53 protein-coding genes (1 of these 53 running past the window's edge) are annotated in these 57,671 nt (G+C 36.5%); 19 read left to right on the top strand and 34 right to left on the bottom strand.

What is annotated here, in order from left to right:
* Window positions 1-414: the 5' portion of an organic hydroperoxide resistance protein gene (locus V5290_RS14320; protein ID WP_333387155.1), read on the bottom strand. The gene continues 15 nt to the left of window position 1, outside the view; the window shows 414 of its 429 coding nt (coding positions 1-414); the start codon lies at window positions 412-414; its stop codon lies beyond the left edge, outside the window.
* 121 nt (window positions 415-535) lie between these two features.
* Here V5290_RS14320 and V5290_RS14315 point away from each other — a divergent pair, with 121 nt between their 5' ends.
* Window positions 536-1,009 (top strand): MarR family winged helix-turn-helix transcriptional regulator, encoded by a 474-nt coding sequence (locus V5290_RS14315; protein ID WP_333387151.1) that lies wholly within the window; start codon window positions 536-538, stop codon window positions 1,007-1,009.
* Here V5290_RS14315 and V5290_RS14310 read toward each other — a convergent pair.
* From V5290_RS14310 to V5290_RS14295, 4 genes are all read right to left on the bottom strand, one after another.
* Window positions 1,006-1,347, bottom strand: a complete 342-nt coding sequence (locus V5290_RS14310) for an antibiotic biosynthesis monooxygenase (RefSeq protein WP_333387148.1) — start codon at window positions 1,345-1,347, stop codon at window positions 1,006-1,008. The two genes, V5290_RS14315 and V5290_RS14310, sit on opposite strands and share 4 nt — an antisense overlap.
* Before the next feature lie 19 nt (window positions 1,348-1,366).
* Entirely contained in the window at window positions 1,367-1,651 is a 285-nt protein-coding gene (locus tag V5290_RS14305) for a SelT/SelW/SelH family protein (protein ID WP_333387145.1), read from the bottom strand.
* 123 nt (window positions 1,652-1,774) lie between these two features.
* Window positions 1,775-2,242 carry a GNAT family N-acetyltransferase gene (locus V5290_RS14300; RefSeq protein ID WP_333387143.1) on the bottom strand — a complete coding sequence of 156 codons (468 nt, stop codon included), beginning with the start codon at window positions 2,240-2,242 and terminating at the stop codon, window positions 1,775-1,777.
* A 13-nt stretch (window positions 2,243-2,255) separates the two neighbouring features.
* Window positions 2,256-3,851 (bottom strand): putative bifunctional diguanylate cyclase/phosphodiesterase, encoded by a 1,596-nt coding sequence (locus V5290_RS14295; RefSeq protein ID WP_333387140.1) that lies wholly within the window; start codon window positions 3,849-3,851, stop codon window positions 2,256-2,258.
* 819 nt (window positions 3,852-4,670) lie between these two features.
* Here V5290_RS14295 and V5290_RS14290 point away from each other — a divergent pair.
* The 3 genes from V5290_RS14290 to V5290_RS14280 all read left to right on the top strand — a co-directional run bounded on the left by V5290_RS14290 (window position 4,671) and on the right by V5290_RS14280 (window position 8,729).
* Entirely contained in the window at window positions 4,671-6,455 is a 1,785-nt protein-coding gene (locus tag V5290_RS14290) for a CHASE domain-containing sensor histidine kinase (RefSeq protein WP_333387137.1), read from the top strand.
* A gap of 114 nt (window positions 6,456-6,569) precedes the next feature.
* Window positions 6,570-6,992 carry a response regulator gene (locus tag V5290_RS14285; protein WP_333387134.1) on the top strand — a complete coding sequence of 141 codons (423 nt, stop codon included), beginning with the start codon at window positions 6,570-6,572 and terminating at the stop codon, window positions 6,990-6,992.
* Window positions 6,993-7,037: 45 nt separating this feature from the next.
* On the top strand, window positions 7,038-8,729 hold the full coding sequence (locus V5290_RS14280) for a putative bifunctional diguanylate cyclase/phosphodiesterase (RefSeq protein WP_333387131.1): 1,692 nt from the start codon (window positions 7,038-7,040) through the stop codon (window positions 8,727-8,729).
* A gap of 154 nt (window positions 8,730-8,883) precedes the next feature.
* On the opposite strand, the gene V5290_RS14275 is transcribed toward V5290_RS14280, so the two are convergent.
* A complete protein-coding gene (locus V5290_RS14275; RefSeq protein ID WP_333387128.1) occupies window positions 8,884-9,831 on the bottom strand; it encodes a metal-dependent hydrolase in 948 nt (315 codons plus the stop codon).
* Window positions 9,832-10,407: 576 nt separating this feature from the next.
* Window positions 10,408-11,091 (bottom strand): SDR family NAD(P)-dependent oxidoreductase, encoded by a 684-nt coding sequence (locus tag V5290_RS14270; RefSeq protein ID WP_333387125.1) that lies wholly within the window; start codon window positions 11,089-11,091, stop codon window positions 10,408-10,410.
* A 278-nt stretch (window positions 11,092-11,369) separates the two neighbouring features.
* Here V5290_RS14270 and V5290_RS14265 point away from each other — a divergent pair, with 278 nt between their 5' ends.
* A complete protein-coding gene (locus V5290_RS14265) occupies window positions 11,370-12,683 on the top strand; it encodes a DKNYY domain-containing protein (protein ID WP_333387122.1) in 1,314 nt (437 codons plus the stop codon).
* 104 nt (window positions 12,684-12,787) lie between these two features.
* Here V5290_RS14265 and nfsA read toward each other — a convergent pair whose 3' ends face one another.
* Window positions 12,788-13,510, bottom strand: coding sequence for an oxygen-insensitive NADPH nitroreductase (nfsA, locus tag V5290_RS14260; RefSeq protein WP_333387119.1), 723 nt, complete (start codon window positions 13,508-13,510; stop codon window positions 12,788-12,790).
* A gap of 292 nt (window positions 13,511-13,802) precedes the next feature.
* Here nfsA and V5290_RS14255 point away from each other — a divergent pair, with 292 nt between their 5' ends.
* Window positions 13,803-14,705, top strand: a complete 903-nt coding sequence (locus V5290_RS14255) for an HPP family protein (RefSeq protein ID WP_333387117.1) — start codon at window positions 13,803-13,805, stop codon at window positions 14,703-14,705.
* 408 nt (window positions 14,706-15,113) lie between these two features.
* On the opposite strand, the gene V5290_RS14250 is transcribed toward V5290_RS14255, so the two are convergent.
* The 3 genes from V5290_RS14250 to V5290_RS14240 form a co-directional block, all read right to left on the bottom strand.
* The gene (locus V5290_RS14250) at window positions 15,114-16,037 is read right to left on the bottom strand and encodes a glutaminase (protein WP_333387114.1); all 924 of its coding nucleotides are present in this window, start codon (window positions 16,035-16,037) and stop codon (window positions 15,114-15,116) included.
* Between the two features lie 267 nt (window positions 16,038-16,304).
* Entirely contained in the window at window positions 16,305-16,496 is a 192-nt protein-coding gene (locus V5290_RS14245; RefSeq protein WP_333387111.1) for a CsbD family protein, read from the bottom strand.
* Window positions 16,497-16,840: 344 nt separating this feature from the next.
* Window positions 16,841-17,674, bottom strand: coding sequence for a 5'-nucleotidase, lipoprotein e(P4) family (locus V5290_RS14240; protein WP_333387108.1), 834 nt, complete (start codon window positions 17,672-17,674; stop codon window positions 16,841-16,843).
* 367 nt (window positions 17,675-18,041) lie between these two features.
* Here V5290_RS14240 and mrcB point away from each other — a divergent pair, with 367 nt between their 5' ends.
* Both mrcB and V5290_RS14230 read left to right on the top strand, forming a co-directional pair.
* Window positions 18,042-20,294 (top strand): penicillin-binding protein 1B, encoded by a 2,253-nt coding sequence (gene mrcB / locus V5290_RS14235; RefSeq protein WP_333387104.1) that lies wholly within the window; start codon window positions 18,042-18,044, stop codon window positions 20,292-20,294.
* 85 nt (window positions 20,295-20,379) lie between these two features.
* Window positions 20,380-20,787, top strand: coding sequence for a tetratricopeptide repeat protein (locus V5290_RS14230; protein ID WP_333387102.1), 408 nt, complete (start codon window positions 20,380-20,382; stop codon window positions 20,785-20,787).
* 238 nt (window positions 20,788-21,025) lie between these two features.
* Here V5290_RS14230 and V5290_RS14225 read toward each other — a convergent pair whose 3' ends face one another.
* Genes V5290_RS14225 through V5290_RS14215 form a run of 3 tightly spaced genes read right to left on the bottom strand, consistent with a single transcriptional unit; the run spans window position 21,026 to window position 23,566 of the window.
* Window positions 21,026-21,133 carry a DUF2474 family protein gene (locus V5290_RS14225; RefSeq protein WP_333387098.1) on the bottom strand — a complete coding sequence of 36 codons (108 nt, stop codon included), beginning with the start codon at window positions 21,131-21,133 and terminating at the stop codon, window positions 21,026-21,028.
* Complete coding sequence (gene cydB / locus V5290_RS14220; protein ID WP_333387095.1) at window positions 21,133-22,137, bottom strand: cytochrome d ubiquinol oxidase subunit II; 1,005 nt, start codon at window positions 22,135-22,137, stop codon at window positions 21,133-21,135. Before cydB ends, V5290_RS14225 begins: the two co-directional genes overlap by 1 nt.
* Complete coding sequence (locus V5290_RS14215) at window positions 22,127-23,566, bottom strand: cytochrome ubiquinol oxidase subunit I (RefSeq protein ID WP_333387092.1); 1,440 nt, start codon at window positions 23,564-23,566, stop codon at window positions 22,127-22,129. The genes cydB and V5290_RS14215 overlap by 11 nt, the downstream gene beginning before the upstream one ends.
* A gap of 588 nt (window positions 23,567-24,154) precedes the next feature.
* Between V5290_RS14215 and V5290_RS14210 the strand changes: the two genes are divergently transcribed.
* Window positions 24,155-25,117, top strand: coding sequence for a D-glycerate dehydrogenase (locus tag V5290_RS14210; protein ID WP_333387089.1), 963 nt, complete (start codon window positions 24,155-24,157; stop codon window positions 25,115-25,117).
* Between the two features lie 198 nt (window positions 25,118-25,315).
* Here the strand turns inward: V5290_RS14210 and V5290_RS14205 are convergent, their stop codons facing one another.
* Window positions 25,316-25,474 (bottom strand): YqaE/Pmp3 family membrane protein, encoded by a 159-nt coding sequence (locus tag V5290_RS14205; RefSeq protein ID WP_113819835.1) that lies wholly within the window; start codon window positions 25,472-25,474, stop codon window positions 25,316-25,318.
* 657 nt (window positions 25,475-26,131) lie between these two features.
* Between V5290_RS14205 and V5290_RS14200 the strand changes: the two genes are divergently transcribed.
* The 5 genes from V5290_RS14200 (at window position 26,132) to V5290_RS14180 (ending at window position 30,169) form a co-directional block, all read left to right on the top strand.
* On the top strand, window positions 26,132-26,686 hold the full coding sequence (locus V5290_RS14200) for a type 1 glutamine amidotransferase domain-containing protein (protein ID WP_333387087.1): 555 nt from the start codon (window positions 26,132-26,134) through the stop codon (window positions 26,684-26,686).
* A gap of 34 nt (window positions 26,687-26,720) precedes the next feature.
* Window positions 26,721-27,401 carry an SDR family oxidoreductase gene (locus V5290_RS14195; protein WP_333387085.1) on the top strand — a complete coding sequence of 227 codons (681 nt, stop codon included), beginning with the start codon at window positions 26,721-26,723 and terminating at the stop codon, window positions 27,399-27,401.
* A gap of 125 nt (window positions 27,402-27,526) precedes the next feature.
* Window positions 27,527-27,985, top strand: coding sequence for a hypothetical protein (locus V5290_RS14190; RefSeq protein WP_333387083.1), 459 nt, complete (start codon window positions 27,527-27,529; stop codon window positions 27,983-27,985).
* Window positions 27,986-28,063: 78 nt separating this feature from the next.
* On the top strand, window positions 28,064-28,327 hold the full coding sequence (locus V5290_RS14185; protein WP_333387082.1) for a DUF7218 family protein: 264 nt from the start codon (window positions 28,064-28,066) through the stop codon (window positions 28,325-28,327).
* Between the two features lie 111 nt (window positions 28,328-28,438).
* Window positions 28,439-30,169, top strand: a complete 1,731-nt coding sequence (locus V5290_RS14180) for an alpha-amylase family glycosyl hydrolase (protein WP_333387080.1) — start codon at window positions 28,439-28,441, stop codon at window positions 30,167-30,169.
* 294 nt (window positions 30,170-30,463) lie between these two features.
* Here the strand turns inward: V5290_RS14180 and V5290_RS14175 are convergent, their stop codons facing one another.
* The 3 genes from V5290_RS14175 to V5290_RS14165 form a co-directional block, all read right to left on the bottom strand.
* Window positions 30,464-31,870, bottom strand: coding sequence for an esterase-like activity of phytase family protein (locus V5290_RS14175; protein WP_333387078.1), 1,407 nt, complete (start codon window positions 31,868-31,870; stop codon window positions 30,464-30,466).
* 811 nt (window positions 31,871-32,681) lie between these two features.
* Complete coding sequence (locus V5290_RS14170; protein WP_333387076.1) at window positions 32,682-33,116, bottom strand: nuclear transport factor 2 family protein; 435 nt, start codon at window positions 33,114-33,116, stop codon at window positions 32,682-32,684.
* A gap of 251 nt (window positions 33,117-33,367) precedes the next feature.
* Complete coding sequence (locus V5290_RS14165; protein WP_333387074.1) at window positions 33,368-33,790, bottom strand: hypothetical protein; 423 nt, start codon at window positions 33,788-33,790, stop codon at window positions 33,368-33,370.
* 187 nt (window positions 33,791-33,977) lie between these two features.
* Here V5290_RS14165 and V5290_RS14160 point away from each other — a divergent pair, with 187 nt between their 5' ends.
* Window positions 33,978-34,346: a ribosome recycling factor family protein gene (locus V5290_RS14160; RefSeq protein ID WP_333387072.1), complete on the top strand. Its 369-nt coding sequence runs from the start codon at window positions 33,978-33,980 to the stop codon at window positions 34,344-34,346.
* 135 nt (window positions 34,347-34,481) lie between these two features.
* Here V5290_RS14160 and V5290_RS14155 read toward each other — a convergent pair whose 3' ends face one another.
* From V5290_RS14155 to V5290_RS14140, 4 genes are all read right to left on the bottom strand, one after another.
* A complete protein-coding gene (locus V5290_RS14155; protein ID WP_333387070.1) occupies window positions 34,482-34,871 on the bottom strand; it encodes a TM2 domain-containing protein in 390 nt (129 codons plus the stop codon).
* Entirely contained in the window at window positions 34,871-35,188 is a 318-nt protein-coding gene (gene yidD, locus V5290_RS14150; RefSeq protein ID WP_333387068.1) for a membrane protein insertion efficiency factor YidD, read from the bottom strand. The genes V5290_RS14155 and yidD overlap by 1 nt, the downstream gene beginning before the upstream one ends.
* A complete protein-coding gene (locus V5290_RS14145; protein WP_333387066.1) occupies window positions 35,088-35,303 on the bottom strand; it encodes a DUF4177 domain-containing protein in 216 nt (71 codons plus the stop codon). Before V5290_RS14145 ends, yidD begins: the two co-directional genes overlap by 101 nt.
* A gap of 537 nt (window positions 35,304-35,840) precedes the next feature.
* Window positions 35,841-37,091, bottom strand: coding sequence for a sodium:proton antiporter (locus V5290_RS14140; protein WP_333387065.1), 1,251 nt, complete (start codon window positions 37,089-37,091; stop codon window positions 35,841-35,843).
* Window positions 37,092-38,120: 1,029 nt separating this feature from the next.
* Between V5290_RS14140 and V5290_RS14135 the strand changes: the two genes are divergently transcribed.
* Entirely contained in the window at window positions 38,121-38,543 is a 423-nt protein-coding gene (locus tag V5290_RS14135; RefSeq protein WP_333387063.1) for an MAPEG family protein, read from the top strand.
* 138 nt (window positions 38,544-38,681) lie between these two features.
* Window positions 38,682-39,320 (top strand): NAD(P)-binding oxidoreductase, encoded by a 639-nt coding sequence (locus V5290_RS14130; RefSeq protein ID WP_333387061.1) that lies wholly within the window; start codon window positions 38,682-38,684, stop codon window positions 39,318-39,320.
* A 200-nt stretch (window positions 39,321-39,520) separates the two neighbouring features.
* On the opposite strand, the gene V5290_RS14125 is transcribed toward V5290_RS14130, so the two are convergent.
* The 6 genes from V5290_RS14125 to V5290_RS14100 form a co-directional block, all read right to left on the bottom strand.
* The gene (locus V5290_RS14125; RefSeq protein WP_333387059.1) at window positions 39,521-39,985 is read right to left on the bottom strand and encodes an ASCH domain-containing protein; all 465 of its coding nucleotides are present in this window, start codon (window positions 39,983-39,985) and stop codon (window positions 39,521-39,523) included.
* 129 nt (window positions 39,986-40,114) lie between these two features.
* A complete protein-coding gene (locus V5290_RS14120) occupies window positions 40,115-40,666 on the bottom strand; it encodes a GNAT family N-acetyltransferase (protein WP_333387057.1) in 552 nt (183 codons plus the stop codon).
* Between the two features lie 790 nt (window positions 40,667-41,456).
* Window positions 41,457-42,737 carry a hypothetical protein gene (locus V5290_RS14115; RefSeq protein WP_333387055.1) on the bottom strand — a complete coding sequence of 427 codons (1,281 nt, stop codon included), beginning with the start codon at window positions 42,735-42,737 and terminating at the stop codon, window positions 41,457-41,459.
* Between the two features lie 113 nt (window positions 42,738-42,850).
* Window positions 42,851-43,408: a hypothetical protein gene (locus V5290_RS14110; RefSeq protein ID WP_333387053.1), complete on the bottom strand. Its 558-nt coding sequence runs from the start codon at window positions 43,406-43,408 to the stop codon at window positions 42,851-42,853.
* A gap of 337 nt (window positions 43,409-43,745) precedes the next feature.
* A complete protein-coding gene (locus V5290_RS14105) occupies window positions 43,746-44,204 on the bottom strand; it encodes a hypothetical protein (RefSeq protein WP_333387051.1) in 459 nt (152 codons plus the stop codon).
* 272 nt (window positions 44,205-44,476) lie between these two features.
* On the bottom strand, window positions 44,477-45,046 hold the full coding sequence (locus V5290_RS14100; protein ID WP_333387049.1) for a hypothetical protein: 570 nt from the start codon (window positions 45,044-45,046) through the stop codon (window positions 44,477-44,479).
* Window positions 45,047-45,911: 865 nt separating this feature from the next.
* On the opposite strand from V5290_RS14100, the gene V5290_RS14095 reads away from it, so the two are divergent.
* Window positions 45,912-46,046 carry a hypothetical protein gene (locus tag V5290_RS14095; protein WP_333387048.1) on the top strand — a complete coding sequence of 45 codons (135 nt, stop codon included), beginning with the start codon at window positions 45,912-45,914 and terminating at the stop codon, window positions 46,044-46,046.
* A gap of 650 nt (window positions 46,047-46,696) precedes the next feature.
* Here the strand turns inward: V5290_RS14095 and pnp are convergent.
* Window positions 46,697-48,805, bottom strand: a complete 2,109-nt coding sequence (gene pnp, locus V5290_RS14090) for a polyribonucleotide nucleotidyltransferase (RefSeq protein WP_333387046.1) — start codon at window positions 48,803-48,805, stop codon at window positions 46,697-46,699.
* 260 nt (window positions 48,806-49,065) lie between these two features.
* On the opposite strand from pnp, the gene V5290_RS14085 reads away from it, so the two are divergent.
* Window positions 49,066-49,731 (top strand): glutathione S-transferase, encoded by a 666-nt coding sequence (locus V5290_RS14085; protein ID WP_333387044.1) that lies wholly within the window; start codon window positions 49,066-49,068, stop codon window positions 49,729-49,731.
* A gap of 94 nt (window positions 49,732-49,825) precedes the next feature.
* Here V5290_RS14085 and V5290_RS14080 read toward each other — a convergent pair whose 3' ends face one another.
* The 5 genes from V5290_RS14080 to amt all read right to left on the bottom strand — a co-directional run bounded on the left by V5290_RS14080 (window position 49,826) and on the right by amt (window position 56,676).
* Window positions 49,826-50,473, bottom strand: a complete 648-nt coding sequence (locus V5290_RS14080) for a TenA family protein (protein WP_333387042.1) — start codon at window positions 50,471-50,473, stop codon at window positions 49,826-49,828.
* Window positions 50,474-50,693: 220 nt separating this feature from the next.
* Entirely contained in the window at window positions 50,694-51,497 is an 804-nt protein-coding gene (locus V5290_RS14075) for an ABC transporter ATP-binding protein (protein ID WP_333387040.1), read from the bottom strand.
* Window positions 51,494-52,399, bottom strand: coding sequence for an ABC transporter permease (locus tag V5290_RS14070; RefSeq protein WP_333387038.1), 906 nt, complete (start codon window positions 52,397-52,399; stop codon window positions 51,494-51,496). The genes V5290_RS14075 and V5290_RS14070 overlap by 4 nt, the downstream gene beginning before the upstream one ends.
* Before the next feature lie 12 nt (window positions 52,400-52,411).
* Window positions 52,412-53,371, bottom strand: a complete 960-nt coding sequence (locus tag V5290_RS14065; protein ID WP_333387036.1) for an ABC transporter substrate-binding protein — start codon at window positions 53,369-53,371, stop codon at window positions 52,412-52,414.
* Between the two features lie 263 nt (window positions 53,372-53,634).
* The gene (gene amt, locus V5290_RS14060) at window positions 53,635-56,676 is read right to left on the bottom strand and encodes an ammonium transporter (protein WP_333387034.1); all 3,042 of its coding nucleotides are present in this window, start codon (window positions 56,674-56,676) and stop codon (window positions 53,635-53,637) included.
* Between the last annotated feature and the right edge of the window lie 995 nt (window positions 56,677-57,671).

The raw sequence follows: 57,671 nt of genomic DNA, 5'->3' as shown, positions 1-57,671 counted from the left end.
TTCTTTAGCAATGTTGCCACGTGTTGCATTTGAGTATGGGCATACTAAATCAGCTTTTTCTACTAATGCTTCAGCTTGTGCTTTATCCATATCACCTAGTGAAATAGATAATTTAACAGCGATACCAAAACCACCTTCAATTGGACCAATAGATACTTCAGAGTTAATGTATAGATCGCTAGGTAATGCAATTTTTTCAGTACCAGCAACGTGCTTAAGCGCACCGATGAAACAAGCTGCATAACCTGCACCAAATAGTTGTTCAGGGTTAGTACCTTGACCGTCATCGCCACCTAAGTTTTTAGGAGTAGATAATTTAACATCTAAACGGCCGTCATCTGATTTAGCGATACCTTCACGGCCACCAGTTGCTGTAGCATTAGCTGTGTAAGCGACTTCTTGTAATACATTCATAATGAACTCCAATGTTGACATTGATTAAAATTATTTATTTTGCACGCAAAATAGTAACCAGAATAAATAGCAATTGCAAATGCTTTGCATGCAAATTAAAATATTCAGTAAAGGAGCTGCCATGTCATTTGAACAACTACAATTAAAGAATCAACTATGTCACCGTTTGTACATGGCATCTAATAGCATTGCTCGTACCTACCGCACACTATTAACTGAAATTAACCTGACCTACCCTCAATATGTAGTCATGATGGCACTATGGGAAGAAGATAAAATCAGCATTGCAGCCTTAATTGAAAAAACAGCAATTGATGGTAGTGCATTGACACAAATCTTAAAAAAAATGGCCGATAAAGCGCTATTAACAGTGATTAAAGATGAGTCTGACAAACGTAAACGTCATATTCAATTAACTACACAGGGTTTGTCTCTCAAACATCAAGCCGCAGGTATACCCAAGCAAATACAATGCAAATTCAATAGTATTGATAGCGCGCAAGCAGAGCAGTTAATGCATTTACTAGACTTAGTGGTACATGACCTAAATAACGAAGAAGTGGATAGTTTAGATATTAACGAACAGCGTACTTAAGTCTGTGATTTAGGTTTAAGGTCTCCACCATAATCTCGTTCTACTTTACTTATTCGTACCTTAAATTCACCGTACCAAAGTTTATGTCCCATTTTTTGAGCCGTTATGTGTTCAACATTTTCTTTCCACTTTTTAATGGAAGCTAAATCGGACCAATAAGAAACAGTAATCCCCACTTCTTCTCGAGCTGATTCGATACCTAAAAAACCAGATTGTTGTGAGGCAAGTTCTACCATGCGATCCGCAGTGGTTGCATAGCCATGATCACCTTCAGTACGAGTAGAGGTGAAAATGACAGCATAGTAAGGTGGTTTTGGTGTATCAGCAATTAATGACATGTAGATTCCAAACTATCGATTAACTTTTACTACTTTTACGATCGATACAGCCTAAGTCTTTATCGGGCGCAACTACATTTCTTACTAATTGCTTAAGCTCAGTAATCTCAGGAAAGCCGCCCATCTTTTTGCGTGACCAAATCAACGTGCCATTTGCATATATTTCAAAAATGCCACCTTCGCCGGGTGACAAAGAAACTTCATCAAGTTCATCCTCAAATGTACTCAATAACTCTTGAGACATCCATGAAGAGCGCATTAACCACCGGCACTTTTTACAGTATCTAATTTCTATTTTATTCATCTTGATTAAAACTCAGTTAAGTAAAGTTCAAGTACTAGTCTACAAGCTAAAGCAGATGAATAATATTAAAATTACTGCAACTATTTTTAGTTAACCTCAGTTTCGGTTAATGAAAGTGAGGCCTTATATAATATGAGTTAAATCGAGTGACATAAATTTACTATTGGGATCTTCTTGATAATCAGAGAATGGTCCACAAAAACTAAAACCATGTTTTAAATACAAAGCATGGGCTGGCAAAAAGTAATCCATTGAACCAGTTTCAAGACTTAAATTTTTATATTCACCAACTTTAGCTTGAACAATAATATGCTGTAATAACTGCGAAGCAACACCTTGGTGTTTAAATTTTTTGGCGGTCCTCATTGATTTGATTTCAGCGTGTTGATCATCAAGTTTTTTAATAGCTGCGCATCCAGCTAATTCTTGCCCATCCCAGGCAGTCCAGAACTGCACAGAAGCGTCTTTCAACTCAGTTAAATCCAAAGCATGTACGCTTTCTAGCGGAGAAGTCTCTCTCATCTCCTGCAGGTGTTCTTGCAGTAATAAAGCCACTTCGATACTCGATAAATCATCTAATTTTATTTGCACAATACAGCTCCGACTAACAAGGCGAGTTAATAGACTTTTTAAAGTGATTGATATTCATATTCAAGTTTTCAATCGGCAAAGGGCGACTGTAATAAAATCCTTGTACAAAATCACAATTTAAACCGATTAATGCTTGTTCTATTTGATGATTCTCTACGCCCTCAGCAACTACACTACAAGATAACTGTTCAGCTAAAAATATAATAGATTTAACAATTGCATAATCAGCTTTTTGCTCCAACATATCATTAACGAAAGAGCGGTCGATTTTAATCTGTGTGATAGACAATTCTCTCAATAAAGACAACGATGAAAAACCCGTTCCAAAGTCATCAATACTGAATTGAAAACCTTTTTCAATAAGTGCTAAAATCATCTCTCTAGCACTTTTTATATCGGTCATCATAGCACTTTCAGTGATTTCAAAAATAATGATATTACTGATTGATGGATCTTTTTCATACAGCGAACAAATATATTTATAAAACTCATTACTTTTTAAGTCTTGGGCAGATAAATTAATATGCAACATACCTTTAAAACCCGCCTCATAAAGACTATCTAAGTTATTAAGTGCTTCCATAATCACCCATTTAGTCAAAGATAAAATCAGCGTGCTACGCTCTGCAATTTTTATAAAATATTCTGGAGAAAGGTAGCTACCATCAGGTTGTGGCCAGCGAATTAATACCTCTAACCCGTGTTCATCACCGCTTTTTGCACAAACAATCGGTTGATAAAACAATATGAACTCTCCATCTTCGATGGCTGTTTGAATTCTATTCGTCATCAACAGAAAATTATTTTCTTTTTTACTTAAGTTTTTATCATAAAAAACCAGAGTTTGATTATTATTCTTAGCCTCGTACATAGCCAAATCAGCAAACCTAACCAATTCATGCATGTCACTGCTATCTTGAGGGAAGTGACTCACTCCGATACTTAAACGCACATTGATAAACTGTTCATCAATTTCCACAGGCGCACTAGCTGACTTAGTAATTACTTCAATACATTGTTGTAAGCCATTTTCATGTTGAAAAGTTGAAAGCACTGCAAACTCATCTCCACCCAATCGGTAAAGCGAAGCATATTTACTTAAGTGGCTTGCTATTCCTTGTGCAGTAGCAATTAACAGTTGATCTCCGAAGTGATGACCAAAAGAATCATTAACCTGTTTAAAATCATTCAAATCAATAAATAGTACAGTGCAAGGGGTCTTTGTTTTAATCGTTTGGGATAAAATACCAAAAAACATTTTACGATTAGGTAAACCAGTTAATGCATCATGTTCAGCTTGATAGCGCTGTACTTCAACCGCCTTTTCTATATTCAATAAACTATCAAAACTTAACTTAATCACCACAAAGACAAACGCTCCGCCGCCAAATAAAATACAAGAGACAATAGAAACTAACATGGGATCTAATGGGTGACTAATGAAGTAATAAAGAATACCAAGATAACCAATGATGAATAAAATAATGAAGTAGAAAAGAAAATACCAAGCAGTGTTTTCGCTCTTTCGGCAAATTTTTAATGTCGCCATTAAACTGGCCATCAATAGCCCAGTTCCAAAAATAATCATCGCAATAAAGAACTCGTCCACATAATCCCCTTGAGGTGTCGCTATTTAAACTTTTAAAAGGGTGATACTTCTTTTGTCTATACAAAGCCTAATTTACTAATAAAATTAAATATTATTTCTCAGTATTAATACAATTTTTAAAAAGCTAATAATAAAATATAGCATAAAAAACAATAATCAATATAATACCTCTTATTGTTTATTTACAAATAGATATATTAAAATGTAAATTCAGTAAATAGAGCGCTCATTGCTCGCTACGAACACAGTAAATCTCTATGAATATAAAGTATTAGTTATAAATAAGAAAAGTGTTAATTTGAATTAGCTAAAACTCTATATAAGCCTAATAAAAATATACGATTGTGATTCTCGACTAACTAAGTAGATAAACACAACTTATCAAAATAACAGAATTCTATTGTTTAACATTAATTTTGATTAATCCCCGGCTTAAACTTAAAAAACTAATTCAAGAAACTATTAATCAATATACGCTCTTAAATTTAAATAACTTATTAAAATTGGTTAAATTTCCATTTATAAACTAACCTTGCTTTGCGTTCTTTTATATATCGGTTCTGACGACAACAGAACAAAGTCCTCATATTTTAAATTTAATTCAACAAGATGATTATTTAAATAGAACAGCTCGAAATCAAGGAGTGATGACGGCTATTACTATTTTCATTAGGTTTCATATTTTTTACTGAATGAGACTCTATTAGATAGAAACAAGCAACGAGATAGTGAAAACAATAAGTGTCTTTTTTCGTTCATTAAATGAATAGATCTCATGCACTCAATACCTAATATATAACGATCATTTTGGAGCCCCTAATGGATGATGGGTTAAACAATAACGAAAAAAAAAATAAGCTAGTCCGTGCTAGTAAAATGCATACTGTACATTGGTTAATCGTATTACTTTCAGTGATTTTAACTTTTAGTGCGTGGTACTACTCTCAATCTCAGCAATCACAAAAACTCGAAATTCAATTTGAACGTGAAGCTGAAAAAGTAGTTCATTTAGTTAAAGAAAGAATGACACTCTATGAAAATGTACTCTGGGGAGGCGTTGCCTACATAGATGCTGTCGAAACAGATATTACATATAAACAATGGTCTACCTATTCCAATAGCTTACAAATAGATATCAATTATCCAGGTATTAATGGTTTTGGTGTTATTCATAATATACAACCTGAAAATGTTGATAGTTACTTACAAAAGCAACATCAACAAAGACCTAATTATCAAATGCACCCAAGCCATAGCCATCATGAGTTTTGGCCAATCACTTTCGTTGAACCACTCGATTCAAATCAGCAAGCTATCGGTCTTGATATCGCTTTTGAAAACAATCGTTATTCATCAATTAAAAAAGCTCGAGATTCAGGGGATGCTTTACTAACAGCACCTATTATTCTGGTACAAGATGATAAACAAAGCCCAGGCTTTCTATTCTACACACCATTTTATAAAGAAGGCGCCAAGCCTAAAACCTTGGAGCAACGACGTGAATTAATTGAAGGTGTTACTTATGCCCCTTTTATTATGGAAAAATTAATGAAAGGGATCCTTGAAAAATCAAACAAGTATGTCAGCTTTCAAATATGGGATGGAACAGACTTACTATTTGATGATCATTTAAATGATGATGCTATAAAAATTGATAAAAGCCCTCTTTTTAATCAAAAAATAGAGACTGATTTGTACGGGCGTACTTGGACATTTTTAATTCAGTCAAACATCAGTTTTAGACAAAACACAACATTGAACCAATCTTCAGTAATTCTTATCGGCGGATTAATCATCGATGGCTTTTTATTAATATTATTTTTGTTTTTAACAAAGGCTAATAGACAAGCATTAAAGTATGCCGAAAAAATGACAGCTGAGTTGAAAGAAAAGACAAAACACTTAGAAAAGTCGAATATTGATTTAGAGAAATCGAATAACGATTTAGAACAATTTTCCTATGTTGCATCACATGACCTCAAGTCACCGCTCAATGCAATTGAGCAGTTGGCCAGTTGGATAGAAGAAGACTGTGAAGAAGTTTTACCAGAAGAATCTAAAGAACATTTAGCATTACTACGTCAGCGGAGTAAACGCATGTTAAAACTATTAGACGACCTATTAGATTATTCACGCCTAAACTTAACAACAGCATCAAATGACAAGGTGAACTTAGCAGAAAAAGCCCAAGACATCCTATCATTGCTAGAAAGTAACGATAATTTTAGCTGTCTGGTTCCAGATATTGAAATAAATATCCCACAACTCCCCTTTGAGATTGTGTTGAGAAATTTAATCTCTAATTCAATAAAACACCATGATAAACCAACTGGTCAAATCACCATTCACTATGCCAAAAAAGATAACTTCCATGAAATATCATTAGAAGATGATGGCCCAGGAATCCCAAAAGCATTCCATGACAAAGCAATGGAGATGTTTCAAACATTACAGTCACGAGACAAAGTAGAAGGAAGTGGCATGGGACTTGCTATGATTAAAAGAATCGTGGTTCATTATAACGGAAGTGTCAATATTATATCAGATGGGAAACGGGGCACTAAAATAAATATTCTATGGCCAATGAATTCTCAACCAGATTGATTTAATGGCCTATGTAATCCATAGGCATCACAACCAATAGAGCTAGCGATAAAGCCCTCACCTTTAAAAAATAAGAATAAGATGAGAAGCCACAAACAATATAGGCTAAAGAATGTGAAAAAGACAAATGAGATCACGCTATTACTCGTAGAAGATGACGACATTGATGCAATGACAATTAAGCGTAGCTTCAAAAAGCAAGATATTACTAACCCTGTCATCAGGGTATACGATGGAATCGAAGCATTAGCATTATTAAAAGATAAAAAAGTCACTCAACCGCTAGTCATTATTCTTGATTTACAAATGCCAAGAATGGGCGGCATTGAATTTCTAAAAACGTTACGAGCAGATCCATTGTTATCAGACCTAGTCGTCTTTGTATTGACAACTTCTAAGGCAAAATCAGATATTGCATCAAGCTATGGTGAACATATTGCAGGTTACTTTGTCAAAGGAGAAACTGGAGATCGATTTTCAGGTCTTGTTAGCATGCTAAATAACTACTTTGAAATAGTATATTTAAATGAAGATTAAGATGAGCAGTAGTACAACTATAGGATTAGAGGATATGAAAGCTATATGAACATACTCATTGTTGATGATGATAAAATCGATAGAGCAATGATCGTCAGAGCCTTAAGCCGAAGTAATATTTTATGTAATATTACACAAGTTGATATGGTTGACCGTGCACTTGAAGTATTAGCACACACAGCATTTGATGTTGTATTACTGGATTATAATTTACCTCAACGTAACGGTATTGAACTGCTAATTGAATTGAAAGATATGCCTGCAAAAGAGGATACAGTTGTCATTATGATGAGTACTTCCAAGGAGGATGAGCTCGCAACAAACAGTATTAATGCAGGTGCACAAGACTTTTTATTGAAGACAGAGATCAATACTTTCAGGTTACAAAGAGCAATTGCTAACGCTCAGGTACGCGCCTCTTTAGAAAAAGAATTACTTCGCAGTCATCAACGCACTAAAGAACTAGCTGAGCGAGATAACCTAACGGGTTTAGCGAACCGCTATTATTTTGACGAATCTCTGTGCCATGAAATAAAAAAACAACAAAGAGAACATAGCCAACTCGGCTTACTATTAATAGATTTAGATTATTTTAAATACGTTAATGATAACTATGGGCATGATGTAGGCGATCAATTACTAATCGCAGTAACACAACGTATTACTAACTGTTTGCGTGGCAGTGAAATATTTGCTCGTTTAGGAGGTGATGAGTTTGCCATCACACTCACTAATTTAGAGTCAGCTTTTGGTGCGAGTACAGTTGCCAAAAGAATCATAGAATCACTACAGAAACCTTTTGAAATTGGTACTCATGTGATCTCTTCGAGTGCGAGTATTGGTATTGCATTATGCCCAAATGACAGTAACGACGTTAAAGAGCTCTTTAAGTTCGCAGATATTGCAATGTATCGTTCTAAAAGTGATGGTCGTAGTCAATTTTGTTTTTTCGAAGCAAAAATGCAAGAAACATTTTTAGAAAACTTCTTAATTGAAAACCAATTACGAAATGCACTAACAAACAATGATTTCTATTTATTGTACCAACCTGTAATTGGCTCAAAGAATGGTAAAATAACTGGCGTTGAAGCTTTGATACGCTTTGATATTGAAGGCGTTATACAACGACCAGATATATTTATTCCTGTCGCAGAAAAGTCGAGATTAATTATAGACATAGGGCGTTGGGTTATAACGGAATCTGTTAAACAACTAAGTATTTGGCAGATAGCACAAACTGCCACTTTAACGATGTCGATAAATTTATCCTCGATCCAATTAACCGATGAAGGACTAATTGATTATATAAAATCGACTCTAATAACGCATAATGTGCTCCCTTCTCAAATTGAGTTTGAATTAACTGAAACCGCTTTATTAGTGGAACAAGAAAACAGTGCTAAAGTGATCGAAAATATTAGTAAGCTAGGATGTAAAATTTCATTAGATGATTTTGGAACTGGCTTCTCTTCTATTTCCCATTTACATCGTTTCCCTATTAATACGGTTAAAATTGATAAAAGCCTAATGCCCAGTGCCTTAGCAAAAGATAATACTAAGCCTTTTTTAACTGGCTTAGTGGTAATGATTCAGTCGTTAGATCTGGGAATTGTTGCCGAGGGAATTGAAACCGAGGTCGACTTTAATCTATGCATCAATTTAGGAGTCGATAAGATGCAAGGTTATTATTTTGATAAACCACTTAACGTTTCCGAAATAGAAAGTAACTACCTATAAAAAATTTACACAACTTAACTTAATGAATAGCAATACTAAGGTGGGATTTATCACTTCCCCACCATTGAATATCAACCATTTAACCTTAAGTGCACAATTATAAAATGATAACGATTTAATATCTTTATTATCAAAGTGTTAATCACGCTAATAATCATAAACGTACCGGAGTTATTGCACTCCAATGTTCACCACTTTTTTCTGCTAATGCAAATTTAAAAGCATAATCTAACTGCCCTGTTTTCATTCTTAAATCTGTTGCGACCAATTGTTCGTCTAACGTTTCTAAACGAATAAAGCCATTCGTAAACCAATCTAAAGACCTTAATGCAGGTGGATAAACACCAAGTTGGCCATAACCTAAATCGTGTTTTACGGATAATTCAGAGGTATTTAATAATAGATTTACTTGCACGTTATAATAAACGCCATTATCGATGACGATAGCTCCCCACCAATTTAGACTCGGGTAGAGCGGTGAGATAAAAGTTTTATCCTGTGCGATATGATTCGCCAGTAGAATAGTATTTACTTTTTGTTGTACCTGACTTTGTAACAGCAGACCTAGTAACAAATAAGTACAGCTGAGTGTTAATCCTAAATAATTTATACGTCTCGCTTTATATTTGTTTCGATTATCGCTATTTCTCCATAAATAAACGCAACCAATTAACAAAGGTAATGTGTATAACGGGTCAGCAGCAAAAATAGAAGCAATAGATATTGGAGGAACCGTTAATGGCCAGAATAACTGCGTACCATAGCTTGTGAAAGCATCAAGCATCGGGTGAGTAATTAAAGGTAAACAACATAACCAAAACAGACGTTGATTAGAAATAGCCACTTTTGTCAGTCGGTCTTTTAAGAAGAGCTTTAAAAAGAAATAACAGATAAAAGCAAAAGGAAACAAAACAAACAAAGAATGTGTAAAACTGCGATGTTCGGTAAAGCGTGTCACTGCATCTGTTGCTGGTAATAAAACATCTAAATCAGGCAATGTAGCCAATACAGCACCAATAACAAGTGTACTTCGCCCCAACTGTTTATGTGCAATAGCTGCTGCAATACTACTACCCAAGACGATTTGGCTAACTGAATCCATTAATATCCTTTAATTGCATATATGAATATAAAAATCCCTATTCTATGCAAATAATAACCTGTTAATTTAACAATAACTTATCCTCGAAAAGACCGCGTATTTATGATAAAAATTTCAATCTACCTCTATTTAACGAATCAAATTTATCTAACAATGCTTGTATAAAACTTATTAAATCAATCACACGCATAATTAATCTAAGTGTAAAGGAATTGAGTAAGAGGTTGATGACAGTAACTCATTATTCTAATAACCAAAAAACTAGCAGCTACTAACTCAATCAGTATCAGGCAATAAATCACTATCGAGTAATATTTTAGGTATAAAAAAAAGCAAACCAAAGTTTGCTTTATCATCTTGCGTTAATAACTTTTGATACTGATTACATCAAATATGTCATCCAAATTTTGCACTAGAAAAGCAGTTCTATTCAAAGCGAAAATTAACGTAAATAGCAGTTCACTTTACGAAATTTATAACCATAAAAAGGATAATGTTAACAAGTAAAACAGATCCGCGATTTATAGGTATTGGTAAAATACTAAACTACTATTAAAATTTTTCTTGAAGCGCCTATTAAAAATTCCCATCAAAAGGACGTAAATCACACTCATGTGTCCATGTTGATTTAGCTTGTTGGCAAAGTGAAAAATACACATCAGCAATATCTTCTGGCTTCATCATCTTGTTAGGATCTAAGCTATGTAATGAACGACTATTATCGGTATCAATGATGCCATCTAATATACTATGAACAACATGTACGCCTTGAGGTTGAAACTCACGAGCAAGTGATTGTGTTAGCCCTCGCAAAGCGAACTTAGCCGAAGAGAAAGCAGAAAAATTAGCACTACCACGTAAGCTAGCAGTTGCTCCTGACACAATAAATGTGCCACCACCATTATCAACCATCGGTTTCATCAATGATTTCGCCAGTATAAAAGCAGACAAAGCCATGCTTTGCCAACAAGCCTCAAAATCATTACACGTTGTATCTGCTAAAGGTTTGATTTCTAATTGCGCAGTATTATGAACCACTACTTTAGGTGCACCATGTTCTTTTATTAAGGTGTCGATAACCACTTTTGTTGCTTTCTCATCGGTTAAGTCAACCACTCGAATATCAAAATCTGTTGTTGAAGGTAACGAACGATTTAAACCAATAACCTTATAGCCATTTTTTTCAAAGTGACTTAACAACGTACATCCTAAACCGGAGCCTGAACCAGCGATGATGGCAAGAGGGAGAGATTGAGTCATATAAAACCTTATAAATGAATGAGGATGGTTTACTCTAACTATCTACTAAAAGATAGTCCAATAAATATTACTCTACTCTTAGCTATCAACAAGCAAGAACAGACTAAAAGATTTGACCTTTCAAATAGCTATAATAAAAATAACAGGCATTAGAAATAATCATTTAACGTTTTTAGCTTACTCACTTTATTAATATTTCCCTTAAACTCTTGATATCAAAATTTTGTAAATATGATATCTTATACTTCAATAAAATTAATAACTTGCAGGATATACCTATGAAAATTCTAATGTGGATTGGCATCGTATTTTTAATCATATTTGTAATCTATGCACTAGTAGCCGCTATTTTCGCTTTTTACGTTAGCAGCCCTAGTACACATAATGCTAGCGCAGTAGATAATAGTAAGAGCAATCAATATTACTTCCAAGAGGATCAAGTTGTTTATGTAAGGCATGGCAATTTTTTCCAAATAGGTGAAGTAAAAATTGAAGAAGCAGACCCAAGCACCTTCGAGGTCATTGATAACTCATATGCAAAAGACAGCAAGCACCTCTATTACGACGGAAAGCCCCTTGTTGGTGTAACACCTGATCCGATAATAAAAGTAAAATCAGGGCTAAACACAAATAGCGTCGACTCTGGATACCTGATTAGCGGAGGAAAGGTGTTATGTTACGGAGAGATCATAGATGGGGCTAATGCCGATAGTTTCACTTATTTGCATGGTTTATATGGTATGGATGAACATTACCTTTATTATTACAAAGATATCAAGATCCCGCTCAAAGCAACGCCTTCTGCAGTCAATAAAGCTAATGATCAATACATCAAGCATGGTGATCAAATACTTTATCATGGAGAAGTAATTAGCGAGAATGCGGATAGTTTTAAAATCATTAATGATGAATATGCCAAAGACTCCCAGCATGTTTACGCCCAAGGAGAGTTAATAGATGGTATGGTGCCAGAAGGCTTTACGGTTATTTCACCCTATTACAGAAAAGATAAAAACCAAGCATATTATTTCAATACACCTATTCCTGGCAGTGACCCTGACACCTTTAAAGTATTAAATGACGCTATCTCAAAAGATCACCAACACATTTACTACGATGGCTATATCATCAGTAATAGAGCTCCCTCCGATGTCAGCCGCTCTGAAGCGAATAAACTTCAAAAAATATGGGAGTGGAAGGCGCTTCATCTCGACCCGAAAACGGTTATCATGGTGCCTAGTGAAGAAGTGATAGACATTACCAACCAGTTCTATGCGTACCAAAATGAGGTTTACACGAGAACGAACAAATTAGAAGGTGTTAAACCTGATGACGTAGTCGTATTGAATCCTGAGGAAAAAACATTTGTTAGAATAGGCGATCAAATTTTTTATTATAACGACCCTATTGCTGGTGCAGATCCAGAGACCTTCAATATCATTTCCGATCATTTTTCAAAAGATGTAAATCATGTTTATTGGAACGAACATAAAGTAATAGATGCGACCCCATTAACATTTGAATACCAAGAAAATTTATATGCGAGTGAGAATGAAGCTGGTGAATATATGCTTAAGGTAAGTGAATACTAATCAATATTATTGCGTCAACAATGACAACTGAAAAAGCCTTAACCCCATAATAATTCATGGGATTAAGGCTGACATTAAACAATAAAGAACTTAATTCAAAAAGTTTAACGCTTTGTAAGCCCTTTTTTATTTAGATATGGCAGGACATGAGGACGAGACTCTTTTGATAACTGCCCAGTCACTTGCTCTGACCAATTACTCTGTTTTTGATTATTACTACGGCTTGCATAATAGTCATGCACTACTTGATCGTAATCTTTAATATCATCGATATTCAGAGGCTGGTATTGATTTTCATGCATAATCACATGTGCTGGTAAACGTGGTTTAACTTCAGGATCTTGTGCCGGATAACCTAAGCACATACCAAATAACACTGATGTATTCTGTGGCAGTTCGAGCAGTTCATCAACTTGTTCAATTTTATTGCGCAATCCGCCAATATAAACACCGCCTAACCCCATCGATTCAGCCGCTAACAAACAGTTTTGTGCCATTATTCCGCTATCAACAGCACCAATCAGCGTCAACTCAGTAAAGTCAGCTTGTACTTCAGGATTAATAGCAGCATGGCGTTGATAATCGATACAAAACACTAAAAACTCAGTCGCCTTTTCAACATAAACTTGGTTGCCTGCATACTCAGCTAATAATTTACGCTTATTTTTATCGGTAACTCTAACAATAGAAACAACCTGTAGCATACTCGAAGAAGAAGCCGCTAACCCAGCTTGAATGATCGTGTCGAGCTGCTCTTTCTCAATCGGTTGATCCGTATATTGACGAATCGAACGATGATTTAGCATAGTCTCAATAGTATTGTTCATAAAATAGGTAATCCTTCTCATTCTGATTGTGTTGTAAGGTGCAGTAACATCTTAATGATATTTTTGAAGAGTTTGAAGCAAGGTAATAGAAATAACATACTCAGGGGGGTTATCCAAATCAGTACCTCAAATGTTCACCATTCATCCTATTAACATATCTACCCATTAAATTTAACATACCTTATTCAAATAGTTTACTTTGATTTAAAGACTTCACCCTATATCCTCTATCGCCTTGGAAACTTACCCAGTCCCAATTAATAATAAAAATAAATAACACAAGTGATAGCAAATGATTCAAACAATTATTCGATTCTTAGGTATTCAAAGTAGCGTCGTTAACTCTGAAAAGACTGTCGCAACAATAGGTGGCATGTTAGCTATATTTTGTTGTTTTTATGCAACCGTTTACTTTACAGGAGATGCTGGTTCGGTGGCTATCCTGCCTTCTATGGGCGCTTCCGCAGTATTGCTTTTTGCAGTACCTCACGGTCAGCTATCTACACCTTGGGCTTTTTTAGGAGGTAATATCCTCTCCGCTATTGTTGGCGTAACTTGTGCAACCTTGATAGAGCCTATGTTGATAGCAGCACCAATTGCAGTGGCGTTATCTATTTTAGTCATGCACTTAACGCGCAGTTTACACCCGCCAGGTGGAGCAACAGCATTAGCAGCGGTAATCGGCGGACCAACTATCCATGGGCTTGGTTATTGGTATGTGATCACACCAACGCTAATCAATTGCAGTATATTATTTTTAATTGCGATGATTTTTAATAACCTATTTCACTGGAGGCGCTATCCACAAAGCTTTATGCGTTACCAAAGTGTTGGCTATCCCCCCGATACACGACGTATCAAGATGCAACATATTCATCAAGCCATACAACGCTCAGATTTAGTGATTGATGCCAGTGACGAACAAATAAAACGCGTAGTGGATTTAGCCGATGCAATTTACCAGGAAGAATTGATTAAGCAGTTTGTATTAGAACTTGGTGCTTACTATACCAATAGCAAACCAGGGAGACAGTGGTCTGTACGCCAAGTGATTGATCAGCGAAAACATCAAGATCCATCTCGTTATCTAGTGATATACCGGATTGCAGATGGTGACAGAAAAGGCTCAACGGAGAGTTGTACATTACAAGATTTTGCTGAATGGGCGAATGAAAAAATACGGCCAAAAGGTTAACTAAAAAGATTGCAGAAAGTATGCTTATAAAGCATGAATATAATGTTAAAAAGGTCATCATTAAATTGATGACCTTTCATCTAATATCTATCTACCTAAAAATCCAACTTTGGATTTTTTAGCGACTTTTACAGCTCTTTTTTCTTTGGCTGTTAAAAGCGGTTTTTTCTTACCGTCTTTTTTACTGTCTTGGCCTTTACTCACGATGCTTTCCTTTCAATTAAGATAAACAACTACTAACCGTTTGACGTACGTTACACGAGGCATTAAGCACTCTGCTAACGGTGAGATTATGTTCCCAACAATTTAAAAAAGATAGCAATATTTTTCATAAAATTTAAAATAATTTAGCCTGAATTTAACACTTAAATTCAGGCTAAATCGAAGAGCAAAATAGTACGATAAAAACTAAAAAATGGAGTCTTCCATTTTAGTCGTTAACAACTCTAATACTTTCATACCCATATAAGAATTACCTTTTTTATTTAAGCGAGGACTCCAAACAGCAACCGCATATTTACCTGGATGTAACGCAACGATACCACCGCCAACTCCACTTTTGCCTGGCAGACCTACTTTAAAAGCAAATTCACCTGCTTCATCGTAGAACCCACATAGTTGCATCACCGCATTGATACGCTTAGCTTGACTAGGATTTACGATCATTTCGCCAGAAGTAAGGTCGACACCACCTGTTACAAGGAACATAAAAGAATGTGCCAATTCGCAACAATTCATTTCAATCGAGCAAAGGTAAAAATAAAGATCTAACACTTCATCAACGTCATTATGAATATTGCCAAAATCTCGCATCAGATAAATTAACGCTTTGTTTCGATCACTGGTTAATTTTTCAGATTCAGCAACCTTCTCGTTGTATTGTAGATTTTGGTTATTGGCAATTTTTCTCACGAAATTTAATAGATCAACTTTAGGATTATCCAAATAACTCATTAATACATCGCATATTACAATTGCACCTGCATTAATAAATGGATTACGCGGGATACCATTCTCAACCTCTAGCTGTATTAACGAGTTAAAAGCAGTCCCAGATGGCTCAACACCGACACGAGACCACAACTCACTACCAATAATGCGCATGGCGAGAGTCAATGAGAACACCTTAGAAATACTCTGTATTGAGAAGCGCTCTTGGCTGTCACCTTGATAAAAATTACCTTTATCAACGTGTACTAAATGGATCCCTAATTTATCAGGGTCAATCTTAGCTAATTCAGGAATATAAGAAGCAGCAACACCTTTATTTTCAAGTGGTTGCAGTTCAATAAAAATATCGTTAAATACGGTTTTAAAGTTAATATCTTTCATAGGTTAATAAGTCATTGAGTCATTAAGTAAGTTGATTATATTGATTTTAGCGTATCGAGCACTGCCTGATCAGCCATTAAACATTTGGTTAGGATTGTATTGTAGATGATGCAGGTGATAAAGCAGGTTTTTTCGTTACAAAATGAAGCTCAAAATTGACAACACTCTTTTATGTTTTCGATTGCGACTCAAAGTGGTATTGTCAAGCAGATATAAAAAAGGGCCTAATCATGGCCCTTAATAATATGAAAATTAATCAAAGATGAGTTAAGAAGTTGATTGATCAAATTCTTTTTTAGCTTCATCTTTTTCCATACCATATTTCTCTAGCATTTTACCTTGGAAGATTTCTAGATCACCGTTAATTTCCTGTAAATCATCATCGGTTAATTTACCCCATTTCTCTTTTAATGTACCAGAAACTTGTTTCCACTTACCTTTAATTATGTCGTTATTCATTATATAACCCCATTGCTTAGTTAAAAAAATTAATAGTCTTACTAAGTGGGATTACAAGTTACATGCCAAAAAATAACTAACTGAATTTTAAGAAAAAAATAATATGGAATATTTGAAATAATATTTTCTCTGTAACTTTTACATCACACATTGTCAGTCTTTCATGGATGTTCAAAAGTTTAAAAAAAGCTCAGAAAATGGGAAAAGCAGATAAGTAATCACTAAGGAGGAGGATATTTATTAATATTGAGGCTGTGCCCAGTACGCCACTCTACTTCGCCTTAAAAGGTATATAAAGTAGATTAAGAAGTACTGGACTATTTAAAGTAAAAAGCGAACTTAAATTATTCTTCGAATGTAAACTTTCTTAAAGTTTCTTGTCTTAGCTCAGACTTTTCTTCTGATGATTTTTTATACCATTTACCGCCACCATATACCGCACCTTCCCACGCGCCATAAATTGGGTTTGGTAAGACAATGAACTTATCGCCAAATTTAGCTTCATTAGCTTCTGTTGCAGCATTGCGAGAATCCATTGTATCGCCATCAAAAGCTTCATCGAAATCGGCTAGGTTATCACCCATTAATAAAACAACGCGGTATCCCATATCAGTAACATTATCACGACGTTCTTGTTTTTTAGATGTTCCGGTTCTTAACATCATGTGTTTTTCATCAACTTGCGGAAATCCTAATGCGCTCAAATTTTCCATTGTTACCGCTTTCAAATCCATGTTCTTTTCCGGCATTGATTTTCTGTTAGTCACGTAAAAAACGTCACCACCAGTTTCTACCACATGATTTAAAAACGCGACAGCCCCAGGAATAGCAGTGGCACTTTTATCATCAGCCCACTCTTTCCATCTTGTATCGTTATAGCCGTAGTCTTTACCAATTAAGCCACCGTTAAAAGGGCTATTATCAATAATGGTTTCATCCACATCTACAATGATCGCTTTTTTACCAGCTTGCTTATCCATATCCCATCTTAACTTAGCGATATTAAAGGCTTGATAAGAAAGCGCTTTGTACTCAGCGGCATTTTGAATCCATGACAACGCTAAAACAGACTCATCATTTAAGTCTTTCGTAGTAAACGTCTTATCTGCGGCAAAAGAAGTAGATACAACAGTCGTCGCTAATGTGACTGCTAACAAGCATTTTGAAAAGGTCTTCATTGGAACTCCATGTATGTTATTGATAATAAAAGTGCAAAATTACATTATATTTATAATCATTATTTGTCTATTAATTATTTTGAATCGTAATCGTCTATAAAATCAACGTTTAATGCAGTATTTTCGATATCTTATTCGTACTCACACAAAGATAAGTATCAGAAAACACAATTAAACTCCCTCCAATACTCTCAACTAGGGTTAAATAATCATGTTTGTTTAGCTAGCTCATTCAAGCCTTTCTCATTGACTAAAGTCAGTTTTCAAAATAAATCGTTTGATATAGCCGATAAGTTGAACATTCTGCAATAATTTGCTGTCCATGTTACTACTCTATTTTTATTTCTCGTTCTCAAAAGGCCTTTCTGTGCGTCATAAATACTTAAATAAACGAAGATCAGCATTATTAATATTCGTCATTGCAGCTGTTAGTACCCTCCTTTACTTAGACTCTATTGTTAATAACACGTTTAAAGATAAACAGTGGTCAGTTGCATCTACAGTATATGCTCGACCTCTAGAAATCTATGAAGGATTACCACTCACACTCGCTGACTTACGTGAAGAAATGACAATGCTCGGGTATCAATTTGTCAAAGATGTTAACCACCCCGGCGAGGCGTTCATTAACCAAAATCAAGTGACTATTTATATCCCTGAATTCCAATTCAGCGATGAGTTAGCAGCAGCACAAAAAATACAACTCACCTTAAATAATGGCGTTGTATCAACCTTAGAAAGCCAAAATAATAAACCCTTAGTGAGATTACAGCCGCTAGTAATTGGTGGGATCTACCCATCACACAATGAAGATAGAATTCTAGTGCAGCTTGATGATGTCCCAGTATCATTACAAAAAATGTTGGTCGGCGTTGAAGACAAAGATTTTTATAATCATTATGGTATTTCACTGCGTGGTATTGCCCGAGCAATGGTTGAAAACATTAAAAATGGTGGATTTTCACAGGGAGCATCAACCCTGACACAACAATTAATTAAAAACTATTACCTCACTCCGGAGCGCACATTAATTCGTAAAGCGCAGGAAGCTCTGATGGCTATATTATTGGAGTTACATGCCAGCAAAGGAGAGATTTTAGAAGGATACATGAATGAAATATACCTTGGACAAGATGGTCCACGTGCCATTCATGGTTTTGGTTTAGCCAGCCAATATTATTTCAAAAAAAATCTGATGGATTTATCCCTGTCACAACAAGCACTATTGGTTGCTCTTGTACGTGGCGCAAGCTATTACAACCCATGGCGTAACCCTGAACGCGCATTAAAACGTCGTAATTTAGTGCTAGATATTGCAGTGAAAGAAAACTATCTTGATGCAGATCTTGCTGAGTCAGCGAAGCAAACTCCTCTCGGGGTTAGTACACGCAGTAACGGTAAAAGCAAACGCTACCCTGCTTATTTAGACCTAGTACGCAGACAGTTGCAAAATGACTATAAACCAGAAGACTTAAGTTCTGATGGCTTATCTATTTTCACTCATTTTAACCCATTAATCCAAGAAACGGCTGAGTCTAGCTTGGTTAAAATGATTGCTAAACAGAAAAAATCTGACGCAAGTGCAAACTTACAAGGTGCAGTGATTGTTACACAACCTAACACAGGTGCAGTTACCGCTATTGTAGGTGGAAGCGATACTCAATATGCAGGCTTTAATCGCGCCATTGATGCTCGTCGTCAAATTGGTTCATTAATGAAACCAGCCGTCTATTTAACCGCATTGGAAAAAAGTGAACAATATACATTAGCGAGTTCAGTAAGTGATGCAGCCTACGAGCAAAAATTCGCTAACGGTGACACTTGGGCTCCAAAAAATTATGATTTAAAAGATCATGGTGATGTGCTTTTATATAAAGCATTAGCTCATTCATACAACCAAGCAACCGCACGTTTAGGTAATGAACTTGGCTTGGACAATATATTATCAACCATAAAACAACTTGGTGTTGAGAGTGATGTTCCTGCTGTACCTGCAATTACATTAGGAGCAGCTGAACTGAGTCCACTTGACGTTGCTCAGATGTATCAAACTATTTCATCTGGTGGGTTTTATACGCCATTATTAGCAATTAGCGCGGTTGTGAATCCAAGCGGAGAAGTATTAACAAGCTACCCTATCGACATTCAAAAACGCTTTGATTCCAGTACTATTTACGTTTTACGCCATGCACTACAAGCAGTAACACACGAAGGGTCTGCTAAAGCGTTACAATGGTTGCTGCCTGATTTTGCTGTGGCAGGGAAAACGGGAACAACCAATGACCTACGAGACAGTTGGTTTGCAGGCTTTTCCGATGATATGCAAGCGGTTGTTTGGCTTGGTCGAGATGATAATAAAACAACTGGATTAACTGGTTCAAGTGGTGCACTTCGCGTCTGGGCTGATATTTTTAAAGCGCGTGCTGAACAGCCTTTACAAAATTTACCGCCAAAAAATGTTTCTATAAGTTGGGTCGATAGTGAAACGGGTGTTGGTAGCCAAGAAGGTTGTGGCAATGCTATTCCACTGCCTTTTGTAAATGGCAGTGAGCCAAAAGAAGAAATTCGTTGTAGTACAACAGATAAAGTTATCGATTGGTTCCGTAATTTAGCTGACTAATACCAATCACACTAATTAATTGATCTATTTTACTTATTAAAATAGATCAATTATCTAATATCATTGATATAAAGAGACCAACATAATGAATCATTATAAAATTGCTATTGTTTGTTTATCTAGTTTTTTATGGGCTTGTAGTACACAACCTACAGCTCCAGTGACAGATCCGACAATCCCAAGCACAATCAATACTTCCAAAAATAGTACTGATAATTCCGTTAAGAGAAGCTCTGCATTAAGCTCATTATTAAGTCTTTCTGAACAACAAGAGAACAGTGGGAACCTACAGGGTGCAACAAGATCATTGGAACGAGCAATTAGAATTTCTCCTCGTAACCCTGAAGTCTATTTGCGCCTAGCAGAGTTAAATGAACGCCAAGGCAAAACAGCTCAGGCACATTCATTCGCAGAAAAAGCACTCAGCTTAAATCCAAATTCAGCATTAACTAATCAAGCTGAATCATTATTAGATAAACTTGAGCAGCAATAAAAAAGGAGAAATAGCCTCTGCTATAAATACTACTAAAGAACTCTTAGTTGCGTTAGTAGATTACCCCATCTAAATTCGATTGTTCAAGAGTGGTCGATACACCAACCATCTCTAACTCCATGACAATGAAAAAGGGAGAAAAGCGAACTTTTCTCCCTACATTGCCGGCTTAACCTTCAAGCCTTTTATACGACCGTTGAGACTCGCTTTTTAACAGCAATTTCTAGCACAAAAGCAGCTAAAGAATGACTGACTTAATCAACATAGCCACAACAAATAGTGCCAATACTCCGGCAAGCCAAATGCCAATAAACCAAGCGAGTTTTTTATATTTATTCATAACCATTAGTGATACCCATCCTCTGGTCTTACTTTACCTCGGAATACCCAGTAGGCATAAGCGGTGTAAATTAAAATAAGTGGTATTAATACTATTGTTCCCATTAAAGCGAATTTTAAACTCGAATCAGGTGCTGCAGCTTCAGTAATGGTTAAACTTGGCGGTACAATATTAGGGTAGAAACTAATAAGAATACCGATAAAGCTAAGCACAAATAAACCAAGTGAAGCTAAAAATGGTTGTGCCTCTTTACACTGTTTTAACCCAGTAAAGAGCAACCAAGTACATAACCCCACTAAAACAGGAACCAATACACTAAAGATACTACCTGGTAACGAGAACCAGCGTTGGAAATAAGCAGGATCTTGGAAAGGCGTTAAGACACTAACAACGCCTATAAATCCGAGGGTAGCAATCGCTAACCCTTTAGCATAACCACGCATTCTGGTTTGTAACTCGCCTTCTGTTTTCATGATTAACCAAGTAGAGCCCAATAAACCATAGCCTATGACAACAGCACCCCCAGTAAATAATGAGAATGGAGTCAGCCAGTCCCACCAACCACCAGCGTAAGCACGGTTAGCAACCTCAATACCTTGTACTAAAGCGCCAAGAGAAATACCTTGAGCAAAGGCAGCTATCACCGAACCTGCGAAGAAAGAAAAGTCCCAAACAGGTTTCCAACGAACCGTTCTCCAACGATATTCAAAAGCGACACCTCTAAAAATTAACGCTAGTAACATCAATATAATAGGCATATATAAGGCAGGCATAATAACCGCATAGGCGAGAGGAAAAACAGCAAACAAGCCACCACCCGCCATCACTAACCAAGTTTCATTACCGTCCCAAACAGGTGCAATAGTATTCATCATGACCGACTTGTCTTGTTCTGACTTAGCCGACGGAAACAGAATACCAATGCCCAAATCAAAGCCATCTAAAATGACATAACAAAGTACAGCAAACGTGATAATGATTGCCCAGATAAATGATAATTCAAATTCCATGGTTATCTCCTTGGCCATCTGACTTATGGTCTGCGTGAGTTATATCGATGGTTTCAATAATTTGTTTTTCTGCGGTTCTGATGGGCCCATCACTCATGTCAACGCCAGATGCCTCCGGCAATTTATTCATCAATCTTAATATGTAGTAAGTACCGGCCCCAAACACAAAGAAGTAAACAACAATAAATGCGATAAGAGAAACTGCTACAGCAGGTGCTGCAATGGGTGCAAGACTATCTGAAGTTCGCAATAAGCCATAGACAGTGAAAGGTTGACGACCCACTTCAGTAGTAACCCAACCTGCGAGTACGGCTACAAATCCCATTGGTCCCATTACGATCGCAGCGCGCTTTAACCAATCATCATCATAAAGCTTGCCACGCATACGTCCCCAAAAACTCCATACAGCTAAACCTAACATCGCAAAACCGAGAGAAATCATGATACGGAAGCTCCAGAAGACAATGGCAACAGGTGGCTCATCTTCATCTGCAATCGTATCTAAACCAGCAAGCGGCGCATTTAAATCATGCTTTAAAATTAAGCTAGACACCTTGGGTATCTGAATCGCGTAATCAATTCTCTTTTGTTCTGGATTAGGAATACCAAATAAAATCAGCGGAGCACCTTCAGGGTGACTATCATAATGCCCTTCCATCGCCATTACTTTGGCTGGTTGATGCTCTAACGTATTTAAACCATGAAAGTCTCCCACCACAATTTGCAAAGGAGCAGCAATGATTAACATTCCCATTGCCATTGAAAACATACGACGGGCAGCAACATCGGTTTTTCTTCTTAATAGGTGTAAAGCCCCGACAGCGCCAACAACTAGAGCTGTTGTTAGAAAAGCGGCGACAACCATGTGTGCTAAACGGTAAGGGAACGAAGGATTAAAAACGATCTGCATCCAGTCCTCAGGAACAAACTGACCTAACTCATTAATGCTGTAGCCAGCAGGTGTTTGCATCCACGAGTTAACAGATAAAATCCAAGTTGCTGACATTAATGTACCAAAAGCAACCATACTGACCGCGAACATGTGTAGCTTATCGCCCACACGCTCACGCCCGAATAAAGCGATACCTAAAAAACCAGCCTCGAGGAAGAAAGCGGAAAGTACTTCATAGGCCATAAGTGGTCCAAGAACCGGCCCTGTTTTATCTGAAAACACCGACCAGTTAGTACCAAATTGATAGGACATAACGATACCGGAAACGACGCCCATACCAAAGGCAACCGCAAAGATCTTTTTCCAATAGTTAAACAAAAAAAGATAAGTTTTATCATGCGTTTTTAGCCACATACCGTTTAAAACGGCTAGATAACTAGCGAGTCCAATCGAAAAAGCTGGAAATATAATATGGAAGGAAACAGTGAATGCAAACTGAATTCTGGCAAGTGTCTCGGCGTTGAAACTTTCAAACATAATCATAGACCTCGTATAAGTTTGAATTTAAATTATGTTTAACTCATGCAGCAATAAAATGAGTATTGAAACAAAAGCAACATCAGGCATATAACTTTCAAATAGGAAATGACGCTTACTTAACCTATTGCCATTGTGTTAATCATTGATAATCTGGAACATCGAATATGCCGTATACGCTATCTATTGTTGCGAGAATTGAGTAAAAAGAGCAAAGATAACTGCTCATCAATTCTTATATACTTAGCATTTTTATGCTGGATAAATTGCACTTATCGAATTACAAACTTTTAATTAATGACATCAATAAATACGTGATATAAAAACGTAAAGTTCAGTTGAAGAGTCTTTTTTTAAAAATATGTCCACGATTTTATAGACAGAAGTCTCACCTTTAACTGTAAGTTATTGGTAAGGAAGTATTGTTTTGGGAAGTGGGTTAAGCTGCGAAGTTTATTGGTCTTGTCGACTTTTACTGTAATAGCGACAATAAGGTGAGCTCGTACTAGGGCAATATCATTTTTAGCCATGAATAACTAAATTAACATTTTAGCCTGTCCCCTCTCAAAAGGTTTAAAAGGGAAAATGATGAAAGATAAAGTTGTGTTATATAAAAAAATCCCAGAACAACAAAAATTGTTATTAAGCCAAATGTTTAACCTGATCTGTTTTGATAATATAGATGAAAGTAATTTAAAACAATTTATCCACGAAATTAAAGATGCCATTGGTTTAATTGGCTCAGGCGTTAAATTGCATCAAGAAATTTTACAGCATGCTCTGAACTTAAAAGTAATATCAACTATTTCAGTGGGCTATGATCACTTTGATCTTGAATACCTAAAATCGCGCAACATTGCATTAATGCACACTCCGGATGTTTTAACGGATACCACTGCCGACACCATTTTCACTTTAATCATGTGTTCAGCAAGAAGAACAACTGAATTAAATAACTTTGTCACATCCGGTAAATGGTCTAATAACTTAAAAGATGATTATTTTGGTGTGGATATTCACGGTAAAAAGCTCGGCATATTAGGCATGGGGCGTATAGGTTATGCCGTTGCGAAACGAGCACACTTAGGCTTTGACATGCAAATAAATTACTATAACCGCAGTGTAAATTCAAAAGCAGAAGACAACTTAAACGCACAAAAAATGGAGCTTGATGAATTATTAGCTGATTCAGATTTTGTTTGTTCAATATTACCCGCTAACCAACAAACTGACCTTCTCATTGGCCAAAGAGAATTTGAACTAATGAAAGATTCAGCCATTTTCATTAATGGTGGACGAGGAAATGTAGTTGACCAAAATGCGTTAGCAATCGCATTAAAAAACCAAACAATCAGAGCCGCAGGTTTGGATGTTTATGAAGTCGAGCCACTTCCACAAAGCTCTCCTTTAATGAAGTTAAAAAATATAACGCTTTTCCCCCATATTGGCTCCGCAACCTCAGAAACAAGAGTTGCAATGATTACATGCGCAATAGAAAACCTCAAAGCAGCTTACATTGGAGATTTAACAAAAAATTGTGTTGTGAGTTGAACAACAAAATAGACAACATCATTATTTTAAAATAACGAAACAAACTACTCCGTATTTTATATAGTGGGTTATTGATAATGAAGTATTTTTTTAGTGGAGTGGATCAACCGATACAGTTTATGGCTGTCCACTCGCTTTATAGGCTCCACTCTCTTAGCACCAATTGGTAAGCATGAACCCCAAATTTAATCTACTTTGTTACTTTCTTGCGATAACCCAAATTGCGTGGATAATGCCCGGAATATAACCGAAAAGCGTCAAAATGATATTCAAGACTAATGTCCAAGAGAATCCGACTTGTAAAAAAACACCTAGTGGTGGCAATAAAACAGCAAAAATAATTCGAATAATATCCATTGGTTAATCCTTAAATGTAAATGAGTCTTTGGAAACGGCTAAACGGCGATTTCAACAACCTGTAGCAACTTTCCTCGCTTAATATATTCGTGTAACAATAAAGACTAGAGCAAATAGCATGCCACGGATTTACAGTTTAAAAAGAGGCGGTACTTTTATGGGGGGAGATACAAAATATTGCATCAGGAAATAGGTTGAGTTAACAAATTGAAACAGACAACTTCCATCTTAAATAGAGATGAATCTAGAACAAGTGTTTATAAGGCTTGTAACTCTATATCAATATGATTCAAAGCTAACATTCCCCCGTTAAAACATTAATATTTTTTATGCGTATTTAGCGCACTATTTAAAAAATTAATAGAGAGATTTATTGACTGAAATACAAATATTTCAAGCTCCATAAAAGTAACCACACCATGAAATTATTACATTTATAAATAAAAATATTACATCATTTCTTCCAAAACATTAATTCTCTTACAAAGCCTAAAACTCCTCTTAGCCCCCTATTTTAAATGATGTCAGCCAACTTTTTACAACATGGTATTGGTATTGCAACGTCAAAGTAACTAAATAGCCAGATTAGACGCTACACAGAACAATATATAAGAAGGATAAGCGAATAATCATTAATTTATTTGAATGGGAGGCAGAATGAATGACGACAATTCACTTAAAAACAAAAAAATAGCAATGATTGCAACCGATGGCTTTGAACAAAGCGAATTACTTCAACCTAAACAAAATTTAGCCGCACTGGGTGCCGAAATTGACGTTTTATCAATCGATAAAAATCAACAAATTTGTGGCTGGGATGTCAACAAATGGGGCGAAAAAGTTAATGTTGATAAACAAGTTAGCGATATCACCCTTTCAGATTATGACGGTCTTATTTTTCCGGGCGGTCAAATCAATCCAGACATCTTACGCACCAATAAAGAAGTGGTGTCGTTAATTCAAAAAGCCACAAAAGAAGACAACATAAAAGCAATCGCTGCTATTTGCCATGGTCCTTGGTTATTAGTAGAGGCTGATATTGTAAATAATAAAAAGGTCACCTCTTTTCCAAGTATCAGCACAGACTTAAAAAATGCAGGGGCGCACTGGGAAGATAAAACAGTAGTTGTCGATGGAAAACTAATAACGAGCCGCAACCCTGATGACATTCCTGCTTTTGTCGATGCGATTGCATACCAACTGACACATTAAATTACTCACATTAAAGATAAGTAGAAGGTGAAACATGAACAATCAAAAAATAGTAGTCGTAACAGGTGCTTCAAGTGGCATCGGCGCAGCGACAGTCGATAAAGTCATCGAAGCTGGACACAAAGCAGTGATCACAGCAAGAAGCACAGAAAAACTTAACAAAATAGTACAACGCTGGGGAGCGGATAAAGTATTAGCGGTCACAGCAGATGTATCAAACTTGGATGAAATTAGTAACGTCATCAATAAAGCGAAAGAGAAGTTTGGCAGAGTAGACGTTGTATTTGCCAATGCAGGTATGGGCGCAAGTACACCTGGTATTGAAAATGGCAACCCAGATGAGTGGAAAACCATGCTAGATGTCAATATAAACGCGTTACTCTATACCGCTAAAGCGAGCCTTCCTGCACTAAAAGAAACTCAAGGGCACTTCATCGTCACTAGCTCCATAGCAGGAAAAATTTCACTTAAAGGTTCAGTGTACGGCGCTTCAAAATGGTTTGCTTATGGTTTTGCACAAAATTTAGCGATTGAGATGGCAGAATGGAAAGGTCGTTGCACTACCATCTGTCCAGGCATGGTTAACACCCCTTTCTTCGATGAAGCTAAGCCTGACAAGTTAGATCCTATAGATGTTGCAGAAGCGGTTGTTTATGCCATTTCCGCTAACCCTCGTTGTGATGTTAGAGAAATAACACTCATGCCGACAAACTAACTTACATGACTCATTTGCATTACTCATTTACATTACTCATTTACATAGTTAGGCCTATTTAACTCGCTTAATGGGTCTATTAATCAACATTAAAAAGTAAGTAAAAACTTAAAGGAAGCAACTTAATGAATAACTTTAATAACGTAGCAGATTTCTTAAAACAAAATCAAAAGTTGCACTCACGTATTGCAGAATTTTATCAATCATTATCAATGCAGGCTGAAAATCAAAGAACCAAATTATTATTGGATATTCTGATAAAACACGAACTTGAATTGCTTGATTTTGTTAGTGCCTACCTTGATAAAGCATCGAATAAAACTCGAGAAGCATTTATTCAATTTGATCCTGAGCAAAACCCTGATGCTTTATTTTCAACTGAGTTTAAGCATCCAGAAGTAACGAGTGAACAAGTTGAAGCATTAGCAGATCGCTTTAACCAATATTTCTCAAATATTTACCAAGGTATTGCTAAATCAAATGAATCCCAAGAAGTAGAAAAAGTGTTTGATAATCTTCACCAGCACGCAGAACAAAAAAAGAAACAACTATCCATCGATATCAATGAAATGGGTGATATTTGATAGAGGCTAAAGAAACTGATGCACTTATTAAAACAGGCCGTTAATGCGGTCGTTTTAACGCAACTGAAGGAGAAAATAATGTCTGAACAACATGGTAAACAAATTAAAAATGACAGCGTTTACGAAGCCTTAATTAGCCAAGGAAACAGTAAAGAAAAATCGGCGCGCATCGCTAATGCACAAGCGAACCCAGATATGCACCCAGCTAAAAAAGGCGGAAAAGCGCAGCCATATGAAAACTGGACTAAAGTTGAATTGTATAAACGAGCACAAACATTAACCATTGATGGCCGTTCTAAGATGAATAAACAAGAATTGATTGACGCATTAAGATCCCATTAGTTAATCGTTTCATGATTAAAGATATTATTCATATTCCACATTAATGATAGTTTAAAAAATTAAATAAAAACTTCTTTCATCTTATCGAATACATTATTGGAGCACAAAACTATGTCAACATATCAAGGAGTTTTAGGTGTTAATAAAATAGACAAAGGTTACCAATTTTCAGTATGGGCACCCAATGCTAAATCAGTTTCTTTGGTTGGTGACTTTAATGATTGGAACAAAGACCAAAATGTAATGCAACAAACAGATAACGGGATTTGGTGGGTCGATATTCCAACAGCTTCAAACAATGATCAGTATAAATTTTGTATTGAGCCCGCAGATAATAAGAAGAGCACAAAAAATGATCCTCGCGCTAGAAAAATGACTAACAGCGTAGGTAATTCAATCATATACGATGATGAATTTAGTTGGAAAATAGACGATTTTGAATTACCTCCCGTCCATCAAAGAATCATTTACGAAATGCATATCGGCACCTTTAATCAACTATCAGGCCAACGAGGCACTTTTAACTCTGCAATTGATAAGCTGGATGATTTAGTTGAACTAGGTGTCAATGTATTAGAAATAATGCCAGTCAATGAATTCGCTGGTGATATTAGTTGGGGATATAACCCTGCCTCCCCTTTTGCTGTTGAGGAAGCCTATGGTGGTCCCGATGGTTTAAAACGATTTATAGATGCAGCACACCAGCGAGATATTGGTGTCATTTTAGATGTTGTGTATAACCATTTTGGCCCCAGTGATTTAGACATATGGCAATTCGATGGTTGGAGCGAAAACGATAAAGGCGGCATTTATTTTTACAATGACCACAGAAGTTCAACACCTTGGGGCGAGACCCGACCTGATTACGGTCGTATCGAAGTATGCGACTACATCAAAGACAGTGCATTAATGTGGCTAAGAGAGTTTAAAGCCGATGGATTGAGAGTCGATATGTTGCCTTTCATGCGCTGTATTTCTGGGGAAGATAACGGACAAGATGATATTCCAGAAGGCTATAAACTGATTCAGGATATCAATTCAACCATCAAACAAAGCTTTCCTAATAAAATGTGTATAGCCGAAGATCTGCACAAGCATGATTTCATCACTGCTCCAGTAGAACAAAATGGCTGTGGTTTTACATCGCAGTGGGATGCAGAATTTGTGCACCCAATACGAGCAGCGTTAACTCAGCCAACCGCTAAAGATATAGACCTTGATAAAGTAATAGGTGCCCTGCTGCATAGTCACAGTGGCAACGTTTATTCACGTGTTATATATACAGAATCACATGATGAAGTTGCTAACGGGCAAGCTAGAATCGTAGAAGAAATTGCCCCCGGTAACGTTGACGATGATTTTTTTGCACGTCAAAAAGGCATTATTGCAGCCACGTTAGTCTTGACCACAGCGGGTGTCCCGATGCTATTTCAAGGGCAGGAGATGAAAGAAGATGGCTGGTTTGATGATAATGAAGCACTTAATTGGCACAAAAAACAGCAATTTAATGAATATTATGCAGCCTTCCAACAATTAATTGCATTGCGTAAAAATAATGAGGGTAGTTCAGCAGGGTTAACCGGTGACCAAACAGACATTATACACCGTGATGACGAGCATAAGATTATTGGATTCAGCCGTTCGAATGGCATTGCTGATGAACAAATTAATGTTTACCTGAACCTATCTGATGCAGAAATAAACGAATATGTATTAAACGGACTAAACAAAGAAGCGACATGTTTATTTGCATGGTCTGATGGCATAGTGACCGATCAAGTTAGCGCAAATAATGGAGCTATCAAAATGCCTAAATACAGTGTGTTCATTTTTTCTAATTAGGTAAAGGGAAACAAGCTGAATAGACAGCCTGAATAGCCATATTTTGGAAAGCAGTCTTGTTTTGATAGCTTAGTTTTGAGGGCTTAATTTTGATGGTGTAGTTTAGCGAATAAAGTTTATGAGTGTCGACGTTCCTCAATTAAAAGATCCTGCTAAAAATGTCAGTCGCTAATACAGAAGGAGTAAGCTGTACTTTTAAACTACCAAGTTAGCTATTCGCCTGCCCTGATAGTTTAAAAAGTCCAGTTCATGTATAAGCCAACTTCCTTTGCTAAATGCAACTGAACGCTAATATTACTCTGCAAGTAAGTTCTTATTAATGATGTATAAACGATTCGCATCAACCGTATTTTGATCTAAATACTTTTGCTCTAACTTGCCACCCGTTGACCAAGTCGCAAAGTCATCATCATTTAACACACCTAAATGCTGATCATCAATTACCCATAAACCTTCCATTTTGTCATGTTTATAAGCAACTTCTTTAACCATATCGACCACCAGCTTTTTAGAGACAGGTTTAATTCCTAATTTCGCTAATGCATCCCAACCGTTTTTCTGCACATATTGCTCTAGTGTTAACCCATCAATTAACAAACCATGGCTTTCATCTTGCGTGATAGATGAAGATAAAGGAACCGTTGAAAGTGAAGTTCCACTACTTAAGTCGATACGATAAACTTGCTTTTGTGCATCTGGATTGGCTTTTTGAGGCCCACCAAGCAAGAAACTCCCATCTCGCTCAATCACTAAGAATTTATTATCAGTCAATGCTGCAATCTCAGAATTTGCATTCTCAAGCTTCTCTTGACGGTATAAATATTGTTCTGTTTCACCATTATTTAAATTTAATGTAACGATACGGGTGAGGTCGCCCTTTTGTGCCGCCTTATCAGGATTTTTCAGCGTAGATTGCATAATGCCTACCAGCATTTTTTCATCAGGTGTAATTGCTAACCCTTCCATACCGCGATTAGGACGACGATGCTGATACACAGAAGGCAAATGTAATGAAGCGCGACTGTCATCTTTAAATGCATTGATGCGGTCTATTTCGACACCATTAGCATCAAAGTGAACAATGTGTGGTCCATACTCATCACTTACCCAAAATGAACCATCTTTTAGCGCGACTAAACCCTCGCCATCTAACCCATAATCATCCAACTTAATCGGATTCGTTGTTGCATTATACGGTTTACTATCATCAACTAAGACAGGTTTTCCATCAGCGTGATAAGGCGTCTCGCCTGTGCCTCCTAATGCAGAGGTATTAGGTAATCCAGAAATAACGCGACCATCAGGACGTTTTAATAGGATCTCTTTTAATTGCACAACCTTGCCATTCGCTTGCACTTCAAATAAACCAATACGCGGCGTGTAATCAGCAACCGGGAAACTCTTACCTTTACCATACTCACCTTGATGGTTAGCGTTAGGCCCACGGTCTGTTAATGCATAAAATTGGTTTTTCTGGCTAGGATGAGCTGTCATCGCAGAGCCATAACCACCATTACGAATTTCAAGCGGTAAGTGTGTTTTTGCATCCTGTAAATCAGCACGTAAAACTGAATAAGGTAATTGACTGCCCTCGTTCGAAAAAGCATTAAAAACCGAATCTACTTCCGCAGCCGTAACCTGACTAACAGCACTAAATAATAAAGCCCCTGACAACACACGGGCTAAAGTTGTTTTATTCATTAACATTGAAAACCTTAAGATAAATTTGTTTCATTACCTTAAAGTACAAAATGAATATGACAGTTTAATGAACCTTGTATGCTTACTTAACTAACTGATACAAAAAGAATTATAAAAACAGAATTTTTTATGAGGGAGGAATAGTTAAATTAAAGGCTCTTTATGGCTATATAATTTAGTCATTTAAGACTAATAAATGGATTCTGCATATGACTCAAATATGATAAAAAGTGCAAACAGTTTTGAAAAGAGGCGGTTATGAATAAATATCATTCCCAGAAATATTATTTTGTTTGAAGTGTCATGGTATAAATTATTAATGACGACCTTGATATCTATCGGCTTCATATCGTATGGAATACTATCTTTTAGGCGAGCTATCTCTTTAGATAGTAACTACTCATTCAGAGATGATTTTATTCACTGCTTCCTTACTGTACGTTTAGTCCGTGATGTGAGTAAAAAATCGAGAATATATCCTATTTTATATATTCTAGGTGGTTTCATTATTTTGATTGTTGGTTTAATCAAATTACTCTAAGCAATTTCATAACTTAGTTAAATCAACAAATCTATTTTAGAGTTTTTAACTTTGGCCTTGATAACAACTGTAAAAAAGCTAATTAGCACTCATTAAGCGTAAATATCAAAAATTTATAGAAAATAAAGACAATGTAGATTGGTGGAGTTATTAACAAAGGGCTTCAGAAATAAAAAAGCAAGCCAAAGCTTGCTATAACGTGAGAAAAGAGACTCCTTTTCTATTCAAAAACGTCTGGAAACAAAACCTCTCAAGTAATTAGAATAATCACTATTGAAGCACGTAAGATTTACCGATTATTTTCCATTCATTATTAACTTTAGCTAATGTTAACGCATCATAAAAACGGTTAGTAGAGCGGAAAAGCACCACTGCTAAACGCTCATCAACAATATCAAGACTTAGGATTTCACCATCTAAATTCCCACCTGCTGGATTTTCATTAGCAGCCCATTTATTTAATACACTGTTCATGTCTTTCCACGATTTAATGATCTCTTTACCATTATCATCTTTTACTACGCCGACCATTGTCGCGTTGTCTGCAGCGAAAGCACGGAATAATCGTTCTTTACTCGCTTCGCCCTGTCCTTGGAAATAGTCATTTACAGCCGCTTCAATTGCAATGGTATCTGTTGCCTTATCTGCCTGTACATTTAATGAAAAAAAGGTAATACCTACGATGATAAAAAAAGATTTAAACATATTATGTTCTCTATTTTGGATGTTGTATAAAGATGAGATGAATAAGTAATAAAATTATTTACTTGCTTGATAATGTAACGCTTTCTATAGATAAAAAGGAATGAGATAGTCCAGAGTTTCAACCCATTCGTCCAAACATTTATTCTGTTATTTAAGAAGAAAAAATACTGATGCTTAGTACCATTAAGCAGTGAACTTAAAGACGATGATGTACCTAACAAGCAAAACCTTTAAATAGCAAACTGATAACATTAAAAAGATTCAAACAGAGGATGACCGAGCAGTGCAGACTCACATATGCTGTAATCAAATGCTTCCGGTTCGTTTGGCATGCTATCTACTTGAAAGTAGCCCCATATAGCGATCACAACAAAGAGTAATCCACCAAATGTGTAACCTAAGGATTTTACTTTTGCACGCCAGCCAGTAACAATTTTAGTTGGCTTATAAACTTTGAAACCTTTCGGTGGAAATTGCTTATCTCTTAAACTACGAATCCCAATTGGTACAGAAGAAATAGCAAATAAGGCTCCACACAATAGTGGCATCCCAATAAATAATGAATACCAAAGCACCATAATACCAGGATAGCCAAAGGGAGTATGGCAATAGGCAGTCTCCGCATACCAACCTATATATGGAAATACCCATTTCAAATGGGTAATAACAATCAAGCCACCAATCAGTGTATATAAGATGACACGTTGTATTTTCTCTTTTAAGGAGAACTCTTCTGCAAATTCGATAACTAAATCCTTTAATGAACGGTAAAACGACTATTGCCAATCAAGCCTCTATACACTTTCTATAGGTAAAGGTTATGATGACGCTATTAAATATTAAGAATGGCTGTAATAACCTGTGCTCCAAAGCGACACTACAACTCTATCTATCCAATTGAATAACTTTCTGCATCGCATTGATTGTAAGGCAACAATCATAGCTTTGGTTAATCAATATAATTGCAGTTTAAAGCGAATTCGCCGCTCTAAGAATTGGCTATTAACAGGACAACAAAGCCAACTTATTGAGATAAGAGAACAACTACAGCAACCAAAGATGGCTTGGATTGCTGAAGCTATTACCAAAGGTTTACCAAAGCCCAGCTTTGATTTAGTGGCAATAGCCCTATCTGAACCAGGAATGACCATTAACCGCTTAATAAAAGAAACAGGCTGTACTTTAATTGAAGCTCGTAGAGCTATCGATAAAGCAGAAGGTTTAGCTTAATAAAACAAAGCCCCCCCGTTTTCTTTTATGCATAAAAAAAGCAAGTCGAAACTTACTTTGTTATTGGCATAGATAAACGTAGTACTTTATCAAAGACACTTCACCTGTAACGATAACTCTACTTAACTATCTTCGTTAACTTTTTCGGGTTTCATTCAAAATATTGCAAGATAAATTATAATTATACTGTCTTGCTATTTTTTGCGAGAAAAAGAGTTGTGGTAACTCATATACACATAGCAAAATAATAATGTATATCGAACTTGCATGCCCTAAGAAGAATCCAATAACACTCACGGTTAAAAGTATCAACTCCATTGCAAACAAAGCATATTTTTTTAAATAGAAATGATGAATACCACCTAGAAATAGCCAATTTAATGCCGCATAGGTATCTGGATCTTTAAGATTTTGGGATTGAACTTCGTAGAAGGATTTTCTTTGTTCTTTCGATAAACCATTTAATTGTTGTCTAAACAATTCTTCTTTTTTTTCTAGTTCTTGCAATGGTTCAAATATCGACATTAAGGCACCTCATCGTGTATTTTCTCTACTAAATCAGGTTGATTACATCGTTTAATTCTAGATAAACCTAATCGCCACCCTTTCAACGCGCCGTACTTCTGAATACATTGTTTTGTATATTCAGAGCATGTTGGTTCAAAGTTACATTCGATATTTAATAACTTTTTTGATCCCCCCTTAGATTGATAAAGGTGGATCAATTTTAGCGATATATATTTAACGGCCAAGAGTAATAATAACAGCTTCACGTTTCCAAAATAATAAGAAACGTTTTTGTTCAACAACTTGGAAAACCACTTGCCATCCGTCTTGTGCATACTTGTTTAAGTCTGCTTCCATTTTTTGTACTGGTAAACCACTAGCGCCTAAAAAGATAGTACCGCAACCGCCCTCAACCACGTGGACGACTTTGTATTCTGTAAATGCTGTCATATTATTAATTACTTATTTTTGATTAAAAAAATATATTAACTCACAGTTATCAATGCATCAAGATAAACATGAAGTTTTCATCACATAACTACATGTTATACAGGATAATTTTAGTTAAACCGCTAAAGCAGAATCAATAGTATATTGTCAGTAATATTTAGATTTACTGCTTATATTTACTCTATAACGGTAATGGATAGTTAATAGGCAGTTAATAAGGTAGTAAGGTATAAGGTAATAACATTTTTATTATTAAAACCTCTCACTTAACAATAGCTGTTCAACAACAGCAGATAGACTCTATACATTCTCGTCATTAACCACACAAATAGCGGTATAAAGCTATGTATTAAGAAAATTTAACCTAAAAGTTCGGATAATATTGATTAGATAACAAAACACCTAAGTGCCATTCACCTTTGCGCTCTAATTGCCTTCTTTATAGGAGAGAAATAAAAATAAGAGAGAAATAAAAAAGTGTATGAAATATAGCTATTTCATACGCTTTTTGAACAGTTATATTTAATATCTTTATATTTAACGAAGAGTTCTCGCTACTTTACCAATACTCAAACCTTGAATTAAAATAGAAAACACCACAACGGCATAAGTCAGGGCTAATAAAATATCACGCTGCGCTCCATCAGGTAATTGCAATACTAGTGCCACCGAAATACCACCACGCAAACCACCCCAAGTTAATACTTTCCACGCGCCAGATGGCAACTCTAATTGTTTATTAAATGTAGTGGTTGTTACACCCACAACCACTAAACGTGCGAGCAATGCGATTAAAATGGTTAAGCCACCAGCTATAAACAAATTACTCGAGAATGTAATCATGACTACTTCAAGCCCGATCAATACAAATAAAATGGCATTTAAAATTTCGTCTATCAGTTCCCAAAACAGATCAACGTAATGACGCGTTTTATCGCTCATCGCCATACTACGCCCATGATTACCAATCATTAACCCTATCATGACCATTGCAAGTGGGCCTGACAAATGCCAATGGCTTGCCAGTGCATAACCACCAAGAACGCCCGCTAAAGTAAGTAGCACCTCTTCTTGGTAACTATCAATACTTTTAAGTAAGTAATATAAAATAGCACCTATTACCAAACCAAAAATAATACCGCCACCAGCTTCAACTGCTAGCGAGTGCGCTACATGATAAGTTGTAGGAATATCACCACTGGATAACACACCTAGTAAAAGCACAAAAATAACCACGCCTATACCATCGTTAAACAATGATTCACCTGCAATCACAGTTTCAATACTTTTGGGCGCACCAGCAGATTGTAAAATACCCATTACCGCAATCGGATCAGTTGGTGAAATTAATGCACCAAACAATAAACACCAAATGAACCCTAACTCAAAACCAAGCAAAGGCAGCAGTAAATAAAGCCCGCCAGCAATGATAACCGTCGATAATAAAGTACCAACACACGCCAAAATACCTATTGGTAATTTGTAGCGCCTTAAGTCGCTCACATTTACGTGTAGCGCCCCAGCAAAAAGCAACATAGAGAGCATGCCATCAAGCAAAACCTCAGTGAAATCTAACTGATCGAGTAAGCTCACTTCGTAATCGATAAGCTCATCAAATCCTAAAAAGCCCAAAAATATAGCGACAATAGATAAAAGCATTGAAATAACCATCACGCCAATGGTGGTTGGTAAGCCAATGAAGCGATGGTTTACATAGGTGAGTAACGCGGTAATTGATAAAAATATCGCACTTATTTCAAGTACGCTGAGGCTAGTTGCTGGTGCCATGGTTTAAAATCTCAATATTTATTTAATGATGCCTTACTCAAAAACAAGTAAAACTGAAGGGTTATTATTTTTTGATACAGTTACCTCGTATTATATTCATATAGCGTCGGCAAACATACCAAAAACATCAATACATGGCATTATTGTAAACACTAAGTAAATTAATAGTAATATCTAGTACTGGTAAGCTATTCCCTTAACGCCTAAATATAAAGGTATTCACTTGCAGATTATAGAAATAAGCAATTCTAGACAGCCATAATCTATGCGTGTTATTTTTGATGATTTTTATTTATTGCACATAACCTATTAGCAATCGTAAGAAAGCGGAGTCTTGGAAATGCTACCTGTATGCCTAAAATGTTCAGCCAAATTATCTGTAAGCTGGTTTTTCTTTGCATTTTTTAGAACAAAAACTAGATGTGTAAATTGCGGAGCATTACATACATTTACTGATTGGCGTAAATTATCTGCGTCACTATCTTCTTTGCTCATAGTTTTTGGAGTTCAATTCTTTGAGCCCTTCATTCCTTGGACGCTTATAACTTTTTTTTCGTTGTGCTTAGTTTGCATTATTTTAACTCTTTGTATTCCGAGTCAGTATAAATTGGAAACACAGGATAAACTCAAAATAAAGTAACTCTTTGCAACACTTATTCTCGCAAGCTATTCCCTTAACGCTTAAACATAAAGTTACTTATTTGCGTGAGCAAATCAATAAACTACCTCCTAGTAATAAAACTGGATTACTAAAAAGTAGATTACTTTTAAATGTTAGTCAAAAGGTTTGGATGTCCTACTTTTTTGAATCAGTCCCCCCTTCAATATCCATTTTATAGAGTGCTTTTCATTAAATAGAATATTTCTATTATTAAACAACAACTTACCTATGTAAATCTTACAATCCCTCTGTACTTATTTCATGTACCTTTTAATTAACAATAAATTAATGCATTTAAATCAACAAGTTAAAATTGGAACAGTAGTTGCAGTTCTAATATCACTGAATTGATGAGAAGGTAAATAAAGATGAACGACATTGCTTACACAGGACACATGGCATTTTATTTATATTTAGTGATGTTACTGATTCAGTGGGTAGTTGCCACCTTTAGTAAATCAAAACAACCCAATGCAGTCCCTGGGAAAATTGATGAAAATCTATCTCACAATAGTTTTGTTTTCAGAGCGCATCGTACTTTCCACAATACCCTAGAAAACAGTGCGCTATTTGTAGGCACGGTGCTATTGGCATTTGCACTTAACGTACAAAGCCCTATTTTTGCTATTTGTATTTGGACTTACCTTGTCGCCAGAATTGTGCACATGTCGTTGTACTACACCATTGCAACTGAAAAGAACCCGAGTCCACGCACCTACTTCTTTTTGATTGGTATAGCAGCAAATGTAGTTATGTTAGTGATATTGGGTCTAGGACTTATTCAATCATAAGCTCTAAAAGTAATAAGTGACGAGATGTAATAACTAACATCAAAACAAGCACACTCATAATAAGTAAATTCTCAATAACAACGTTAAGCATTATTTTTAATAACATAAACCTAATCTTAAAACCGAGCAGGAGATAAAATGAAACAGACATTAATTATTGGCGCAAGTGGTCAAATTGGTAAAAAACTCACACAATTGATGCTAGATAACGATCAACACTTAGTCGCATTGGTGCGTGATAAAAGCAAACTATCAGATATACATAATGACAAACTAACCATTGTTGAAGAAGATCTTAACAAAGATTTTGGACACGCGTTTAAAGACTGTGAAAATGTCGTTTTTGCAGCAGGCTCTGGTGGCCATACTGGCGCAGATAAAACCATACTGATCGATTTATGGGCAGCCTGTAGAGCAGCTGATTATGCAAAAAATCACGATGTGAAGCATTTCACTATGGTCAGTTCGATTGGAGCCGGTGATCCGTCAGAAGGTCCAGAAAACATGCATCCCTATTTAGTGGCCAAACATATGGCAGATGACCACCTAATGAACAGTGGCTTGCATTATTCAATAATACGCCCTGGTTCACTCACCAATGACACAGGTAAAGGCAAGTTCACCAATGAGCGACCAGAGCAAAAAGAACAAGCGACAATCACGCGCGATGACGTGGCTAAAGCACTGTTATTTGCAGTGACAAATCCACCTAAGACAAGCGCTATTACCGAAATTTTTAACGGTAGTAAAAGTATTGATGAAGTTTTACCTTCGTAAAGTCTGCATGCCTGTTACAACTAAATATGTATTGTTTAGTCAACAACAGGCAGTAAGGTAAACAGAGTGATATTGAGGGCGCGCTATATTAAGCGCTCTCAACAATGGCACTTAAAGCTTACATCTTAATATGCTAGTTTCATTTTGATTAATTAACTGGTATCTAAGCTCTTTTAGATTGATCTGGTTGCTATATTACTTTATTGATAAACAACGTGGAAACGCTCTAAAACTAGCATCATATTTTCATTTGGCTCAATACCCAAATCATTGCATTCTTTAGCAAAGAAGTCCCAATGTGCTTTTCTCCACCATTCCAGTGAACGGTCGCCCTCTCCTTCTGCATAAGCAAACTCAGAGGTAACTTCATTGTATTTACACTTTTCAACGGAGTCAGTTTCAATAATACAAACAGGGTTACGCGCCCAATCAATAACAACCATTAAATGCCCAGCAGTTGGCATTGGCTCTTCACCTGAGTCATACCAATGACTCAGACTACAAGTTGCTGTCTTTTGACCAATTTTGATTAATTCGGCACATAAATTGGCATTATGTTCATCAGCACAAAAGTAGTCTGAACTGAATGATTGATACTTCAGGCGATCCGAATCACTTAAAGTGTTGAGGAATTTTTCTAAATAAAGTCGAGATTGTTCTTCCATGAAACCCTCCAGGTAATTATTGGAGTAGCACGCCATTTTAGGCGGCATGTTATTCTTTGATGAAATATGAAAGGAAGTCAGACAAAAAAACTATTACGAGACCAGCTTGTTCCTTTGTTATCTAATAGCTCAACTCGGGTTTATTTTTGACGTTAAAACATGATCTTGCCATGAGCCAGCTATTTTTAAATAAGACTTTGCTAACCCTTCCTTTTGAAATCCTAGCCTCTCCAACAACTTGCCAGAACGCGTATTGGTTGGAATATAGTTAGCCATCACTCTATGTAAATTGTATTCGGTAAATACATACTGTATTGATGCTTGCAGCATTTCAAACATTATCCCTTTACCTTGGTTTTTCTCAGAGATTGAGTAGCCAAGATGACAAGCTTGAAACGCACCATGAACAATATTAGAAAATGTACATACACAAATAATCTCAGACTTACTTTTATCAAAAGCAACAAGCGGAATTGCAGCCCCAGATTGAAAACTTTTAAAGTTTAACGCCACACGTTTTTTTGTTTCTTCTAAGCCAAAATATCCTACAGGCCTTACCGGCTCCCAAGGAGCTAAATGACTGAAGTTATTACTTTCATATTTGACAAGTAATTCAAAATCATCCGGTTTTAAAACAGAAATAATTAAGTTTTCAGTTTCTAACTCAGGTATTACTTTCAAGGTGAATATCTCCTAGAAGAATGATTATGGCCAGTCAAAGTTTATGGGTGTCCACGATCTTTACACAATTAACGAATACAATAGAATAATTCAAAATACGAGCAATTATTTTAGTTAAAAACTTAAATAATTAAATAATTAAATACACAAGACCTGATCCTAACTTCACTTTTAACTCGTCTACGCTCGTCGAGTCTGTTTGATTTATATTGACAGTGTTTTCGCCCTGTCGGCGACTCTACTTTTTCTTACCAGAAGAATAAAGTAGGCAAAAAGACTGGCTCCCAATTCGTTTTTTAATCTGAATAAATGACTACCTTCTTAACGCACCGCTCATACTCGACATCCATGTCTCGAAATGAGCTAGCAACGGCATCCATGCCTAACCTTGCTAAAGGCAATCATTCATTCAGAAAAACTCAACGGGAGGAGAAAGGTAACCATATTTAGCATCGACTTTCCATTAATCACTTGATATCTATAACATCAACGCTTGAGTGTCCAATATCTTTTACACCAAAATAAATACAAGAAAAAATATAGCTGTAACACTAAAAATAACGCCAGTTAAAAAAACTGACTCCCCTTCCTTGCACCACGTTCCAAGTGAAAACTGTTTGTTTAATTCTTTCTTGAGTTCAAAAACACTCATGTTTTTATTCGTTCTTAAACGGTAACCAGGAAGAAAAACATTCCCATCTCTAACTGCACTAATTAGATTAATACAAAACAAAATGATAAATAAAATCAATATAAAACTAATCATAAGTTTATGGGTGTCCCGTACTTTCTACTTCTTATCTATTGCCGTTTTTAACAAGTCGAATATTGCTTTATTAGAAACTGGTTCTTCAACTTTCGGGTCAGTACTATTTAGCCCAAAGAACTTTTTAGTTAACTCCTCTTTAACCTTATCTCTGGTGTCTTGGGGTAACTTTTCCAAGTATGGATCGAGAGAAGCTAACTCCAATTCAGAGCGCCTATTATGGTTTTCTAGACTTCGGTGTTTGGCGGACTCTTTAGCTGCATATGCTGCAGGTATAGCCAAGACAAATGCAGCTCCTACTCTAAATAATGCTAATTTCCAATCAAAACCATTTGTAGCAGAAATAAGAATAGTAACGCCAATAATCAAGACCATCCCTATCATCAAACCAAGCGCAATACGCCGCCAGTTATCGGCAGCTTCTTTCTCATTATTTGCGATATTTTGATAGTTACCTGTAATGCCTATGTTCCCAATTATTTGCAATAATGTAGATGCTTCAACTCTCTTTTCTTCTAATTCGTCCAAAACTACCTGAGCATCTGACTTTTGTTTATCTGTTTGCTCTGTATAGCTTTTTTTATGTTCAACTAGAAGTTGTTCAACCTTCTCTTCATTTGTTTCCACATTAGCGTTTAATTTCTCGCTAATATCTTCTGAAAAACTTTGATACTGGTTTTCAAATTTATTTGTTGTTTCATCTAAATTTTCAGAATACTTTAACTCAGTTTCATCAAATCTTTCGTTGAAACTACTAAGTGATGTCTGAATACTTTCATCGTACTTCTCTATTTCAGACACAAGCTCTTCAAGTTTATATTTTTGATCTGTCGCGTCTGTAGTAATAGTTTCTATAGAATCACGCAATTCATCCTTGGATTTCTTTAGTTCGGCAAATGATCTCTCTGTTAACTTTTTAAACTCTAGAAGTGAATTAGTAAAAGACTGTTCTGTAATTACAGGTTTATTGACAGGTAAAGCATTTAGCTGCGCCATCAAATTATCAATATGCGCAGATGTATTATTGAGGTGTCCTACATTTTTGCTTGATATGTAGTTATTAACTTCTGACGTAATACTAGCTATATAGCTATTAGCTTTATTCAAATGAGCATGATTTACTATTGCAGGAATTAAGTTTTGAAGACATAGCGTCGTATAAGATTTTGCTTGAGTAATACGATCTATAATTTCAATCGTGTTTAGATCTTCAGAGATAAGCTCTTTATCTTCCAACCTTTCAGTCAAATTTTCAATGCTTGCATGAATTGCATGTTCATTAAATTTATCGTCCCACTGTGACATTTGATCTCCTATCTATGACTGCAACCTAATGCCTAAATAACAGGCTAAAAATAGTGGGCTAAAATGGAGCGAAACGAACAGCCCGCTGTTTTTAGTCCTTGTTGATTTTCTTGTTAGCTTTTAATTGCAAGCTTAGCAATTAAATCAGGAAATTCACTTCGCAATTGAATTAGACTTTTGTGGTCATCAGCAATTTTAACACTACCACCAACTTTATTTGCTTCTTTGATGTATACAGATGCAAAGGCAGTCTGTTTATAGGCTTCAAAAAGCTTAAACACTATTTCGTTTTGAGTCGCTGTACCTGAACTATTTTTTTCTAACCATTCAACAATTGAATTGTATGCTCGAATATGATCACGAAATACGCGAATATTGTATCGTTGCTCATGAATAAAACTGTCAGCAACATCACAATAAAAAGCGTCAAGAACAAGTGTTGAGACAGGAGCACCTAGCGAGTAACTATATTTATTATCATGTCCATACTCTGAAGCTGATTTCTTAACCGTTCTCTTACGTTCATCAAGAAGTACTTCTAAATCTTTTAACTCCAAGGATATAGCTAATTTTAGCTTTTTAATTTTACATTTTGATTTTATCAATTCAGTCAGTTGTGATAATCCCCAACCAACTACTAAAGCAATTAATGCTATCTGTAGTCTATCCACGATTCATCCTTAAAAGCTAACAGCATATTAAACAGAATAATTCCATATTTACGGTAGATATACAGAATATTTTAATTTGTTAAAATATACGCTTTTGAAGCACAAAAACAATATGCCACATAAAAATAAAAAATTAGTCATGTGGATAGATAGAATTATTCCGTATTAACAACTGAAATACGGAATCAATTAAAAAATACAATGTTAAAAGTAAAAATGAAATAATTATCGTATGAAGTTGGAATGATAAATAATAAAACTTTACACTCATCGACTTTAAGTTATAACTGACTGATTTTATAGCCTTCAACTAATAGGTATTCAGTACTTTTCCTTCTTATTCTTTTCTTTTTACAAAACCATTTAACAACTTCGGCTCTAATATACGATCACACTCTAGAATGACTTTTTTATACTCAGCAGAAACCATATCTTTATATTCTCGGTAATCTCTATGTTCAGTTTTAGCACTAACGGTAAGATTACAAGCATGTACAAAACCTCTTATAGCTTTCGCTAACTCAGGATATCGAGCAAACCTCCCTGCAGCATATTCTAAATTTTCATGCAAAGGAATAAAGTCACTTACTAGTTTTTCTACGCCTGTATATACAGAAACAACTTCTCGAGCGATGCCAATTTGCTCCTCAAGGTTTTGTAACCTTTCAATTTCTTTACTCCAACGCAAAGAGCGCTTCTCTCTATTAAAGGTTAACTTTGCCCCCAAAAATAAAGACAAAATAGAAGTGAATGCAGCGGATATTGCAGCAATTAAAGTTAACTCTTCTTTAGACATCAACACTAACCTCTCGAAAAACATAACACCTTACCAGCGGCGATAAATTGTTGGCTAAAATTACGAGAAACGAAGCTAGCCAAATTTTAGCACCCGTTTGAGTAACTTATTAAATGGCAATTAGCGCCAATGTAACTACAAAAACAAATAAGACTAAAGAAAATAGATAGCTTAACTTTTTATTTAATGAAACTACTTGTTGTGAAAACTTATTAATAAGTTCTGTTTTATCAATAAACACCCAAGATCTTCTGATTTTTTAAATTAATGATTTATATGTTTCTTAATGCTGCAAGAAACTTAGTAAAAGTAAATGAAGCACTAGGAGCTTCTGAAAAAGTTAATGCTTGCTTTGCACTAATATCGTTTTCATCTTTAACCTTTCTATCCAATTTACGTAGTTTTGTAATAACATCTTGAACTACCAATGGGACTTCCTCAGTTGATACTAAATCGATTGTTTCTGTTGTTAGTTTAAAAGAACTTTCACTTCCATCCCATGAAACACCAGCTATCCCGTTTAAGACAACACCTTCTTTCCATGTTACATTCTGAGGGTCTTTTTCAAATGCCATGCTATTAGTAATTTCATCCGCGACATAATCTAATGTGCCTGACCATAATACTTTATCATTAAACTTGACCTCAACTTCTGAAAAGCTACGTTGTTCGCTGATTACTCCAATTTTTGTATAACCACCATCAAAGTTAACTGTCGCATAATCTAACTTTGATGCATTGAAGGATCCTAAACCAAATAGTACGGTCAAACATATTGTCAAAGTAATAATAATTGATGCCACTGGTGCGGTGATTACTTGCTTAGTACTTGTGTTTTCCATATTAAACCTTACTCATATTGAATTCTTAGAAAATTATATAAAACAGTACTTAAGAATACTGTACTTATTGAATTTAAGGGCCCATAAGCTACGGAGCATGTTAGATGCTATTTTGCGTCATTTTCTTTTAAGCAAAAAATTGAACAATTTGTGACATCAGATTTGATACGCTTGTTATGTTTCACTTTACTCGTTTTACTTTGGCTGATGTTCCTGCGACTTACATCATATCGCCACCACTAGGATTAAAAATTAGAACATCCCACGATGCGCATATTTATACTTATATTTGTAATGAGATTGCTGCTAATCTTATTCATTTAATAACTCATAAGATGTTTTACCTTCCCATCCTTTGAACTCAAAATGTATTCTGCTTTTGATAACACTATGGATTTGACGAACAAGGACAATTTCATTTTGACCATCTAGCTGAATGTAAAACCTGCCATTAGCTCGAAGAAGATTTACTTCTGGACAATATGAATAATGATACTAATACTTATATTCACCTTGAATTCAGTACGTTCCATTCATTAATTGAAATAGGACGTCATCATCAAAGCCTGCAAATTCCCCATCCACTTGAGAAGAGTGAACAATTTCATATCCTTGCATGATCTCTCCTTGTTAGAATATAACATTTCACCAGACAAAAACCAAAACTAAATAACAATAACATAAAAAATTTAACCCTAAAGAACACCATTAGACTACTAATCTTATTATTTCTATCAATTATTTAAAATAAAACATGAAATATAAGTCAACAAGAAAGGCGGAAAAGTACAGCATTTACGGTGGAAAGATGACAAAAACACTACACCATATAAATAACCATGCATTTTATTTGTAGAGGTATTTTATGAAATCACCATTTGTAATGGCTATTGCTGAACATATACAGATGAAAACCCAACGCGGCTACAACTCCCCCACCGTTAAGCTTTCCCAAACAATCAAGCACTTTCAGCAACAGCAAACAGGACGTTTGCTGTAAGTTCATTTAGCACATGGATGTGCGTATGAACTGGTGCGTTAAGAAAGCTTTTTTAAAACATGGGCATTGGTTGGATCAGAAAGCGACTCGGTGGCCAGTTTCTTTGCCCCCTTTCTTTTCTGGTAAAAGAAAGGAGGTCACCGACAAGGCGAAACCACAGTGAATAAAAATCAAAAAGCCACGACGAGCGCAGACGAGCCAACTTCACTACGTCTAATAAGAAAGTATTCTCCACTCAAAATGTTAACAATATAAAAAATAACGTTACACATTGCGGCTAGGTCAATCCCCCCCGTTGAGTTTTTCTGAATCAATGGCTGCCTTTAGCAAGCTAAGGCATGGATGCCGTTGCTAGCTCAGTTCGCCACATGGATGTGGCGTATGAGCGGTGCGTTAAGAAGGTAGCCATTTATTCAGATTAAAAAACGATCGGGGCCAGTCTCTTTGCTTACTTTCTCTGCTGGCAGAGAGAAAGTAAAGTCGCCGACAGGGCGAAACCACAGCCAATAAAAATCAACAAGCCCGACGAGCGAAGACGAGCTATCCCCTTTCTGCAATTTTATTACAGGCACAAAAAAGCAAGCCGAAGCTTGCTTATAAAGTGAGCGCTAAAGTGTCTTAGTCTTAAAGAAAAGACACTTTAAGAAAAATTACTCAGCTGCTGGAGCTTCTTCTTTCTTCTCTGCTGCTTCTTTCATAGAAAGACGTACACGACCTTGGCGATCTACTTCTAGTACTTTAACTTTAACTTCTTGACCTTCTTTCAGGTAATCAGAAACTTTTTGTACACGTTCTTCACAGATTTGTGAGATGTGAACAAGACCGTCTTTACCAGGAAGGATGTTAACAAATGCGCCGAAGTCAGCTAAACGAACAACTTTACCAGTGTAGATAGTACCTACTTCAACTTCAGCTGTCAGTGCTTTAATGCGGTTGATTGCATCGTCAGCTTGCTCACCAGATGTTGCAGCAATTTTAACTGTACCATCATCTTCGATTTCGATAGTTGTACCTGTTTCTTCACATAGAGCACGGATAACTGCGCCGCCTTTACCGATAACATCACGGATTTTATCTGTGTTGATTTTCAGTGTGTGAATGCGTGGTGCGAATTGTGAAATATCTTGACGACCTTCAGAAATCGCTTCATCCATTACAGATAGAATGTGTAAACGTGCAGCTTTTGCTTGGTTTAACGCAATTTGCATGATTTCACGTGTGATACCTTCAATTTTGATATCCATTTGTAAAGCAGTGATACCGTTAGTTGTACCCGCTACTTTAAAGTCCATATCACCAAGATGATCTTCATCACCTAAGATATCAGAAAGAACAACGAACTCTTCGCCTTCTTTAACTAGACCCATCGCGATACCAGCAACAGATGCTTTAAGTGGAACACCAGCATCCATAAGTGCTAGAGATGAACCACAAACAGAAGCCATTGAAGATGAACCGTTAGATTCAGTGATTTCCGATACAACACGTACTGTGTATGGGAATTCTTCAACTGTAGGCATTACTGCTAATACACCACGTTTCGCTAGACGACCGTGACCAATTTCACGACGCTTAGGTGAACCAACAAAACCAGTTTCACCTACACAGTATGGAGGGAAGTTGTAATGTAGTAAGAAGTGATCTTTCTTCTCACCCATAAGGCTGTCGATGATTTGTGCATCACGTTGTGTACCTAATGTAGCAGTAACAAGTGCTTGCGTTTCACCACGTGTAAATAGTGAAGAACCGTGAGTACGTGGTAATACACCAGTACGAACGTCAAGTGCACGAACACTTTCAGGATCACGACCATCGATACGCGGCTCACCTTTGATGATGCGAGTACGTACAACAGTTTTCTCTAAATCATGTAGGTATTCGCCTACTTGCTTAGCAGCTAGCGCTTCGTCTGCAGCTAATAATTTTTCTTTTACTTCAGCAGTGATAGCTTTGATTGCGTCGTAACGCTCGCCTTTATCACTGATTTGGTAAGCTTCTTCAAAACGCGCTTGCGCTTCAGTTGCAACAGCAGCATCTAATGCTTCGTTACGTGTTGGAGCAGTCCAATCCCATGCAGGACGAGCTACTTCAGCAGCGAATTCTTTAATTGCAGATACAACAGCTTGTTGCTCATCGTGACCGTATACTACCGCGCCTAACATTACGTCTTCGCTTAAGATACCAGCTTCAGATTCAACCATTAATACAGCGTTGTCTGTACCAGATACAACTAAGTCTAGCTCACTTGTTTCTAGTTCTGTTTTAGTTGGGTTAAGTAGGTATTCACCATCTTTATAACCAACACGAGCACAACCGATAGGACCGTTAAAAGGCATACCAGAGATAGATAGTGCCGCAGAAGTTGCAATCATAGCAACGATATCTGGGTTAACTTCTGGGTTGATTGAAACAACAGTTGCAATCACTTGTACTTCGTTTTTGAAACCTTCAGGGAAAAGAGGACGAACTGGACGGTCAATAAGACGTGCAATTAACGTTTCTTCTTCAGATGGACGGCCTTCACGTTTGAAGAAACCACCTGGGATTTTACCTGCAGCGTATGTTTTTTCTTGGTAGTTAACAGTAAGAGGGAAGAAGTCACGCTCTTGATCATCTGCATTTTTACCAACAACAGAAACGAATACACATGTATCGTCCATGCTACACATTACAGCGGCAGTTGCTTGACGTGCAATTACGCCAGTTTCTAGTGTTACCGTATGTTCGCCATACTGGAAACTTTTTACAATAGGAGTCATTTTTTTTCCTTTAATAGTATTATTTTCATTTTGCTTTTTATCGCGCCGACAGTATACGTGATGAAGACAAGTTTTAACATTTTTTAGATGAAAATTTTAAGAGAAAACCACCAGCCTTATCAAAAATTATCTGCTAAACAACGAATCTTCTAAAAAGTGTACAAATTAAGCCGATCAATTCTACAATTGCCTTCTAAGCTAGCGCCATTGCTACTGTACAGGTAGTATATGAACTATTTACGTCTGTCTTATGAGTTGAAATGCTAAGTAAATTACCCGTTCTTTATTCACTACAACATTGCCCTTACGCGATGCGTGCACGCATTGCTATTTTTCGCTCTAAGCAAGCAGTCCTGATACGTGCTATTAAACTCAATAATAAACCGCCTGAAATGTTAGCCCTCTCGACCAAAGGGACAGTGCCAATGTTGGTGTTAAGCAATGGAACAGTGATTGAAGAAAGTCTCGATATTATGTTGCAGGTATTAAAAGAGAGTGACCCTGATCATTTATTAACTGCTCAAGGACAGCTCCCTTTAATTGAAATAATCAGCATAATAGAAGAGTTCGAACAACACTTTTTTGTTGCTGTTGAAGCTTATAAGTGTGCTAAACGTTATCAAGAAACAAACATAGTTGAGTGTCGCCAAGCCTGTGAGGTTTACCTGCAAAAATTAGAAGATCGGTTATCTAAACATGCTTTTTTAACATCAGAGCGTGAAGGGTTATTAGATATTGCTCTCATGCCCTTTGTACGCCAGTTCTCTAAAGTTGAGCGTCAATGGTATCAGCAATCCCCTTACCCAAAGCTTAGAGCATGGTTAAATAGTTACCTACAAAGCCCAATGTTTACTAAGGTAATGGCGAAACATGAATTATGGGTTGATGGACATCGAGATATTCTGTTTGGTGATATAAAGAAGTAAAAGTTCAGTATCTAAGTTCTGATTTGAATAGGCTTAAATTTGAACTTTTACTTATAACAGCGACCTGTTTTGATTACAGATAGACGGTAGTTATCTATGCATAACAAGCATCAAAAAACTGCTTTTCTAATAATACAGCTTGTTGAAAGTACTCTTTGATGGTTTCTTGTTGGCTTGCATCGGCTTTATTGTAAGCGGTGTCGAGCTGAGAGCGTAAATGCTCAACGACAGATTCAAAGTATTCCCCTGCATGCAGCGTTATCCACTCTCCAAAATAAAATGGTAATGCTTCAACAGCATCAACCATTGGCTCCGCCCAACTTAAATAAACCCATTCAGCAACACATAATACAGCGACCATGTTGCCATATTCACCGCTTTTAGCAGCCTTGAGCATTAATGCTTGGAAGTCACTGGTTGGAGTGAGTAGCTCGGGTGATGTTTGTTCTGACTTAGGTACATTTAGCATATCAAATGAGCGTTGAAAGTAGGTATTTTCAGGGCCAGCAATAATGCCAAGAAAATGTGCTAATGGTAGGCGATCTGGCAAGCTAGGTGCGTGGTGAATTGCAGATGCCGCCAAGCGAACAAAGTTATCGATAAAAGTATAGTCTTGAGCGAGATAACGTTTCATTTTTTCTAAAGGTAAACTGCCATTGGCTAGTTCGATACAAAAGGGATGAGTCGTTGCTGCTGACCAGTTATTAATACAACTTTGCTTTAAATCTTCACTTGGGCGCATTGTTTTTCCTAATTTGATGAGTGGAGAGAAAAACCAACCATACTATTATTTTGAATAAGCTGTCACCTTCCTTGGGTTAAGCTTTTGAATATTTGTTTATTTTAATCTTCTTGCTTGTTTAATGATTCTATTAATTAAAGGTTAAAAGTTAGCAAGTATAAAAAAAGAGCCTGAAGGCTCCTTTTTGTTTTGAATACTCGTAATACCAAATGATTGGTCATTAAGCGCCTAGTAGCAACTTATCATCATCTAATTCTTCACCATCACTTTTTGCTTGAGCAAATAGGTTCAGTAGATCTTTTACTTCATAACCGGCACGTTTTTCACCAGCTAAGTCAAAGATGATTTTACCTTCATGCAGCATGATAGTACGTGAGCCATGATCTAGAGCTTGACGCATTGAATGGGTTACCATCATCACGGTTAATTGCTTCTCAGCAATGATTTGTGAGGTGATATCCATGATTAATGCAGCTGTTTTTGGGTCTAATGCAGCAGTGTGCTCATCTAATAATAGAATCGTACTAGGCTGTAACGCTGACATTAGCAAACTAACAGATTGGCGTTGACCACCGGATAATAGCCCCATTTCACTTTCCAAACGATTCTCTAAACCTAGGTTTAAACGGCTTAATTGTTCACGGAACACTTTACGCATTTTGCTATTAAGCGCAGAAGACAAGCGCCCTCTTTGACCTCGCCCATAAGCTAACGCCATGTTTTCTTCAACGGTTAAGTCGCCACATGTCCCCGCTAATGGATCTTGGAATACACGCGCAATATCAGCAGTACGGCCAGTTGCAGGTAACTTAGTCACATCACGGTCACCAAATAAGATTTGCCCTTTGGTGCTATTAATATCACCAGCAATGGTATTTAACAGTGTGGATTTACCCGCACCGTTTGAACCAATTACTGTCACAAATTCACCCATAGGAATGGTTAAATCAATACCACGTAATGCTAGCTTTTCCGTTGGTAAACCTCGGTTAAAGGTAACGTGTAAATCTTTACAACAGATCATGCTTCATTCCTCGCAGCTTGTTTGGCTTTCCATTCTTTACGTAACTTAGGAAATATTAATGCTAATGCCACTAATACTGCCGTAATTAGATTAAGGTCTGAGGCACTAAATCCTAAGAAGTCAGCGTTAAGTGCTAAAGAAACAGCAAGGCGGTATAACACAGAGCCGACAATACAACTTAATACAATGACGTACATAGAACGGCTTGCGAATAATGATTGACCAATGATCACCGCCGCTAAACCAACAACAATCGTACCAATACCCATGGTTGAATCAGCAAAGCCATTTGTTTGTGCAAATAATGCTCCCGCTAATCCTACTAGACCATTCGACAATGCTAAACCAGCATAAACTTTCTGTTTAACGACGATACCGTTTGCTTGTGCCATTCGCTTATTTGAACCCACGGCACGCATTGCTAAGCCATATTGTGTTCGTAAGAACCAAGCCACTAATAACCCACCAGCCACGGCACAGACAGCAACAAAAATCACACGCATATACATGTCAGGTAATCCAAAGATCCCTTCAAATGGCGTTAAGATAGTCGGCTCCATAATCAAGGCAACATTAGGTTTGCCCATGACACGTAGATTGATGGTATACAGTGCGGTCATGGTTAAAATACTGGCTAAAAGATGCAAAATATCAAAACGTAAATTTAACCATGCAGTGACTAAACCAGCACAAGCAGCGGCTAATGTTCCAATGACAGTTGCCAATAAAACATTAACCCCCATCACGATTAACGTTGCGGTTACCGCTGCACCTAAGGTGAAACTACCGTCAACGGTCAGATCGGGAAAATCTAAAATACGGAAAGTAAGGTAGACCCCAATGGCAACTAAACCATAAATGAGGCCAATTTCTAACGTACCTAAAAATGAAAAAAGTGACATAGTGTTCCGTTCTTATTTAATAACTTTAGTAGCGCGTGTTAATACCGCTTCAGGTACGTCTACGCCCATACGAGCAGCCATTTTAGGGTTAACAAATAAATCAGTACCTTTTGCTAACTTAACATCAATTGCTCCTGCTTTTTCACCGTCTAAAATACTGACAACGATATCACCTGTTTGGCGACCTAAATCAAAGTAGTTGTAACCAACAGCGGCAACTGCGCCACGAGCAACAGTATCTGTATCACCTGCAAAAACAGGGATTTGAGCATCGATACCTACTTTAATGACAGACTCTACTGCGCTGATAATTGTATTATCGATTGGACAGTAAATCGCATCAACTTTACCCACTAACTGTTTACTTGCGATCATTACATCTGATGATTTAGGCGCAGCAGATTCAATCACTTTAATGCCCATTTCAGCAGCGGCAGCTTTAAGTGCAGCAACACTTGATACAGAGTTAGCTTCACCTGGATTATAAGGTACGCCCAATGTTTTTAGGTTAGGAACAAACTCTTTAATTAATTCAATATGTTGTTTTACGTTTACCATGTCAGATAGCCCAGTTACGTTACCGCCTGGTTGCTCTAGTGTTGGTACTAACTTTGCTCCGATAGGGTCTGTAACTGCTGAAAAAACAACTGGAATATTGCGGCTTACACTCACAGCAGCTTGTGCAGAAGGTGTCGCAATCGCCACGATCACGTCTGGCTGGTCACCTACTAATTTACGTGCAATTTGTGCAGCGATAGCAGGTTGTCCCTGTGCACTTTCATAGGTAAATTTTAATTCGTCACCTTTATATTTGCTTTCGTCTAATACCGATTTAATGCCGTCACGAACAGCATCTAACGCAGGATGTTCAACGATTGCTGTCGTTGCAACATAAACAGGTTTTGCTTGTAAGCCAGAAGAGATAAGTGCCGCAGCAAGAAGAGAGGTTTTTAAAATTGAATTTAGCTTCATAATATAATCCTTTAGGTAAGCTATTTTAGCGTTATCAAGTTTGAGACGTGGTTAGAGCCTGACACACAGTATATGTCGGGCTTTCATCGCTTAACGTTAACAGTTAACTTTGATATTACCAAGCGCCTATTATTAAAATTATCAATAGATCCTTGCTACATCAAAAAATGTTTCATTTCTTGTATAAAAATTAAGAGGAGCATTGATAAATAGCCTCTTTTTCAAGCAATCTACGTTGACGCATTGTCATTGATTTAAGCATTTTACTGTTTGAAATAGAGCTGTTCTATCTCTTGCGCTAGTTGTGGTTTTGAAAATAAGTACCCCTGAAAAACTTGGCATCCATGCGCTAATAAAAAGTTTAATTGAGTTTGGTCTTCAACTCCTTCTGCCACTGTCATTAATCGCAAACTATTGGCTAAGTTAATAATGGTGGCACAAATCTCCCCATCTTCTATTAACGTGGCACAGTCATCGACAAAGGATTTATCGATTTTTAATACGTCTATCGGTAATCGTTTTAGGTAATTTAAAGAGGAGTAACCTGTACCAAAATCATCAATAGATATTTTAATATTTAGCTCTTTGAGTTGAGACAACACTTCGATGCAACGATCGATATCAGTTAATAAAACTCCTTCGGTAATTTCTACTTCTAGCAAATTTGCATCTAACGCATACTCACTTAACAATGTCTCAATGAACGGGACTAAACGCTCAGATACAAGGTGCTTACCTGAAATATTCACGGAAACGGGGACATTTTGGTAACCTTTTGCTTGCCAGTCACTTAACTGTTGAACAACCTCTAATAACGCGAACTCACCAATACTGATAATTAGGTCTGACTCTTCAGCAATCGGAATAAACTCAACGGGTGAAATAAAGCCCTCTTTGGGGTGATGCCATCTCATCAACGCCTCAAAACCCAGTAATTCGCCTAATTCTGTTACCTTAGGTTGATAAACCAAATTAAACTGTTTATCAGAAACAATACCTACTTGCATCTCTTGTTCATAATTAAAGCTTCGTTGGACACTGTGTATCATTTCCATTTCAAATATTTGATAGTTATCTCGACCTTGCTCTTTAGCGTGATACATCGCGATATCAGCATGCTGAATCAATTGCTCAGCTTTGTATTGTTTGCCTTTTTCGGTCATCACAACACCAATACTGGTAGGAATAGTTAACTTGCGTCCGGCTAAGGTTAACGGATTGCGCATGACGGTTAACACATCGTTTGCTTTTTTATGAGCGACTTCAGGAGTGAATTGACCAGTCATTAAAATAACGAACTCATCTCCTCCCCAACGAGCAATGATATCGTTATCATGTGTAACATGAATTAATCGTTCAGCGACTTCACAGAGTAAATCATCTCCTGCTTTGTGCCCTAAGGTGTCATTGATTTTCTTAAACTTATCTAAATCCATGAAAAATAATAAAACATTACTATCTTTATATTGGTTTAATTCGATAGCTTTAGTAAGTGACCCCATTAAATATGTTCGATTATATAAACCAGTAAGAGGATCGCTGTATGCTAGTTGACGTAAATTATCTTGTAGTTTGAGTTGGCGCGTAACATCTCTAATATGTAGTGTAAATTCGTTTTGTTTCGAATCTCCAAAATTAGCACTGGTTACAGTTATTTCAGCAGAGAAAGGTTCGCTCATATTACGCATCAAAGTAATGCTATTACGAATGTTACGTAAAATACCTTCAGAGCCAGAAAACTTGCAATCTAAGCTCGCTTGAATAACATCTCGGTCAGCATCTTGAATAAAGATATCAATGAAATTTTTTCCCTTCACTTGCTGTTTTACGCATCCAAAATTGCGTTCTGCAGAAGGGTTAAATTCAATAATCTCTCCAGCTAAATTGATAATTAAAATACTGTCCATAGAGGATTCAAGAATTGCGCTTTTACGCTTTTCACTGGCTTTAAAATCATTGATCGCATTGTCACGCTTGGACATTTCACTATTTACACGAGCAATAACTTCATTATATTGGCGAGCAATTTGTCCAACCTCAGTGAATGGCTCGACTGGTACTGGATCATTAAACGCTCCCGCTTCTTTTTGTCGATGCATAGTACTGAGTAAGTTGATTAACTCGGTTGAAGCTTGGTGTTCCGATACATTCATTCCCTTGGTTTCACTGTCTTCACTAACCCGAAGTAGCACAAAGCGATTCAGTAGTGATATCAGCAGGTAACTTAGCGTAAAACAATAAACACCTATGCTTACCAGACCGATTAATTGCGCTTGGATTTGTCCCCAACGAGTTAACCCAGTATCCAGTAATGACAAGTCTGCAAATATGGCTAAAGCCAATGTTCCCCATATTCCAGCAAATAGATGCGAAGGCACCACACCTAATGCGTCATCTATTTTTAATTTTTCCAACCATAAAGTAGAAAAATACAAAATAACGCCACCTACGATACCAATTAACATGGCTTCAAAAGGAGATACAACATGACAGTTAGCAGTAATGGAGACCAACCCTGCAATGACACCATTAAGAAGAAACCCGATATCAAAAAAACGTTTAAAATAATAATGTAACAGAGAAGAAATAATGCCACCCCAAGAAGCAGCTAGGCAGGTGTTTAAGATAATTAAAGGGACTCGATCTGTTAGTTGAAGTGTACTCCCGCCGTTAAAACCAAACCAACCAAACCAGAGTAATAAAACTCCTAATACTGACAATGGAACGTTATTACCTATTGAAAATGCCTTTTCGCCACTAAAGCGCCCAAGCCTTGGCCCAATAATGATAATCGCAGCGAGCGCTACATATCCCCCTACAGAATGAACAACAGTTGAACCAGCGAAATCAATAAAACCTATGGACTCTAACCAACCTTGATTTCCTGCTTGATAAGCAGAAGCCCACACCCAATGCCCTACCACAGGATAAATTACAGCAGATAAAATACAGGCAATACAAAGATAGCCAACGAAGGTCATCCTTTCAGCCACAGCGCCAGATAAAAGCGTTGCCGCAGTCCCACAAAACATCATTTGAAATAAGAAAAAACTAATTTGGTAGGCCGACTGTTGCTCGCCAACAAAAAACTCACTAAAGCCTAAGACACCATAAAATGAATCACCAAACATAATGGCAAAACCAAAGATCCAAAAAATAACACTAGAGAGAATGAAATCAGAGATATTTTTAGCAGCTACATTGATGCTATTTTTACTGCGAATTTTGCCACTTTCTAAACATAAAAAACCTGCTTGCATGCAAAACACTAATAGCGCACAGATTAGTAGCCAAGAAAAATCCATTTAAATTAACCTTTTTATATTTATATTCATTTTAAGTGCTATCCCTTTGCGCTAAATAAAACGCAATATAATGAAAAGTAATCCATTAAAGCACCCCTTTAGTACTATAAATATATGAATAACATCAATTTAACAATAGCAAAGAGTGAATAAAGGTTTTTTAGATGAGATTTATTACCATTTACTTGCTCAACTAGGATAATTAAATCAAAGCGAACTAATAAACAGGAAAAGAATTGATAAATTGCTCTGCCAGTAAATACATTTTCAACAGCTGCAAAAAATAACCTAAGGCTCTTTTAAAATTAAATTTAAGTTTAAATTCGTGGGTTTTATATAGACGACGTAGACCTAATTCTGCGATTAATGCCGCTTATTGTTAGCTGCAACATTTTTATTTGTAAGTCTTAATTTTTAAAGCCCGCAAACAAAAAAAGAGCCCTTAGGCTCTTTTTAACATTAAGTTTAAGATCGCAGGTTTTATATAAACGACGTAGACCTAACTCTGCAATTAATACAGATGATAGCTAGCTGCAATATTTTTATTTGTAAGTCTTAATTTTTAAAGCCCGCAAACAAAAAAAGAGCCCTTAGGCTCTTTTTAACATTAAGTTTAAGATCGCAGGTTTTATATGGACGACGTAGGCCTAATTCTGCGATTAATATAGATGATAGCTGGCTGCAACATTTTTATTTATACCAATCTGTAAAATAAACTGGTCAGTTTAATCCAATCCCTAAAGCATATACTTTTCACTCTTATAGAAATACTGAGTAAGTTATGTCAGGCTTTATATACTTCATCAACAATACTAAAATAGGTAAATAAATTAGATTACATTCTTACTTAGACTGTTATAAATAAAAACCAAAATTAAATTCAACACATAAATATGCAGGCTGAAGCCAGCGCCCCTAATATTAAGCTTCGCTTAATGGCTATCGCCACTTACACCAATCTGTAAAATTAACTGTTCAGTTTAATCCAATCCCTA

Source organism: Psychromonas arctica, assembly GCF_036697365.1.
GTDB classification, from domain to species: domain Bacteria; phylum Pseudomonadota; class Gammaproteobacteria; order Enterobacterales; family Psychromonadaceae; genus Psychromonas; species Psychromonas arctica_A.
This window is presented reverse-complemented; position numbering and strand designations above follow the sequence as displayed.

Bases quoted from the DNA above. Each gene is read 5' to 3' on its own strand.
- V5290_RS14315 (WP_333387151.1), top strand. From the start codon at position 536: ATGTCATTTGAACAACTACAATTAAAGAATCAACTATGTCACCGTTTG.
- V5290_RS14310 (WP_333387148.1), bottom strand. From the start codon at position 1,347: ATGTCATTAATTGCTGATACACCAAAACCACCTTACTATGCTGTCATT.
- V5290_RS14305 (WP_333387145.1), bottom strand. From the start codon at position 1,651: ATGAATAAAATAGAAATTAGATACTGTAAAAAGTGCCGGTGGTTAATG.
- V5290_RS14290 (WP_333387137.1), top strand. From the start codon at position 4,671: ATGGATGATGGGTTAAACAATAACGAAAAAAAAAATAAGCTAGTCCGT.
- V5290_RS14280 (WP_333387131.1), top strand. From the start codon at position 7,038: ATGAACATACTCATTGTTGATGATGATAAAATCGATAGAGCAATGATC.
- V5290_RS14275 (WP_333387128.1), bottom strand. From the start codon at position 9,831: ATGGATTCAGTTAGCCAAATCGTCTTGGGTAGTAGTATTGCAGCAGCT.
- V5290_RS14270 (WP_333387125.1), bottom strand. From the start codon at position 11,091: ATGACTCAATCTCTCCCTCTTGCCATCATCGCTGGTTCAGGCTCCGGT.
- V5290_RS14265 (WP_333387122.1), top strand. From the start codon at position 11,370: ATGAAAATTCTAATGTGGATTGGCATCGTATTTTTAATCATATTTGTA.
- nfsA (WP_333387119.1), bottom strand. From the start codon at position 13,510: ATGAACAATACTATTGAGACTATGCTAAATCATCGTTCGATTCGTCAA.
- V5290_RS14255 (WP_333387117.1), top strand. From the start codon at position 13,803: ATGATTCAAACAATTATTCGATTCTTAGGTATTCAAAGTAGCGTCGTT.
- V5290_RS14250 (WP_333387114.1), bottom strand. From the start codon at position 16,037: ATGAAAGATATTAACTTTAAAACCGTATTTAACGATATTTTTATTGAA.
- V5290_RS14245 (WP_333387111.1), bottom strand. From the start codon at position 16,496: ATGAATAACGACATAATTAAAGGTAAGTGGAAACAAGTTTCTGGTACA.
- V5290_RS14240 (WP_333387108.1), bottom strand. From the start codon at position 17,674: ATGAAGACCTTTTCAAAATGCTTGTTAGCAGTCACATTAGCGACGACT.
- V5290_RS14230 (WP_333387102.1), top strand. From the start codon at position 20,380: ATGAATCATTATAAAATTGCTATTGTTTGTTTATCTAGTTTTTTATGG.
- V5290_RS14225 (WP_333387098.1), bottom strand. From the start codon at position 21,133: ATGGTTATGAATAAATATAAAAAACTCGCTTGGTTTATTGGCATTTGG.
- cydB (WP_333387095.1), bottom strand. From the start codon at position 22,137: ATGGAATTTGAATTATCATTTATCTGGGCAATCATTATCACGTTTGCT.
- V5290_RS14215 (WP_333387092.1), bottom strand. From the start codon at position 23,566: ATGTTTGAAAGTTTCAACGCCGAGACACTTGCCAGAATTCAGTTTGCA.
- V5290_RS14210 (WP_333387089.1), top strand. From the start codon at position 24,155: ATGAAAGATAAAGTTGTGTTATATAAAAAAATCCCAGAACAACAAAAA.
- V5290_RS14205 (WP_113819835.1), bottom strand. From the start codon at position 25,474: ATGGATATTATTCGAATTATTTTTGCTGTTTTATTGCCACCACTAGGT.
- V5290_RS14200 (WP_333387087.1), top strand. From the start codon at position 26,132: ATGAATGACGACAATTCACTTAAAAACAAAAAAATAGCAATGATTGCA.
- V5290_RS14195 (WP_333387085.1), top strand. From the start codon at position 26,721: ATGAACAATCAAAAAATAGTAGTCGTAACAGGTGCTTCAAGTGGCATC.
- V5290_RS14190 (WP_333387083.1), top strand. From the start codon at position 27,527: ATGAATAACTTTAATAACGTAGCAGATTTCTTAAAACAAAATCAAAAG.
- V5290_RS14185 (WP_333387082.1), top strand. From the start codon at position 28,064: ATGTCTGAACAACATGGTAAACAAATTAAAAATGACAGCGTTTACGAA.
- V5290_RS14180 (WP_333387080.1), top strand. From the start codon at position 28,439: ATGTCAACATATCAAGGAGTTTTAGGTGTTAATAAAATAGACAAAGGT.
- V5290_RS14175 (WP_333387078.1), bottom strand. From the start codon at position 31,870: ATGAATAAAACAACTTTAGCCCGTGTGTTGTCAGGGGCTTTATTATTT.
- V5290_RS14170 (WP_333387076.1), bottom strand. From the start codon at position 33,116: ATGTTTAAATCTTTTTTTATCATCGTAGGTATTACCTTTTTTTCATTA.
- V5290_RS14155 (WP_333387070.1), bottom strand. From the start codon at position 34,871: ATGTCGATATTTGAACCATTGCAAGAACTAGAAAAAAAAGAAGAATTG.
- yidD (WP_333387068.1), bottom strand. From the start codon at position 35,188: ATGCACAAGACGGATGGCAAGTGGTTTTCCAAGTTGTTGAACAAAAAC.
- V5290_RS14145 (WP_333387066.1), bottom strand. From the start codon at position 35,303: ATGACAGCATTTACAGAATACAAAGTCGTCCACGTGGTTGAGGGCGGT.
- V5290_RS14140 (WP_333387065.1), bottom strand. From the start codon at position 37,091: ATGGCACCAGCAACTAGCCTCAGCGTACTTGAAATAAGTGCGATATTT.
- V5290_RS14135 (WP_333387063.1), top strand. From the start codon at position 38,121: ATGAACGACATTGCTTACACAGGACACATGGCATTTTATTTATATTTA.
- V5290_RS14130 (WP_333387061.1), top strand. From the start codon at position 38,682: ATGAAACAGACATTAATTATTGGCGCAAGTGGTCAAATTGGTAAAAAA.
- V5290_RS14125 (WP_333387059.1), bottom strand. From the start codon at position 39,985: ATGGAAGAACAATCTCGACTTTATTTAGAAAAATTCCTCAACACTTTA.
- V5290_RS14115 (WP_333387055.1), bottom strand. From the start codon at position 42,737: ATGTCACAGTGGGACGATAAATTTAATGAACATGCAATTCATGCAAGC.
- V5290_RS14105 (WP_333387051.1), bottom strand. From the start codon at position 44,204: ATGTCTAAAGAAGAGTTAACTTTAATTGCTGCAATATCCGCTGCATTC.
- V5290_RS14100 (WP_333387049.1), bottom strand. From the start codon at position 45,046: ATGGAAAACACAAGTACTAAGCAAGTAATCACCGCACCAGTGGCATCA.
- V5290_RS14095 (WP_333387048.1), top strand. From the start codon at position 45,912: ATGAAATCACCATTTGTAATGGCTATTGCTGAACATATACAGATGAAA.
- pnp (WP_333387046.1), bottom strand. From the start codon at position 48,805: ATGACTCCTATTGTAAAAAGTTTCCAGTATGGCGAACATACGGTAACA.
- V5290_RS14085 (WP_333387044.1), top strand. From the start codon at position 49,066: ATGCTAAGTAAATTACCCGTTCTTTATTCACTACAACATTGCCCTTAC.
- V5290_RS14080 (WP_333387042.1), bottom strand. From the start codon at position 50,473: ATGCGCCCAAGTGAAGATTTAAAGCAAAGTTGTATTAATAACTGGTCA.
- V5290_RS14075 (WP_333387040.1), bottom strand. From the start codon at position 51,497: ATGATCTGTTGTAAAGATTTACACGTTACCTTTAACCGAGGTTTACCA.
- V5290_RS14070 (WP_333387038.1), bottom strand. From the start codon at position 52,399: ATGTCACTTTTTTCATTTTTAGGTACGTTAGAAATTGGCCTCATTTAT.
- V5290_RS14065 (WP_333387036.1), bottom strand. From the start codon at position 53,371: ATGAAGCTAAATTCAATTTTAAAAACCTCTCTTCTTGCTGCGGCACTT.
- amt (WP_333387034.1), bottom strand. From the start codon at position 56,676: ATGGATTTTTCTTGGCTACTAATCTGTGCGCTATTAGTGTTTTGCATG.